Annotated in this window: 58 protein-coding genes, 1 other RNA gene and 1 pseudogene (1 of these 60 cut by a window edge); 15 read left to right on the plus strand and 45 right to left on the minus strand. The window is 58.0% G+C overall.

Annotated elements, in window-relative coordinates:
* From BUB44_RS00020 to BUB44_RS00055, 8 genes are all read right to left on the minus strand, one after another.
* A partial coding sequence (locus tag BUB44_RS00020; RefSeq protein ID WP_165610978.1) for an Rpn family recombination-promoting nuclease/putative transposase occupies nt 1-301 on the minus strand: 301 nt, incomplete at its 3' end.
* 136 nt (nt 302-437) lie between these two features.
* Nucleotides 438-1268, minus strand: a complete 831-nt coding sequence (gene arsM / locus BUB44_RS00025; protein WP_073162258.1) for an arsenite methyltransferase — start codon at nt 1266-1268, stop codon at nt 438-440.
* A complete protein-coding gene (locus tag BUB44_RS00030; protein WP_083543002.1) occupies nt 1261-1722 on the minus strand; it encodes a MarR family winged helix-turn-helix transcriptional regulator in 462 nt (153 codons plus the stop codon). The genes arsM and BUB44_RS00030 overlap by 8 nt, the downstream gene beginning before the upstream one ends.
* Before the next feature lie 235 nt (nt 1723-1957).
* Nucleotides 1958-3634 (minus strand): S8 family serine peptidase, encoded by a 1677-nt coding sequence (locus tag BUB44_RS00035; RefSeq protein WP_073162260.1) that lies wholly within the window; start codon nt 3632-3634, stop codon nt 1958-1960.
* Between the two features lie 158 nt (nt 3635-3792).
* Nucleotides 3793-4638, minus strand: a complete 846-nt coding sequence (locus BUB44_RS00040; protein ID WP_131821559.1) for an REP-associated tyrosine transposase — start codon at nt 4636-4638, stop codon at nt 3793-3795.
* A 229-nt stretch (nt 4639-4867) separates the two neighbouring features.
* Entirely contained in the window at nt 4868-7450 is a 2583-nt protein-coding gene (locus tag BUB44_RS00045; protein WP_073162263.1) for an Ig-like domain-containing protein, read from the minus strand.
* 37 nt (nt 7451-7487) lie between these two features.
* Nucleotides 7488-9392, minus strand: a complete 1905-nt coding sequence (locus BUB44_RS00050) for an S-layer homology domain-containing protein (RefSeq protein WP_083543003.1) — start codon at nt 9390-9392, stop codon at nt 7488-7490.
* A gap of 104 nt (nt 9393-9496) precedes the next feature.
* Entirely contained in the window at nt 9497-9742 is a 246-nt protein-coding gene (locus tag BUB44_RS00055; protein WP_242655757.1) for a helix-turn-helix domain-containing protein, read from the minus strand.
* Between the two features lie 302 nt (nt 9743-10044).
* On the opposite strand from BUB44_RS00055, the gene BUB44_RS00060 reads away from it, so the two are divergent.
* Both BUB44_RS00060 and BUB44_RS00065 read left to right on the plus strand, forming a co-directional pair.
* On the plus strand, nt 10045-10473 hold the full coding sequence (locus tag BUB44_RS00060; protein ID WP_073162266.1) for a helix-turn-helix domain-containing protein: 429 nt from the start codon (nt 10045-10047) through the stop codon (nt 10471-10473).
* 167 nt (nt 10474-10640) lie between these two features.
* Nucleotides 10641-11177: a hypothetical protein gene (locus BUB44_RS00065; RefSeq protein ID WP_073162267.1), complete on the plus strand. Its 537-nt coding sequence runs from the start codon at nt 10641-10643 to the stop codon at nt 11175-11177.
* On the opposite strand, the gene hflX is transcribed toward BUB44_RS00065, so the two are convergent.
* The 5 genes and pseudogenes from hflX to BUB44_RS15655 form a co-directional block, all read right to left on the minus strand.
* A complete protein-coding gene (hflX, locus tag BUB44_RS00070; RefSeq protein WP_073162476.1) occupies nt 11178-12461 on the minus strand; it encodes a GTPase HflX in 1284 nt (427 codons plus the stop codon).
* A gap of 44 nt (nt 12462-12505) precedes the next feature.
* Nucleotides 12506-13504, minus strand: coding sequence for an AmmeMemoRadiSam system radical SAM enzyme (gene amrS / locus BUB44_RS00075; protein ID WP_073162269.1), 999 nt, complete (start codon nt 13502-13504; stop codon nt 12506-12508).
* A 24-nt stretch (nt 13505-13528) separates the two neighbouring features.
* Entirely contained in the window at nt 13529-14932 is a 1404-nt protein-coding gene (gene amrA, locus BUB44_RS00080; protein ID WP_073162271.1) for an AmmeMemoRadiSam system protein A, read from the minus strand.
* Between the two features lie 77 nt (nt 14933-15009).
* Nucleotides 15010-15513 carry a LysE family transporter gene (locus tag BUB44_RS15525; RefSeq protein WP_207545594.1) on the minus strand — a complete coding sequence of 168 codons (504 nt, stop codon included), beginning with the start codon at nt 15511-15513 and terminating at the stop codon, nt 15010-15012.
* 49 nt (nt 15514-15562) lie between these two features.
* Nucleotides 15563-15796: pseudogene (locus BUB44_RS15655) on the minus strand (LysE family transporter); the annotation flags it as partial.
* Between the two features lie 164 nt (nt 15797-15960).
* Here BUB44_RS15655 and BUB44_RS00090 point away from each other — a divergent pair.
* The 9 genes from BUB44_RS00090 (at nt 15961) to BUB44_RS00125 (ending at nt 23810) form a co-directional block, all read left to right on the plus strand.
* On the plus strand, nt 15961-18384 hold the full coding sequence (locus tag BUB44_RS00090; protein ID WP_027356784.1) for a 3-hydroxyacyl-CoA dehydrogenase/enoyl-CoA hydratase family protein: 2424 nt from the start codon (nt 15961-15963) through the stop codon (nt 18382-18384).
* A 56-nt stretch (nt 18385-18440) separates the two neighbouring features.
* Nucleotides 18441-19616 carry an acetyl-CoA C-acyltransferase gene (locus BUB44_RS00095; protein WP_027356783.1) on the plus strand — a complete coding sequence of 392 codons (1176 nt, stop codon included), beginning with the start codon at nt 18441-18443 and terminating at the stop codon, nt 19614-19616.
* Nucleotides 19617-19645: 29 nt separating this feature from the next.
* Nucleotides 19646-21400 (plus strand): acyl-CoA dehydrogenase family protein, encoded by a 1755-nt coding sequence (locus BUB44_RS00100; protein WP_073162273.1) that lies wholly within the window; start codon nt 19646-19648, stop codon nt 21398-21400.
* 30 nt (nt 21401-21430) lie between these two features.
* The gene (locus tag BUB44_RS00105; RefSeq protein WP_073162275.1) at nt 21431-22033 is read left to right on the plus strand and encodes a TetR/AcrR family transcriptional regulator; all 603 of its coding nucleotides are present in this window, start codon (nt 21431-21433) and stop codon (nt 22031-22033) included.
* Between the two features lie 85 nt (nt 22034-22118).
* The gene (locus BUB44_RS00110; protein WP_073162277.1) at nt 22119-22505 is read left to right on the plus strand and encodes a MaoC family dehydratase; all 387 of its coding nucleotides are present in this window, start codon (nt 22119-22121) and stop codon (nt 22503-22505) included.
* A gap of 15 nt (nt 22506-22520) precedes the next feature.
* A complete protein-coding gene (locus BUB44_RS00115; protein ID WP_073162279.1) occupies nt 22521-22835 on the plus strand; it encodes an autorepressor SdpR family transcription factor in 315 nt (104 codons plus the stop codon).
* Nucleotides 22825-22947 carry a hypothetical protein gene (locus BUB44_RS15930; RefSeq protein WP_278247923.1) on the plus strand — a complete coding sequence of 41 codons (123 nt, stop codon included), beginning with the start codon at nt 22825-22827 and terminating at the stop codon, nt 22945-22947. The genes BUB44_RS00115 and BUB44_RS15930 overlap by 11 nt, the downstream gene beginning before the upstream one ends.
* Before the next feature lie 106 nt (nt 22948-23053).
* Nucleotides 23054-23317, plus strand: a complete 264-nt coding sequence (locus BUB44_RS00120) for a hypothetical protein (protein ID WP_027356778.1) — start codon at nt 23054-23056, stop codon at nt 23315-23317.
* Nucleotides 23318-23432: 115 nt separating this feature from the next.
* Nucleotides 23433-23810 carry a hypothetical protein gene (locus BUB44_RS00125; protein WP_027356777.1) on the plus strand — a complete coding sequence of 126 codons (378 nt, stop codon included), beginning with the start codon at nt 23433-23435 and terminating at the stop codon, nt 23808-23810.
* A gap of 179 nt (nt 23811-23989) precedes the next feature.
* Here the strand turns inward: BUB44_RS00125 and BUB44_RS00130 are convergent, their stop codons facing one another.
* The 14 genes from BUB44_RS00130 to BUB44_RS00200 form a co-directional block, all read right to left on the minus strand.
* Complete coding sequence (locus BUB44_RS00130) at nt 23990-24616, minus strand: flavodoxin family protein (RefSeq protein ID WP_073162281.1); 627 nt, start codon at nt 24614-24616, stop codon at nt 23990-23992.
* Nucleotides 24617-24691: 75 nt separating this feature from the next.
* Nucleotides 24692-25486, minus strand: a complete 795-nt coding sequence (locus BUB44_RS00135) for a thermonuclease family protein (RefSeq protein ID WP_083543017.1) — start codon at nt 25484-25486, stop codon at nt 24692-24694.
* Between the two features lie 164 nt (nt 25487-25650).
* The gene (gene rlmD / locus BUB44_RS00140; protein WP_073162283.1) at nt 25651-27024 is read right to left on the minus strand and encodes a 23S rRNA (uracil(1939)-C(5))-methyltransferase RlmD; all 1374 of its coding nucleotides are present in this window, start codon (nt 27022-27024) and stop codon (nt 25651-25653) included.
* Between the two features lie 24 nt (nt 27025-27048).
* Nucleotides 27049-27540 carry a 2-thiouracil desulfurase family protein gene (locus BUB44_RS00145; RefSeq protein WP_073162477.1) on the minus strand — a complete coding sequence of 164 codons (492 nt, stop codon included), beginning with the start codon at nt 27538-27540 and terminating at the stop codon, nt 27049-27051.
* A 13-nt stretch (nt 27541-27553) separates the two neighbouring features.
* Nucleotides 27554-27787, minus strand: coding sequence for a hypothetical protein (locus tag BUB44_RS00150; protein ID WP_027356772.1), 234 nt, complete (start codon nt 27785-27787; stop codon nt 27554-27556).
* 152 nt (nt 27788-27939) lie between these two features.
* Nucleotides 27940-28272: a type II toxin-antitoxin system PemK/MazF family toxin gene (locus tag BUB44_RS00155; protein WP_073162285.1), complete on the minus strand. Its 333-nt coding sequence runs from the start codon at nt 28270-28272 to the stop codon at nt 27940-27942.
* Nucleotides 28272-28532: a ribbon-helix-helix domain-containing protein gene (locus BUB44_RS15530; protein ID WP_207545595.1), complete on the minus strand. Its 261-nt coding sequence runs from the start codon at nt 28530-28532 to the stop codon at nt 28272-28274. Before BUB44_RS15530 ends, BUB44_RS00155 begins: the two co-directional genes overlap by 1 nt.
* A 270-nt stretch (nt 28533-28802) precedes the next feature.
* A complete protein-coding gene (locus BUB44_RS00170) occupies nt 28803-29414 on the minus strand; it encodes an MTH865 family protein (protein WP_073162291.1) in 612 nt (203 codons plus the stop codon).
* Nucleotides 29411-29977 carry a DUF1638 domain-containing protein gene (locus BUB44_RS00175; protein ID WP_073162293.1) on the minus strand — a complete coding sequence of 189 codons (567 nt, stop codon included), beginning with the start codon at nt 29975-29977 and terminating at the stop codon, nt 29411-29413. The genes BUB44_RS00170 and BUB44_RS00175 overlap by 4 nt, the downstream gene beginning before the upstream one ends.
* A gap of 247 nt (nt 29978-30224) precedes the next feature.
* On the minus strand, nt 30225-30650 hold the full coding sequence (paaI, locus tag BUB44_RS00180) for a hydroxyphenylacetyl-CoA thioesterase PaaI (RefSeq protein WP_073162295.1): 426 nt from the start codon (nt 30648-30650) through the stop codon (nt 30225-30227).
* Between the two features lie 197 nt (nt 30651-30847).
* Nucleotides 30848-31200, minus strand: a transfer-messenger RNA (tmRNA) gene (ssrA, locus tag BUB44_RS00185).
* A gap of 10 nt (nt 31201-31210) precedes the next feature.
* Entirely contained in the window at nt 31211-31666 is a 456-nt protein-coding gene (gene smpB, locus BUB44_RS00190; protein ID WP_073162297.1) for an SsrA-binding protein SmpB, read from the minus strand.
* Between the two features lie 203 nt (nt 31667-31869).
* Nucleotides 31870-32421 (minus strand): HDIG domain-containing metalloprotein, encoded by a 552-nt coding sequence (locus BUB44_RS00195; protein ID WP_073162299.1) that lies wholly within the window; start codon nt 32419-32421, stop codon nt 31870-31872.
* A 24-nt stretch (nt 32422-32445) separates the two neighbouring features.
* On the minus strand, nt 32446-32847 hold the full coding sequence (locus BUB44_RS00200; RefSeq protein ID WP_073162300.1) for a PaaI family thioesterase: 402 nt from the start codon (nt 32845-32847) through the stop codon (nt 32446-32448).
* A 204-nt stretch (nt 32848-33051) separates the two neighbouring features.
* Here BUB44_RS00200 and BUB44_RS00210 point away from each other — a divergent pair, with 204 nt between their 5' ends.
* On the plus strand, nt 33052-33744 hold the full coding sequence (locus tag BUB44_RS00210) for a LexA family transcriptional regulator (RefSeq protein ID WP_073162303.1): 693 nt from the start codon (nt 33052-33054) through the stop codon (nt 33742-33744).
* 193 nt (nt 33745-33937) lie between these two features.
* Nucleotides 33938-35320, plus strand: coding sequence for a radical SAM/SPASM domain-containing protein (locus BUB44_RS00215; RefSeq protein ID WP_073162305.1), 1383 nt, complete (start codon nt 33938-33940; stop codon nt 35318-35320).
* A 76-nt stretch (nt 35321-35396) separates the two neighbouring features.
* Here the strand turns inward: BUB44_RS00215 and BUB44_RS00220 are convergent, their stop codons facing one another.
* Nucleotides 35397-36080: a 4Fe-4S binding protein gene (locus tag BUB44_RS00220; RefSeq protein WP_073162307.1), complete on the minus strand. Its 684-nt coding sequence runs from the start codon at nt 36078-36080 to the stop codon at nt 35397-35399.
* Between the two features lie 233 nt (nt 36081-36313).
* Between BUB44_RS00220 and BUB44_RS00225 the strand changes: the two genes are divergently transcribed.
* On the plus strand, nt 36314-36598 hold the full coding sequence (locus BUB44_RS00225) for a metal-sensitive transcriptional regulator (RefSeq protein WP_027356756.1): 285 nt from the start codon (nt 36314-36316) through the stop codon (nt 36596-36598).
* Nucleotides 36599-36645: 47 nt separating this feature from the next.
* Entirely contained in the window at nt 36646-36930 is a 285-nt protein-coding gene (locus BUB44_RS00230) for a CC/Se motif family (seleno)protein (RefSeq protein ID WP_264175322.1), read from the plus strand.
* A gap of 51 nt (nt 36931-36981) precedes the next feature.
* On the opposite strand, the gene BUB44_RS00235 is transcribed toward BUB44_RS00230, so the two are convergent.
* From BUB44_RS00235 to uvrC, 17 genes are all read right to left on the minus strand, one after another.
* The gene (locus BUB44_RS00235; protein WP_114362024.1) at nt 36982-39000 is read right to left on the minus strand and encodes a sodium-translocating pyrophosphatase; all 2019 of its coding nucleotides are present in this window, start codon (nt 38998-39000) and stop codon (nt 36982-36984) included.
* A 160-nt stretch (nt 39001-39160) separates the two neighbouring features.
* Complete coding sequence (gene secG / locus BUB44_RS00240) at nt 39161-39388, minus strand: preprotein translocase subunit SecG (RefSeq protein ID WP_027356753.1); 228 nt, start codon at nt 39386-39388, stop codon at nt 39161-39163.
* A gap of 60 nt (nt 39389-39448) precedes the next feature.
* Nucleotides 39449-40750, minus strand: a complete 1302-nt coding sequence (eno, locus tag BUB44_RS00245) for a phosphopyruvate hydratase (protein WP_073162309.1) — start codon at nt 40748-40750, stop codon at nt 39449-39451.
* A 73-nt stretch (nt 40751-40823) separates the two neighbouring features.
* Nucleotides 40824-42383 (minus strand): 2,3-bisphosphoglycerate-independent phosphoglycerate mutase, encoded by a 1560-nt coding sequence (gene gpmI / locus BUB44_RS00250; protein ID WP_073162311.1) that lies wholly within the window; start codon nt 42381-42383, stop codon nt 40824-40826.
* A 36-nt stretch (nt 42384-42419) separates the two neighbouring features.
* Nucleotides 42420-43178 (minus strand): triose-phosphate isomerase, encoded by a 759-nt coding sequence (gene tpiA / locus BUB44_RS00255; RefSeq protein ID WP_027356750.1) that lies wholly within the window; start codon nt 43176-43178, stop codon nt 42420-42422.
* A gap of 13 nt (nt 43179-43191) precedes the next feature.
* A complete protein-coding gene (locus tag BUB44_RS00260; protein ID WP_242655759.1) occupies nt 43192-44376 on the minus strand; it encodes a phosphoglycerate kinase in 1185 nt (394 codons plus the stop codon).
* 176 nt (nt 44377-44552) lie between these two features.
* Complete coding sequence (gap, locus tag BUB44_RS00265; protein WP_073162313.1) at nt 44553-45584, minus strand: type I glyceraldehyde-3-phosphate dehydrogenase; 1032 nt, start codon at nt 45582-45584, stop codon at nt 44553-44555.
* A gap of 172 nt (nt 45585-45756) precedes the next feature.
* Entirely contained in the window at nt 45757-47166 is a 1410-nt protein-coding gene (gene rpoN, locus BUB44_RS00270; protein ID WP_027356747.1) for an RNA polymerase factor sigma-54, read from the minus strand.
* Nucleotides 47167-47305: 139 nt separating this feature from the next.
* Nucleotides 47306-48250, minus strand: a complete 945-nt coding sequence (whiA, locus tag BUB44_RS00275) for a DNA-binding protein WhiA (RefSeq protein ID WP_073162315.1) — start codon at nt 48248-48250, stop codon at nt 47306-47308.
* Nucleotides 48251-48306: 56 nt separating this feature from the next.
* On the minus strand, nt 48307-49191 hold the full coding sequence (locus tag BUB44_RS00280; RefSeq protein ID WP_073162317.1) for a polysaccharide deacetylase family protein: 885 nt from the start codon (nt 49189-49191) through the stop codon (nt 48307-48309).
* Between the two features lie 179 nt (nt 49192-49370).
* On the minus strand, nt 49371-50702 hold the full coding sequence (locus tag BUB44_RS00285; RefSeq protein WP_073162319.1) for a gluconeogenesis factor YvcK family protein: 1332 nt from the start codon (nt 50700-50702) through the stop codon (nt 49371-49373).
* Nucleotides 50703-50716: 14 nt separating this feature from the next.
* Nucleotides 50717-51568 (minus strand): RNase adapter RapZ, encoded by an 852-nt coding sequence (gene rapZ, locus BUB44_RS00290; protein WP_073162482.1) that lies wholly within the window; start codon nt 51566-51568, stop codon nt 50717-50719.
* A 32-nt stretch (nt 51569-51600) separates the two neighbouring features.
* A complete protein-coding gene (locus BUB44_RS00295) occupies nt 51601-52662 on the minus strand; it encodes a bifunctional phosphoglucose/phosphomannose isomerase (RefSeq protein ID WP_073162321.1) in 1062 nt (353 codons plus the stop codon).
* Nucleotides 52663-52695: 33 nt separating this feature from the next.
* The gene (locus BUB44_RS00300) at nt 52696-54666 is read right to left on the minus strand and encodes an amylo-alpha-1,6-glucosidase (protein ID WP_073162323.1); all 1971 of its coding nucleotides are present in this window, start codon (nt 54664-54666) and stop codon (nt 52696-52698) included.
* A gap of 91 nt (nt 54667-54757) precedes the next feature.
* Nucleotides 54758-55741, minus strand: a complete 984-nt coding sequence (locus BUB44_RS00305; RefSeq protein ID WP_073162325.1) for an ROK family protein — start codon at nt 55739-55741, stop codon at nt 54758-54760.
* Nucleotides 55734-56564 (minus strand): Cof-type HAD-IIB family hydrolase, encoded by an 831-nt coding sequence (locus BUB44_RS00310; protein ID WP_083543006.1) that lies wholly within the window; start codon nt 56562-56564, stop codon nt 55734-55736. Before BUB44_RS00310 ends, BUB44_RS00305 begins: the two co-directional genes overlap by 8 nt.
* A gap of 108 nt (nt 56565-56672) precedes the next feature.
* Nucleotides 56673-56818, minus strand: partial view of an excinuclease ABC subunit UvrC gene (gene uvrC / locus BUB44_RS00315; RefSeq protein WP_073162329.1) — the 3' end only. Its footprint extends 1705 nt past the window's final position; only the last 146 of its 1851 coding nucleotides appear in the window; its start codon lies off the right edge, out of view; its stop codon occupies nt 56673-56675.

Below are 56818 nucleotides of genomic sequence, written 5' to 3' on the forward strand. Positions count from 1 at the left end.
CCATGTACAGCAGCAGCCGGAAGGGCATCAGGTAGTCCACCGTTGACTGCAGCTCCAGCAGAACGTAGAATATAACGTCGCCGCCTTTCGTCTTGAGCCGGTAGATGATGTCTGCTTCTTTCTCGCTGAAGTCCTGCAGGATATAGGACTTTTCCACCCGCACCAGGCTGTCTTCGTCTATGTTTTTCGTCCATTCCTCACGGACAAAGGTCTTGAGCAATTCCAGAAACGCCCGCTTGCTGGAGAGAAGTTCCCTGTATCCCCTGTCGTGGGTGTGGTGGGGCTGTCTTTTGTCCGGCACGGGTTCATTCCTCCTGTGGCTGTATTATACCACATCCAGCCGGAGATTGACATGAGGCGGAACTGAACCGATTCTGAATCGTACACCGGCAGTGAAAAGAAAAAGCCCCGCCGGCGCGGGACCGGGGCTCGATAAGTTAATAAGTTAAGTGCCTGGCACCGCTCACTGCATTTCGCTCCCCGGGCTTGCGCGCCCGGATGGAGGCGCTTACCAGGGCCCCTTCGTAGCCGGCCAATTGCCGCCGCACTTCCTCCGGCAGGGCCCCTTCCGGGAAGTCCGCCAGACCAAAGGGGCGGACCACCTCCATGGCTATTCCCTCAAAGCCGGCTTCCTCCAGCAGGCGGCGGTACTCTTCTTCCCCGGGTGCACCGGCCACACAGCTCACCCAGAGCTCGACATTCTGCCGCAGAACCGGGGGCACCTCCCGCCGCCACATCATGTCGGAAACGGCCAGGCGCCCGCCGGGCCTGAGCACCCGGAAAACTTCCCGGAGCACGCGGCTTTTGTCCGCGGCCAGGTTGATCACGCAGTTGGAGATGACCACGTCCACATGATTATCGGGCAGGGGGATGTTTTCCATCTCCCCTTTAATAAATTCAACATTGGTCACCCCGCTGCGGAGCTGGTGCTCCCGCGCCAGGGCGAGCATTTCCTCGGTCATGTCCAGGCCGTACACCCTGCCCGCCGACCCCACCTGCCGGGCGGCGAGCAGCACGTCCAGCCCGGCGCCGCTGCCCAGATCCAGGACCACCTCCCCCGGCTGCAGCCCGGCCAGGGTGATAGGGTTGCCGCACCCCAGGGAGGCTTCGAGCAAATCCCGGGGCAGCCCCTCCGTCTCTTCCGGGGCGTAATACGGCCCGCAGCCGCACCCGGCCGGTGAGCAGCAGCACCCGGCACTGCCGGACCGGGCTGAACTGGCCAGGGCGGCATACTTTTCCCGCACGGCTTTCTTCAAAACATCATCCACCACAGCATCCCCCTTTTACTTTCTGCACGGCTTCCGCCAGCCGTTCCAGGCTCCGGAGCACGCCGGCCCTCTCCTCCGCCGGTATCTCTTCCAGTATGGCGCGGGCATACTCCTGCATTCCGCGGCTGATGCCCTCCACCAGCTCCCTGCCGGCATCCGTCAGCACCAGCCTCAAACGGCGCCGGTCAAGGCCGTCCGCCTCCCTGCAAAGGAGCTTCTGCCTGACCAGGCCGTCCGCCACCCGGCTAACAGTGCTCAGGTCCAGGCCCAGCGCCGCCGCCAGGTCGCTGGGGGAGGCATCCCCGCCCTCCTGCCGGGAAACTTCCAGCAGCAGGTGGCACTGGGAGAGGGTGATCCCGCAGCAGCCCACCTCACTTTTCTCCAGCACACGCATCGCCCGGCCGAGTTCCCCCAGCAGGCGGCACAGCCGCGCGGCCATAGCTTCCATGTCCATCTGCCTCACCCTTTATATTGTATCATGCAACGGTTGTATTATGCAAGTATACCCCCGCAGGCCGGGGGCAAATTTCCAAACTGGCCGCGGGGCCTTTAAGGCAGGCAGCATGCCCCGGACAGGCAGACAGCGCCATAACCCGGTGAGAAAATAAAAAAACCCCTGCCTCCAGGCAGGGGGAGATACGGGAGGTTAACGAGCAAGATGCCTGGCACCGATTGCCACCTTGATCTGGTTATCTCCCTAACTGCTCCGCCGCAGCATCTTGAACATAAATATCCAAATTATAGTTTTCCTTCAGCTTTTGCCCCGAAGTGGCGGTCAGGCCGGCATCCACCCGCAGGGTGTAGGTCTGGCCAGCGGCCAGGGCATCGCGGGGCTTGAGCCAGAAGGTGGTGTAGCCGCCGGTTTCACCTGTGTTCACCTCGCCTACAAAATATAGCGTGCAGGGCAGCTCGGCACCTCCGGCAGTGAGCAGGTGGAAGTGGGAGGAGGTATTCCCATCTATCTTCACCGGCAGGTTGAAGTCAATCTGCAAAATCTGGCCCGGCTCCATAACGATCCCACCGCCACCGCCGCCCCCGCCCGGGGTGCCTGCACCCGCCAGCTGCGCGGCCACCAGATCCAGATCCAGGCGGCCGTAGCCGGCGTAGTCATCTTTCCCCGGCGGGCCAATATCCACGGCGCCCTTCTGGATTATCTCCGCCACCTGATCCGGCCCGGCACCGGGTAGCTGCGATTTAATTATGGCCGCAGCGGCCGAAACAAAGGGCGCCGCTATGGACGTTCCGCTGACGACGGTATATTCGGGATAAAAGGCATCGGTTGATAGAACATCCACTCCCGGTGCTGCCACCATAATTTCCGGCCCGTGATTTGAAAAATAGGCCACCCCGTCGCCCTCATCGCTGGCGGCCACGGCGATCACATGGGGCAAAGCCGCCGGGTAGAACACCGGACCGCCTTCATTGCCGGCGGCGGCCACCACCACCACGCCGCGCTCCCACGCATAGTCAACCGCATCGGCCAATGCCTGAGAGTACTGTGGACCGCCCAGGCTGAGGTTGATCACCTGTGCCCCACAGTCAACGGCGTGGGCAATGGCCTGGCTCACCCAATAGATATTAGTTTCCCCCAGCCAGTTGAAGACCCTCAAGGGCAGTATCTGTACATTTTGCCGCCCGGCGGTACCGGCAATGCCGGTGGCGTTGCCGGTGGCGGCAGCGATAACACCGGCCACTTCCGTACCGTGCCCGTCCAGATCCAGCGGGTATGAATCGTTTAATACAAAATCCCAGGCTCCATCAAGCGAAATGCGCCCCTGCAGATCTTCGTGATAAAAATCGATGCCCGTGTCAACCACGGCCACAATCACCGGTTCCTGATTTGGCGCCAGCTTATCCCATGCCCCGGCGGCATTGATCGTGTGCAGTGCCCACTGGTCAAAAAACAGGGGATCGTTTGGGACGTACATCATATGCAGGGGATAATTGGGCTCCGCATACTCTACGCGCCCGCTCCGCTTTAATTCTGCAATGGCCTCCTCCCTGTCTTTTACCCGGAGCAGGGACAAATCCCCTTTTTCGTGGATTTTTTCGGCAGCACATTTTTTGAGAAGCGCCTCTTTGCTTACTCTATCCGATGACTTTTTCCATTTCACAATAATCTCCCGGCTGTAGTCCCGGGCGGGCATATGTTTCTCCCGCTGGCGCCGTTCTTCAATCAACTGGCGGACAGTTTCTTTTAAGGCGTAGGCATGGCCGGCCACAGAAGGCACCTGCTCACTTCCGAACCGGTAAGCCTGCACACTCTTCGTCGTCTGGGCCGCCGCCCCGGGTGCATAAACGGCCATAAGCATCAGAAGAAACAACAACCCCGCCAGAAACTGATAATAGAATTTTTTCGCGGGCAAAGCATCATTCCCCCCTGTTGCATATTTCCCGAAACAACTTCTTTACCAAGCAAGGGACCATTTCCTTTAGCATTCTGAGCAAAAGGATGAGATTACAAAAGTAAAACGCTCCGGGGCCCCCCCAGGGCACCGGCCCTAACGCCGTTAACAATAATAAATTAACAGGTTAATTGCCTGGCACGGGATAGAAGTTTGTAAACAGCCACCGAAGAGATGCGAATATTTTGGCCTATTTCTTGCAACGTATATCCCTGCGCCAGTGCTTCCCTGGCGTACCAAACTTTATACGGCACCAGCGATCTTTTTCTGGATCCGCTCTTTATTTGCGCAAACTCTTCCATATTCACTCCGGAAGCCATGAGGATTTCATCCAACCGCTTCCTGGTGGGTACAGCCTGTCTTGGCTCAACCTTTAAAGCAAAAGATTCCCGGCCGATAAATGAAACATTCTCCCAGTCCTTATCATCATCCTGTTCCATAAGTAAGACATACTTTTTAAAGGCCCTCCCCGGATCGTCATCCAGGATGTCCAGCAGCTGCTTTGTATGTACAAATCCACTACCCTCTCCGCGATAATCAGCATCGCTGCTCCATTTATAATCAGCCACTCCCGTGCATAAACCAGCCCGGACAGGATTACGGTGTATGTACCTGACAACTGCCAGAAGATACCGCTCGTTTTCAATTGGGACGGCCTTATACCTGCTTTCAAAAACGTGGCCGGTCCGACCCCGCTCACGGTTGTAATACCGGCTGAAGCGGGTATTCAAACGGTGCATTACTTTGCTCAGGGGCTCTTTATTCGTACGGACGGCCAGGTGGAAATGATTGTTCATTATTACATAAGCAAAAATTTCCAGGCCGTCCACGTTAACGGCGTGCCGCAACTGCTCAAGCAGATACTCCTTGTGCTCCGGCATAATAAATATAAACTCCCTGTTGTTGCCCCGCTGGATTACGTGGTACATTGCGCCCTCAAACTCTATTCTTGGTCTCCTACCCAAAAAATTCACCCCCTGCCACCCATTGTAACAGGGGCCCACCAACCCTTCAACTATAAGTTAATAAGTTAGGTGCCTGGCACCACCTGCTTCTAACTTGAGTTATACCTAACCAAAAAGAGTTAAAAAAAACCCTCACGCCATACGGCATGAGGGCTCTGTTACAACTCATATCGCTAACGAATGTGCTTGTTGTGTTAAGAATCGTATAGCTGCTTGCTGTTTAGTTGGTTTATTCAGCATTTACTACATTTATAGTACCAGTGATACTGGTAATCACCTTGTTATTATCAACATTTATTAGCTTCACAGTCACATCATAAGAACCAGCTACACTGGCGCCTACGTACACGTCAGTGTCTGCAGTGTAACCCGGAGTTAGCATGAAGCCCGCCGGCGGGCCCCAGCCAACTTTATTAATGTCATACCACTGCTCACTGACATTATCGTATGCCCACAATTGGATATTATTTACGTCTACTGGAGCTATTCTTACCTTATCCCAGGTAACACTGGTATTATTAGTTAAGGTTACCTTTATTGGGGTGCCGTTTATAAAATTGTTATCACTACCGCTAGGTTCTTCAGTTCTTACAGTGTAGCTTTCTTGAAGCCCGGTATAGGTTAAGCTCGGAGCCACTGCTGTAATGTTAAGCAACTCATTATCTAACTCAATAGTTACATCATTTATTACTACTCCTCTTATGACAAAGGTGGCAGATCCTTCGCTAGCAACAACACCATTTTCAATAATACTGCTATTGTCAGTGCTAAAGAGTACATCAGTAATATTATCAGCAGTTACTGGTTGGTCACCCAACTTGCCAGTTACCTCAAAAGCTTCTTTTAAGCAATCAACAATATTTTGGCCAACGCCAACTGTCAAGGAAGATTTCGTAAGCTCAACAGTTGGCTTGGGAGTGGTATCAACTACTTCAAATGTTCCGCTGAAGACTGGTAGAGATCCTACTTTAATGGTTACATCGTAGGACTTACCAGCTTCGAAGTTAGAAGCATCAATTACTATGGTACTATCAACAATACTTACACCATCACTAACACCTTCAATTTCACCTGCAAGATATTCTACAACTTGATTCACTTTAACACCATTAGCGTCTACTGCGTAAACTTTTAGCGTCATTTGGCTTTCGTTTTCTTCAGTAGCTGGATCATTATACTTATTTAGCTGAGATTTAAATCCTTCCACAGTATAATCCGCTACTGCCCCGGCTTTTACCACAGTTACGTTGACAACAGCTTTAATTGTAGTTCCTTCTACGGCAAACTCAACGGTGGCAGTTCCTTCCTTCCCTTGAACAGGGTTAATAGTAAATGTTGCATTCGTACCAGTAATTGTTTCTGTAGTAGAATCCAGCGTTATAATCCCCGTTCCCGTCTTTACTGTAGCAGTCACGGTAGCATTGCTAAGTACAATCTTATCCCCAAACTGGTCCTTGAAGGTTAGTGTTACTGACTCAGGGGTAAGCAGGGAAGAGGACAAAGTTATATCAGTTTTATTCAGCTCTATAGCGCTAAACTTAGCTTGTTCCCCTACTGTGATTTCCACTGTTTCGGAGAAGTAGGTTACACCATTTTGACTAAACATGATTTTAACGGGAACTGTGCCAGTGGCTATCGGTGTCACGACACCAGTGTTTTTGTCAACAAGCGCTACGGTCTTATCAAGTGATTCGTATGTTACAATGGTATTTTCTAAAATATTGCTATTTTGCAAGTCGTGTTTATTCCCAAACTGGTCTTCTACCTGCAGGTAAAATTCAGGTGTCGTACCTGCCTTAACGAGTTTATTCTGTACATAACCTTCATCATCGAAATTTACAGATCCAGTAGCAAGTGTCCAATTCAGAAGCTTCGCTACTTTGGGTGTTTCGCCTTTAACTGTGATACGGTCACTTTTGATTACTGTTCCATCTTCGTTTGTGTACTTGATTACAACAAAAGCAGTTTCGCTGTTTCCAAGGGTAATTTCTCCGTTAGTGATTGGCACAGTAGATTCGAATTCTACCTGCACATCATCGGTAACGTCTAATCCATTTACATCATAGACTTTGTATTTAATAGCGGTTGGCACTTCGGCAGGAACAACCTGGTTAGTTGCTACTATTTTTGCTACTTCGGCAACTACGAATTTATATGAAGCAGTTACGGTCTCTTCACCAATGTTGAAAATAAAGTCATAGGTGTTTCCGCTCTCTAATGCTTCGTAAAATTCAATGGTAGCAACACCTTTTTCGATAGTTACAGCCTTAACATATTGTTTAGTATTGGTCTCAGTATTTTTAACTGTAACATCAGACTTAGTAAACTCTACATCCTCCTGATTGAATGTTACTTCAACAGTAGTTGGGTTAATCGCACTTACACTTACCACTTCCAGCTGCCCTGGTTCAGTCTCCACAGGTTTCTCGACTACCTGGCCGTTCTCTTCAACCATGTTGTGGGTGGGCTGAAGAGCTTCGCCCTGGGGTTCACTGCCACCCAGCACCGCCTGAACGGTATCGGCATAGCTACCGCCGTATTTGAATGTTGAATCGAAATCAACCTTTACGCCGGCACTATCATCTATAACAACTTTTTTATTGTTCATAAACGCCCATTGGAAGCTGTTTTTGAAGTGATTTGCCAGAGCCTGGGATGTGCCAAGTTTTGTATAGTCGTAGTTATAGACCTTATTGTCCTGGGCCGTAACCTTAACAGCCAGTGGTGCTGCATAGGCCACACTGGAAAGCACCAGCGAGAGCACCATCAGCACTGCCAGCACTGACCAGACTTTCCGCCTTGTTCTGACCATTCAATTTAACCTCCCAAACTGGAATTTGCTTAGTTGATTAAACACCCAGATCAACGACAGTGAACGTCACGGTTTCAGTTCCGTCCGGACCGCTGGCCACCACATCCACCACGTCACCAGCGCTCACACCCTGGAGGGTGGCAACCCATACTCCATTGCTTTGATTGTAAGTAGCCTGTACATCGCCAACGGTAACCGAGGTAACGTTCTTACCCGGTAGGATATAGATATAAGCATTGGTGCCGAAAGTTGCGCTGTAACTGATGTTGGAATTAACCGTATCAATTAACTGAGCTTCCCCGGGCTGAGGTGCGGGCTGCTCCTGCTTACGGGTGACGGTGATGTTGAGCTCAGACTCATCCAGCGTTCCGTCCAGAACGGCCCTCCACTCGGCGGGATTGGCCTCCTGCTGAACCGCCGGCTGGCCGTTAATGGAAACGCCTTCAATCAAATCCACCAGGTCGGGCTTGATAAATACCTTTACCGCTGTAACCCCTGCCAGTGGTGACGCGACAACGGAAGCTACTTCATCAGGCAGGACGGGTGCCGCTGCGGCATTAACTTCCACCGTCAGGTCATCTACTGTATAGATGCCGGACAGGACCACACGCCATTCCAGCGGGTTGGCCTCCTGTTTCTGCGCCGCCTGCCCGTTCACCGTTACCGAAGTCACTTCTTCCGCGTACTCGGCCTTGATAAACACTTTCACCGCCGTATTTCCGGCCAGGGAAGATGCTACAACATCTTGCACTTCCTTAGGCCACTTGCTGACCGTTACCACACAGGTGGCCGTCTTGCCGCCGTCCACCGTCTTCACGGTAATGGTGGCCGTACCTGCCGCCACAGCGGTAACCTTACCTGTGTTATCCACCGCGGCCACGTCGGGGTTGCTGCTGCTCCAGGTGACATTTTTGTTGGTGGCATTGTCCGGGGACACGGTGGCTTTCAGCTGGTAGCTTTCACCGACGTTCATGGTCAGGCTGGTTTTATCCAGGGTCACGCCGGTAACGGGTATGGTGGTCGACCCACCGCCGCCACCGCCGCCGCCACCGCCGCCGCTGCTACGGCGCACCACGGTCACTTCGCAGTTATCCTGGAAGCCGCCGTCCGCGGTGGTGACAGTGATGGTGGCCTTGCCCTCAGCCACGCCTTTAACGTTGCCCTGGTCATCCACGGTGGCGATTTTCTCGTCGCTGGTAGACCAGGTCACTTCCTTATTGGTGGCGTTGTCCGGGGTAATGGTAGCCTTCAGCTGCACCGTGGAGCCCACGCTGAGGCTCAGCGTATCCCTGTCCAGTTTAACGCCGGTAACCTTTATTTCTTCTCCCGGCACCTGCGGCGTCTCACCGCTTACCGCCCGGTCGAGAACCACCACGGTCTCCGCCCGGGTGATGGACCTGGCCGGACCGAAGGTGCCGTCGGCATAGCCGCCCATCAGGCCCTCAGCCACCACAGCGGCCACACTGCCCCGGGCCCAGCTGCCGATCTGGCCGGCGTCCTTAAACTTGGCCAGCACGCTTGCATCGCCGCTCCCCAGGTTCAGCAGGCGACCGATGATGGAAGCGGCCTCCTGGCGGGTGATGGGCTGGTTCGGCCGGAAGGTCCCGTCTTCATAGCCGCCCACGTAGCCGGCGCTCACCGCCGCGGCCACATCGTTGAAGAACCAGTCGCCGGACTTAACATCCTTGAAGCTGACTTCTGCGCCGCTACCTTCCACCTCCATGGCCCTGTTCACCAGGGCTACAAACTCTGCCCTGGTCACGGCATTGTTCGGCCGGAAGGTGCCGTCCTGGTAGCCGCGCACCAAGCCCTTATCAGCCCACTCCTCCACCTGTTTCTGCGCCCAGTGCCCGTTCAGGTCGGAAAAGCCGGCGTAGGCCACACCGGCCAGGGCCAGGAGCAGGCTGAAGACCAGAGTTACTGCCAGCAATCTCGACTTCATCGCGCGCTATTACCACCTTTCCTTATTGCAGCCTTTCCACAGCGTTTTCCCGTTCGCCTTCCACCGGGACATCAAATCTGGCTATCGTATGATATCATCCGTGCTTATTCGTTTTCTTCTCCTTCTTCCGGCTCCTCCAATCGCGCACCGTGATAATCCTGGCTGAAAAAAAGCTCGTCCACGGTGACGCCGAAGAAGTCGGCCAGTTTCTTCTCCACCTCCTTGCGGGGGTGGCGGTGGCCGCCTTCAATCATGGCGTAGGAGCTCTGGCTGATGCCCACGGCCTCGGCTACCTGCCGCTGGCTGAGGCCCATCTTGAGCCTCAACTGGTACATCTTTTCATTTCTCACCCCGCTCACCCTTCGGCTTGATGCTGAAAGGTCAGAACCTCCCCCCTTCCTGACGGCTGCAGCGCCGGCCGGCCCGTTTCAACCCCGCGGTGCCGGCCAGCTGCCGTCACCCTCTGACTATTACTATAATCACAAATCGCGATTGCTGTCAAGGGTCCACCGGTTAAAATTTGCGCCGAACGTAAATAATTAGTAGAAGGTTTTTATTTCTTACCACATTATGCGCTTGAACGGAAAATCCGTTTTTTATTTTCTTTCCCGACTTCACAAAACGTGTTAAATTACGATCGGGGTGAACCAACATGCCTTCCCTCGGCGAAAGGCTGGCCTATCTGCGCAATCAAAGGGGATTGTCCCAGGCGGAACTGGCCCGCCTGTTACATATGGGGCAGAGCACCATTGCCATGTACGAGAAAAACAGGCGCTCGCCGGACAACCAGTCTCTCAAACGGCTGGCCGATTTCTTCGGCGTTTCGACGGACTACCTGCTGGGGCGCACCGACCGGCCTTACGGAACCGGCGGAGAGGGTGCACCCGGGAATGCACCCCATGACGCGAAGCTGTATGCAGTTGCGGCCGACCCCCTGTTCGCCGGCCTGCTCAGGCAGGTACCGGACCTGACGGAGGAAGAAAAACAGTCCCTGGCCGAGCACTGGGAGTGGGCCCTGCGCTTTATAAAGAAGGAGAGGGAGCGGCGCAGGAAAAGGGAGGAAGGGAACCGGAAAGGATGACAGGGCGAGGACAGCGCCTCATCCAACGAGGAGTAATGATTTTTTTATCTTCCCCAACTTTTCAACAAAATCCGACTTAACCGTGGTTTATAATAAAATAAAATGAGAAATAGTTCAAGGATACGCTGGTATCCTTGAGAATGTTTCTGCCGAGCGGAGGGGTAGCCTTGAGTTCAGCCGTCCGGCTGGCCCTGGCCCTGATCAAGAAGTACCGTCTCGAGGGGCCACCGGGTGTTTACCAGCTGTACAGGATAGCCAGGAGCGAAGGGATCATCCTGACCCGCTTCCCGTTTAAAGGCCGGGTCAGGGGAAGATACGTGCGCACGGGGGACGGCATCGCGCTGCTCACGGTGAAAAAGGGGCTTTCCAGGCCGGAACTGAAGCACATGCTGGCCTACGGGCTGGGCCAGCACTGCCTGAATGTCACCAGCGGCATATACGTGGACGGGCTGACCGGGAGAGGGGAAGAAGAAAACGCCGCCGAAGATTTTGCCGCCCTCCTCCTGCTGCCCCCGGGGACGGGCAGTGCAGGGGTGGACTTTCTGAAGATTCATGAAGTGGCGGATGCCTTTCACATACCCGCACCCCTGGTGCGCCGCCGGTTCAACCTGGAAGAGCGGCTGGCAGGGCGCGAGCATGTGGTTCAGGAGAACGCCCCCTTCCCGGCAGGCGCCCGGCCGGCCGCCGGGAGACTTCAGGCATGATTACCCGGGAATCCTGCCGGGATTATCTTTCCCCAGCAGGGCCGCCGCCCGGGAGGCCCACACCGCGCCCAGCTCCACCTCCAGAAGCACCCCCGCGGGGGTGTCTTCCCGCCGCAGGACCTCCCCCTTTTCGTAGAGCAGGTTGAGCACGTCTCCCCGCCGGTAGGGCACCAGGAACTCCCGCCGCACCCTTTGATCCCTCAAGACTTCCATGATGAGTCGGCGCAGCTCATCCAGGCCCCGGCCGGTAAGGGCGGAAACCGCCACCGCCGGCCTGCCCGTCGGGAGCAACCAGGTTTCTTCAGCAGTTAAGCGGTCAATTTTATTGTAAACCAGGATGGTGGGCTTTTCCCCCGCCCCCAGCGAGGCCAGCACCTTTTCCACGGCCTTCACCTGGTCCGGGTAATCGGGGCTGCTCACGTCCACCACGTGCAGGAGCAGGTCGGCCTCCACCACCTCCTCCAGGGTGGCCCGGAAGGCGGCCACCAGGTGGTGGGGCAGGCGGCGGATGAAGCCCACCGTATCGGTGAGCAGCACCATTTCGTTGTTGGGCAGCACCAGGCGCCGGGTGGTGGGGTCCAGGGTGGCAAACAATTTGTCTTCGGCCGGGACACCCGCCCCCGTGAGGGCATTGAGGAGGGTGGACTTGCCGGCGTTGGTGTACCCCACCAGGCTGACCAGGGTCAGGGGCACGCCCTGCCGCCTGGCACGCAGCAGGGCCCGGTGCCGCCGCACCTCTTCCAGCTCCCGGCGCAGGTCGGTGATGCGCCTTTTGATGCGCCGCCGGTCGGTTTCCAGCTTCGTCTCGCCGGGGCCCCGGGTGCCGATACCGCCCCCCAGCCGGGAGAGTTCCGTTCCCCTGCCCGTCAGCCGGGGGTAGAGGTATTCCAGCTGGGCCAGCTCCACCTGCAGCCTGCCCTCCCGGGTGCGGGCCCGCCGGGCAAAGATGTCCAGGATGAGCTGGGTGCGGTCGATAACCCGCACCCCCAGTTCCTCCTCCAGGTTGCGCACCTGGGCGGGGGAAAGCTCATGGTCGCAGATGACCAGGTCAACCCCCAGCTCCCGGCAGGCGGGGGCTATTTCCTCGCGCACCTTGCCCCGCCCCAGAAAGGTGGCCGGGTCCGGCCGGCGGGCGCGCTGCACCACCCTGCCCACCACCTGCGCCCCAGCCGTGTCCGCCAGCCGGGCCAGCTCCTCCAGGGACTCCTCCACTTCACGCTCGTCTTCATGGGGCAGTTGCAGGGTTACAAGCAGCACTTTTTCGTAAGCAGGTAAATTTTGCATACGCACCAAACCTTCAAAGACTTTTTTCGGCATTGCACCTTATTTCACACCACAACCTTCACTTCCGCCCCGCAGTAACGGCACCGGTTCCCCTCCAGCCCGCGCACCTGCACCCGGTAGCCGGTGCGGCGGATGAGGATCTCGCCGCAGGACGGGCAGAGGGTGTCGCTGCCGTCCAGCTCCGGGGCGTTGCCGGTGTAGACGTGGCGGAGTTTTTCCCGGGCTATTTCCCGGGCCCTCTGCAGGGTTTCCAGGGGCGTGGGCGGCAGGTCGAACTCGAAATTGGGGAAATAGCGGGAAAAGTGCAGGGGTATATCCGGGTCGAGCCCGGCCACCCAGTCCACCAGGCGGCGGATCTCCTCTTCCGAATCGTTTAAGCCGGGAACCAGCAGGGTGGTCAGCTCCACGTGGCAGTGCCGGCGGGCGATCTCCACCGTGCGCACCACGGGCTCCAGGCGGCCGGCGCACGTCCCGCGGTAATATTCATCAGTAAACCCCTTCACGTCTATATTCATAGCGTCGATGAAGGGCAGGATCTGCCGCAGGGGCTCCTCGCTGACGTAGCCGTTGGTGACCAGCACGTTTTTCAGTCCCTCCCGGCGGGCCAGGCGGGCCGTATCGTAAACGTACTCGTACCAGATGAAGGGCTCGTTGTAGGTGAAGGCCAGGCCCACGTTGGGGTAGCCCCGGTCGACCTGCTCCCGGGCCGCGGCCACGGCTTCTGCCGGGCTCAGGTAGACCGTCCGGGGGTCGGCGTGGGCGATCTGCCAGTTCTGGCAGAAGCCGCAGCGCAGGTTGCAGCCCACGCTGCCCAGGGAAAGGATGAAACTTCCCGGGTAAAAGTGGTAGAGGGGCTTTTTTTCTATGGGGTCCAGGGCGCAGGAAGAAACCCGGCCGTAATTGAGGGTGTAGAGAACCCCCTGCCGGTTTTCCCGCACCCGGCAGAAGCCGGTACGGCCGTCCCTGATGCTGCAGAGCCGGGGGCAGAGTCGGCAGAAAGCACGCCCCCCCTCCCCTTTTTCATAAAAAAGCGCCTCCTGCACGCATAACCCTCCCTTACCCCACCTTCAGTGATACCTTTTCACTTCAAAACGCATGAGCTGAACCGGTTCGTGGGGGCCGATGCCCGCCTTCTGCCGGGCGATGGCCACCTGCTGCTCGGCCGTGTCCACCCCTTCCAGGTCGGGCAGGAGCAGCCCCTGCCGGCCGCCCGACCGGACGATAACGCCGTACTTTTTGGGGTCCAGTTCGGCCATGCTCTCCACCGGCTCCGGCTCCTGGAGCACGTCCACGGAGATCTCCAGTTCCGGCAGTTCGTCCTCCGTCACCGGGTAAAACCGGGGGTCCCGCACGGCAGCGCTGATGGCGTTCATGGCCACCTCTTCCACGATGTGCTTGTACTGGGGTGTGACGGTGCCGATACACCCCCGCAGCTGCCCGTGCTTGTGCAGGGAGACAAAGGCGCCGGCGCGGCGGGCAAACTCGGGCGGGATGTCCGCATCATCGTACAGCCGGGAGCGCCCGGCAAAGTAGTTTTCCAGGGAGCGCCGGGCCACCCGCACGAGATAGCTTTCACTGCGCAGGCGCTCTTCCCGGGCCTTTTCCTCCGCCGCGGCCAGCTTCTCCCACACCCGCCTCCCGGGGTCCGGACCGCCGGGAGCGAGGGCGGCCACCATGTACCCCACACCGAAAGGCCCCTCGTAGGAAAGGACTTCCCCCTTCAGGGCCAGCCCGTCAAAGGCGCCGAAGGCCATGATAATGGGCCGCAGGCCGCATTCCCCGGCCCGCTCCACCAGCCCGGCATCCAGGTTCATAATTCCCTCGATGTCGGCGGCCGCCACCAGGCGGGCGATTTCCCGGTCGAACTCCTGGCCCCGGGGGTCGTAACCGGCCGGCGCGTCCGGGGTCAGGCGGTGGGAGAGGTCGCCGCTGGCCAGGACGGCCACCTTTTTCCCCAGCTTCTCCGCCGCCCCGGCCACGGCCATGCCGAAGGCGTAGAGCAGGCGGTAAGGTAAGAGCCCCATGGCCACCGGTACCAGGGGCAGGTCCACGCCCGCCTCCCGCAGGAAGTACAGGGGCACCATGGTGCCGTGGTCCAGCTCCAGGTCCAGGCCGTAGCGCCGGGCCGTTTTCTCATCCACCCGCAGCACGGTTATGCCCCGCTCCCCGGCCCGGGCCGCTATTTCCTCCACCAGGGCGGGGTCGTTTTTTACCTCGAAACTCACCCCCCGGGCACCGAACCGCCTCAGGTCCCCCCGCAGCTCCTGAACCGCCATGATGGCGATGCCGTCCCTGAAAACCGGGCCGTGGGGAGAGATTATCACCAGCGTCTGGGCCCCGCTTTCCTTCACCCGGCGGCCCAGTTCCAGCATGGCCCGCCGGGAAGCCATGACCCTGTCCGCCTCCGCCCCGCCCACCTCGGGGATCATCACCGGGGGGTGGGGGCAAATACCGCCGACCATCACGGCCATTTCCAAAACACCTCGCTTCGCACGGATTTTTTCCTTAAATAATAATTATACCCTGCAGGGCGTCGCGGGGAATTGCATCACAGGGTCACGCGCCCGGCAGCGCCCATATAGATGAAAGAACCTCCCAGAAAAATCAGGAAAGCCCCGCAGCACACCAGGATGCCCCGGTAAACGGCCGGGGTCAAAAAGCGCCGGCCGCCGGCCACCGCCCCCGCCACCAGGCTGTACCAGGCCAGATCCGACAAAATATGGCCGCCGAAAAAGCTCACCAGCCCGGCAGTCCCCTGTTTCAAGGAGAGAACTATGTAACCCAGGCCCACCGTGGCCCACCAGAGCGTCCAGTAAGGGTTGGACAGGCTGACCAGCACCCCCGCCAGCACGGGGTGCATCCTCCCGGGGGAAAGGGGGCCGGGAGAACGGGTGGCGGAATGGCCCGGCGCGGCGCCCGGGGAAGAGCCGGCGCTCCCTCCCCCGGGATGGCCCGGCACACCCGCACCGGACCCCCCCCGCCCGTGAACCGCATCCCGGCTCCTCCGGGCCCGCCCGTTCAACGCCCAGCTCCACCCGGCCCAGCCAGGCATCCCGGGCCATGCCCCACCCCAGGTAGATCAGGAATATCCCCCCCACCACGGCGATGCCCCTGGCCACCGGGGGAGCGGTGATCAGGGAAGCCAGGCCCAGGGACAGGGCTACCACCAGGGCCCCCTCCAGCAGGGCGTGGCCCAGCACCACCAGGGGGCCGGCGGCAAAGCCCCGCCGGGCGCTCTCCCCAATGGTCACCGTAAGCAGGGGCCCGGGCATCATGGCCCCGGAAAGCCCCACCACGAAAGCCGTCGAAAAAATGGCCACCAGTTCCAATGCCATCCCTCCCGGGCAGAACTTCTCCCCCGCCGGCGGGAAGTCCTGCCCGGTGGAAAAATTATTTTAACCGCAAAAAATTTTTTACTTTACCCCTTGACCGGTAAGAAAAAATGGAATATTCTTTAATTGACTGAATGTTCATTCATTCCTAAAAAGGAGGAAAGGTTATGCGGCGCAGGATCAAGAAAGCGGCCGTGCTGGGTGCCGGCGTAATGGGCGCGGCCATAGCCGGGCACCTGGCCAACGCGGGCATCCCCACCTACCTGCTCGACATCGTACCCCGGGAACTCACCCCCGAGGAGGCCAAACAGGGCCTGACCCTGGAGCACCCCCGGGTGCGCAACCGCCTGGCCACAAAGGCCATTGAACAGCTCCTCAAGGCCAGACCGGCCCCCCTCTACCTGCCGGAAAACGCGGAGCTGATCACCCCTGGCAACCTGGAGGACCACCTGGACAGGCTGGCAGAGGTGGACTGGATCATCGAGGCGGTGGTGGAGCGGCTGGACATCAAGCAGGACCTCCTGGCCCGGGTGGAGAAATACCGCCGGCCGGGAACCATCGTCAGCTCCAACACTTCCGGCCTTTCCATCAACAAAATGGTGGAGGGCCGCGAACTGGAATTCAGGCAGCATTTCCTGGGCACCCACTTCTTCAACCCCCCCCGCTACATGCGCCTGTTAGAGATCATCCCGGGCCGGGACACCCTGCCGGAAGTGGTAGCTTTCATGAAGGACTTCGGCGAGCGGGTGCTGGGCAAGGGCGTGGTCATCTGCAAGGATACCCCCAACTTCATTGCCAACCGCATAGGCGTCTACGGCATGTGCGCCACCATCCGGGCCATGCTGGACACCGGCCTTACGGTGGAGGAGGTGGACGCCCTCACCGGCCGGGCCATGCTGCGGCCGAAAAGCGCTTCCTTCCGCACCCTGGACATGGTGGGGCTGGACGTGCTGGCCCACGTGGCTCAGAACATGTACGCATCCGTGGACGACCCGGCAGAAAAGGAATGCTTCGCCCTCCCGGATTTCCTGAAGGAAATGATTGCCAGGGGCTGGCTGGGAGATAAAGCCGGCCAGGGATTTTACAGGAAGGTGAAGGGTCCCGCCGGAACCGAAATTCAGGTCCTGGACTACAAAACCCTGGAGTACCGCCCCCGGCAGAAGGTGCAGTTCCCCTCCCTGGAGATGGCCAAAGCCGCCGGCAGCCCCGGTGAGCAGTTCCGGGCACTGCTTTTCGGCAAGGACAAGGGGGCGCAGTTTGCCTGGCGCATTACCAGCGAGGTGCTGGTTTACGCGGCTGAAAAGCTGCCCGAAATTGCCGGCGACATCCAGTCCGTGGACGAGGCCATGAAGTGGGGCTTCAACTGGGACCTGGGCCCCTTCGAGCTGTGGGACGCCATCGGCGTGCCGCGCATGGCGGAAAGGCTGCGCGCCGGGGGGAAAGCCCTGCCGCCCGTGGTGGAAGAACTGCTGGCCTCCGGCCGGACCTCCTTCTACGAGAAAAGGGAAGGCAAGCGCTACATCTTCGACTGGCAGACCAGGGAAAGCCGGCAGGAGCAGATCCCGGAAGGGGTCATCTTCCTCGCCCCCTTGAAGGAGCAGAACCGGGTAATTAAATCCAACCCCGGGGCCAGCCTCATCGATATCGGCGACGGCGTGCTCTGCCTGGAGTTCCACTCCCGGGCCAACGCCATCGGGGCCGATATCGTGCAGATGATTGATTATGCCGTAAAGGAAGTGGAGCAGAACTACGAGGGACTGGTCATCGGCAACTACGGGCGCCACTTCTCCGTGGGAGCCAACCTGATGCTCATCCTGATGGAGGCGGAAGACGAGGAGTGGGACGAGCTGGACCTGATGATCCGGGAGTTCCAGCGGGCCAATATGAAGCTGAAGTTCTGCTCCCGTCCGGTGGTGGCCGCGCCCCACGGTATGGCGGTGGGCGGCGGCTGCGAAGTCTGCCTGCACAGCCACCGGGTCAACGCCCACGCGGAAACCTACATGGGCCTGGTGGAGGTGGGAGTGGGCCTCCTGCCGGCCGGCGGCGGCTGCAAGGAAATGGTCCTGCGGGCCATGGAACTGCAGACCCCCGAGACCAGGATCAAGGTGGGAGGCGTCAACACGGTCCAGCCCCTGATCAACCGGGCTTTTGAAACCATCGCCATGGCCCGGGTGTCCACCAGCGGGCCGGAGGCCATCAAACTGGGCTACATGCGGCCCACCGACCGCATCACCGCCAACCGGGACCGGGTCATCGGCGAGGCCAAAGAACTGGTGCTGGAAATGGCCCGCCGGGAATTCCGCCCGCCCCGCCCGGCCACCATCCCGGCTGCGGGCACCTCCGGCTACGCCGCCCTGCAGCTGGCCGTGGAAACCATGCGCTGGGCCAATCAGATCACCGAGCACGACGCCAGGATCGCCAGGAAGATTGCCTACGTCCTCACCGGCGGCGGCGTAACCCCCGGCACCCCGATCACCGAACAGGATCTCCTGGACCTGGAAAGGGAAGCCTTCCTGAGCCTCCTGGGCGAACCCAAAACCATCGAGCGGATCCGCCATATGCTGGCCACCAACAAGCCGCTGCGGAACTAAACAGGACGGCTGCAGGCCGGTAGAGAACACGCATTAAGAATGGAGGGATCTCGGAAATGCAGGAAGCCGTAATTGTCAGCGCCGTGCGCACGGCGGTGGGCAAGGCCCCCCGGGGCAAGCTGAGGAAGACCCGCCCCGAGGATATGGCCGTAGCGGTGCTCAAAGAAGCCCTGGCCCGGGTGCCCGGGCTGGACCCCGCGGAAATTGACGACGTGATTTTCGGCTGCGCCTTTCCCGAAGCCGAGCAGGGCATGAACATAACCCGCAATGTCATCCTGAAGGCCGGGCTGCCCAACAGCGTCCCGGGGGTGACCGTAAACCGCTACTGCTCCTCCGGGCTGGAAGCCATCGCCATCGCCGCCACCCGGATCATGGCCGGCTTCGCCGAAGTTTACGTGGCCGGGGGCGTGGAGAGCATGAGCCTGGTGCCCATGGGCGGCAATAAAACCATGCCCGACCCGGGCCTCATGGAGATGATACCCGAGGCCTACATGGGCATGGGCTACACCGCGGAAAACGTGGCCGAGCGCTTCAACATCAGCCGGGAAGACCAGGATGCCTTTGCCCTGGCCAGCCACCAGAAGGCCCTCGCCGCCATCAAAGAGGGGCGGTTCAAAGATGAAATCGTCCCCCTGACGGTCACCGAAAGGATCCGCCAGGACGGGAAGCTGGTGGAGCGCAGCTTTATCTTCGATACCGACGAGGGAGTCCGGCCCGACACCAGCCTGGAAGCCCTGGCCCGCCTGAAGCCCGCTTTCAAGATAGGGGGAACGGTTACGGCGGGCAACTCCTCCCAGACCAGCGACGGGGCAGCCTGTGTAGTGGTGATGAGCGGGCGCAAGGCCGCTTCCCTGGGGTTAAAGCCCCTGGCCGTCTTCCGCTCCTACGCCGTGGGCGGCTGCCCGCCGGAAATCATGGGTATCGGCCCTACCGTGGCCATCCCCAAGGCGCTCAAGCTGGCCGGGCTGACCAAAGACCAGATCGACCTCTTCGAGCTGAACGAGGCCTTTGCCTCCCAGGCCCTGGCCTGCATCAGAATACTGGAACTGGATCCGTCCAGGATCAACGTCAACGGCGGGGCCATCGCCCTGGGCCACCCCCTGGGCTGCACCGGGGCCAAGCTGACCGCCACCCTCCTCTACGAGATGCAGCGCCGGCAGGCCCGTTACGGCGTGGTGAGCATGTGCATCGGTGGAGGTATGGGCGCAGCGGGAGTATTTGAAAGGGTATAACCGGAATATTCTTTTAAGGAGGTATTCTCATGCTGCAAAAGGGCGGCGCCTTTTTACTGGAAAATGCCAACCCGCAGGATGTATTCACCCCGGAGGACCTGACCGACGAGCACCGCATGATCCGGGACACGGTGGCCGATTTTGCGGCCAACGAGCTGGCCCCCCGGGCGGAAGAGCTGGAGCACCAGCCGGAAGGGCTGATGCGGGAACTGCTGCTCAAGGCGGGGGAGCTGGGCCTCCTCTCCGCCGACATACCCGAGGAATACGGCGGCTCCGACCTGGGCAAAATCGCCTCCATCATCATCACCGAAAACATTGTGGCCGGCGGCTCCTTCGCCCTGGCCCACGGCGCCCACACGGGCATCGGTTCCCTGCCCATTGTTTTCTTCGGCAACGAGGAGCAGAAAAAGCGCTACCTTCCCCAGCTGGCCACCGGGGAAAAAATTGCCGCCTACGCCCTCACCGAGCCCAACGCCGGCTCCGACGCCCTTTCCGCCCGCACCAGGGCGGTGCTGTCCCCGGACGGGAAATATTACCTGTTAAACGGGGAAAAAATGTTCATCACCAACGGCGGCATTGCCGACGTTTACGTGACCTACGCCAAGGTGGACGGGGATAAATTCACCGCCTTCATCGTGGACCGGGACACCCCCGGCTTCAGCCAGGGCGCGGAAGAGAAAAAGATGGGCATCAAGGGTTCCTCCACCCGCAGCCTCATTTTTGAGGACGCCCGGGTGCCGGTGGAAAACCTGCTGGGAGAAATCGGCAGGGGGCACGTGATTGCCTTCAACATCCTCAACATCGGCCGCCTGAAGCTGGGCGCGGGCTGCACCGGTTCGGCCAAGCTGGCCATAGAGCTGGCCGCCAAATACGCCCTGCAGCGGGAGCAGTTCGGGCAGCCCATTGCCAGGTTCGGCATGATCCGGCACAAGCTGGCCCAGATGGCCGCTAAAACATACGCCGCCGAGAGCGTGGTCTACCGCATCACCGGCATGATCGAAGAATCCCTGGCCGGCAAGTCCAGCGGAGCTGAAGTGGCCGCCGCCATCGAGGAGTACGCCATTGAATGCTCCATTGCCAAGGTGCTGGCCTCGGAAGTGCTGGACTATGTGGTGGACGAGATGGTGCAGATTTACGGCGGCTACGGCTACATCCAGGATTACCCCGCCGAGCGCTTCTACCGGGATTCCCGGATCAACCGCATCTTCGAGGGTACCAACGAGATCAACCGGCTGATCATCCCGGCCACCCTGCTCCGCCGGGCCGTGAAGGGCAGGCTGGCCCTGCTGCCGGCAGCCAGAGCCCTGGCCGGGGAAATACTCAACCTGCGGGCCGCCGTACCGGAGGATGACGGGAAACCGCTGGCCGCCGAGCGGGCCATGGTGGCCATGGCCAAAAAGCTGTTCCTGCTGGTGGGCGGCCAGGCGGTGGAAAAATACATGGATAAGCTGGCCAACGAGCAGGAAATCGTTGCTATCCTGGCCGACCTGGCCATCCAGATCTACGCCATGGAAAGCGCCATCCTGCGGGCCCTGAAAGCCTGGGAAGCCGACCCCGCAGGCGCGGAAACGAAGCTCAACCTGGCCCGTGTCTATGTCTACGATTCCTTCCCCCTGCTGGAAAAATGGGCCCGGGAAGCCATGTGCTTCCTCTTTGAAGGGGATATGCGGCAGACCCAGCTATCCATTGTCAAGCGGATGTGCAAGCACCAGCCGGCCGACCTGATCGGCCTGCGCCGGGAAATTGCCGGACGGGTGCTGGAAGCGGAAAAATATGTGGTATAATATTCCCAGTTGCGGGAAAGGAGTTTGCACGTGGCCAGGAGAAGCGGCGACAAGTACAGGGCCATTATTGAAGCGGCGGTAAAGGTAATTGCCGAAAACGGCTACCACAACGCCCAGGTTTCCAAAATTGCCCGGGAGGCAGGGGTTGCCGACGGCACCATCTACCTTTACTTCCGCAACAAGGAAGACGTGCTCATCTCCCTGTTCCGTGTGAAGATGGGCGAGTTTATCGCGGCGGCAAAGAAGGAGCTGGAAGGCTGCACCGGGGCGAAAGAGCAGCTGGCCCGCCTGATCCGGCTGCACTTCACCAGGCTGGAGGCCAACCGCCACCTGGCCACGGTAATGCAAATACAACTGCGGCAGTCGGACCCGGTCATCCGCCAGGGCATAACCGAACCCCTGCGGGCCTACTCCCGCCTCATCGAAGGGATTGTTTCCCGCGGCATGGAAACCGGGGAGTTCCGGCCCGACCTGGATGTGCGCCTGGCCCGGCAGATGATCTTTGGAACCATGGACGAGGTGGCCACCTGCTGGGTGATGTCCCACCGCCACTACAGCCTGGTGGCCCTGGCTCCTGAAGTCTACCGGCTGCTCTTCCGGGCCCTGGCGGCAAAGGATAACGGATCATCTTAAAAGGCGAAATAAGGGCCTGCTCATGCCGGCAGGCCCTTATTTCCCGGTTACACCCTAACTGATCTTATGGGAGGAGGAAACCGGCATGAACCCGAAAGCGGGGGACGTATTTTCGTGGGAAAGGACATTTACCGAAGAAGAGGTCCTTGCCTTCGCCGGACTCTCGGGTGACCGGGGAAGGCACCACATGCAGCGGGACGCCCGGGGTCGCCTGATGGTGCACGGGCTGTTGACCGCCTCTGTGCCGACCAAGATTGGGGGCGACCTCAACTATATCGCCAGGGAAATGTCCATGGAATTCCTGCACCCGGTATATGCCGGGGACACGGTCCGCTGCGAGGTAAAGATAACCGAAGTTACTCCCGGGGAAGGTTATACCGGGGTGGCCATGGAAGCGGTCTGCCGCAACCAGGATGGCAGGGAAGTGCTGGTTGGCCGCAGCCGCGGGATCATTCGTGAATTAATTTGGTGAGGAAGGCGTGATCCCATGGGGTTGACCATGGTCTTCAAGGCGCTGGGGGACGACACCCGGCGGGAAATCCTCCGCCTCCTGGCCCGCAGGGACATGACAGCCGGCGAGATTGCCCGCGCCTTTTCCCTTACCCGGCCCACCATCTCCCACCACCTGAACATACTTAAAGAAGCGGGGCTGGTTACGGACAAAAAAATGGGTCAGTTTGTCGTCTATTCCCTGAATACCACCGTCTTTCAGGATGCAACCGGCTGGCTGCAAGAGATAGTGAACAGCCTCCCCGGGCGGAACCGCAGTAACATAGAAGGGGAAATGCACTGTGAGAAATAATTACCGTGTCGACCGCCGGATGCTGCTGGGCGACTGGCCGGCGCTGTTTGTGCTGGCCGCCTTCCTGCCCCAACATTTTTCTACAAACATATTTCTACAGCATAATATTTAAATCGCTTAAATTTGTGGCAGGAATAACCTCCCGGACAGCCAATATTAAAACTTAGAGATTGTTGGCGCCAGCATGACATCAGTTGACGACAGAAGGAGAAATGCCCATGGCCGCAGACATAGTTAAAACTCCCTTCCTGGTTAACGAAATGGTGGTCTATTTCATTTCCCCGCAGGTGGCCCACGTGGTGGAAGTGGACTGCCGGATCGAGCTGACCACCACACCCGACAGCTGTACCTGCTGCTCCTTTCGCTTTCGCTCCCGGCTGGACCCGAACTACCGCTGCCGGCACATTGAAGCAGTACGGCAGGTGCTGGAAAAAGCCCGTCACGCCGGCCCCGGCGCTGAAAAAGTTATCTGCGGGCTTTAAAAGGGAAATAATATCCGGTAGGGAGGGCTTCAGGGCAGCGCAACTTTTTTGAGCCGGAAGTGGACAAACCCGGCCAGACCTGAAAAAAAGCAAGAAAAGCGCAGGTGTATGCAACATGCCGGCAAAAGTTTACCCTTTCCCCAGCGCGGAAGACCAGCAGGTGATCCAGACCGCCATCCACGTCTTCCTCACCAGCCAGACCGGGAAAGCCCGGGACACCATGCTGAAGACCATCCGGGCGGTGCTGGACCGCTACCGCATTTCCAGGTTTTCCTTTCCCGATTACGTGGTGGAAGCCACCCGCATGCCCGGTTATTCGGTGGTGCGGGCACGCAACTGTGTCGAGGGCACGGTCTGCCCCCAGTGCGGTGAAAAGCTTTACGGTCTTACCAGCAGGGTGCGCATATTAAGCGTCCAGGAACGCCGGAATTACCACCTGGTTACCTACGGCTGCCGCTGCGGGAAAGTTTTTGCCAAGCAGGAACAATGTTAAGGATGAAGACCATGGATGAAGACAATGGAGCGGGAGGGATGATAAAGCTATTCCTCCCGCTCTACCTTTGTGCAGCCTGCACCCGGCTCCCGCCGGGCCAAAGGCAGGCCGCCCACACCGGGCTTTAAAGGCGCCTTTTTTCTTCACGCCAGCCGGGGCTGGCGTGACCCTCCCGTATATCAGGCTCTGCCGAGCCGTTTAATCATCTCCACCATATTGCGCCCCAGGCGGCGGCATTCCTCCAGGGCCAGCAGGTCCTCATGCACACCCCGCTTCCAGCAAATCCTGCCTTCCTCCAGGCGGTCAAACATGGTCCCCATGGCCCCGCTGTTGCAGATGCCGCTTTCCTGGTCGCGGGTATCCACCAGGATCAGGCCCTGGGCCACCAGGAAGCGCTCCATAATGGCCTGGGCGTGCTCCTGCCCGCCGTTGCGCAGGCCGGCGTGGGTGACCGCCCCTCCCACCTTGCCGTGAAGCAGGTTCCGGGCCATGTGCATCCAGCGGGTGCGGTCGATAAAATTCTTCATCAGGCCGGTAACATTGGCCCAGTACACCGGGGAACCGAGTACAATGCCGTCGGCCGCCAGCATTTTTTCGGCCAGCAGGCCCATGTCGTCATCCTTGATGGAGCATTCCGTTTTGCCCAGGCAGCGGTTGCAGGCCAGGCAGGGCTTGATGTTATAATCAACCAGCTCCACCAGCTCCGTTTCCGCGCCGGCCCTGGCGGCTTCGTCCAGGACAGCCTGCAGCATGATGGCCGTATTCTTGCCTTTGCGGTGGCTGCCGTTAATGGCCAGGATCTTCACCCCAAATCCCCCTTTTTCAAATATTTTTGTAATTAATACCTTCGACCCGGCAGGCCTTGACTCCTGCCACACCAATCAGGGCTTGCAGCTGTTGCAGGGCTCGTATCCCGCATCCAGGGCCTCGTCCCGGGTGGCAAATTTCACCCGGTTGTCCGGAGCAATCTGGCGCCCGTACTGGCAGTCCGGGCGGTGGAATTTCCTGCTGCGGGCGTTGCCCAGGTAATAGGGCTCTTTGTCCTGCACCTCCAGGCCCCACAGGCCCCGCTCCTCTTCCCGGGCTTCCCGCTGCAGGCGGGCAAACAGTTCCGCATATTTCACATTGGGCGGGACGGTCATTACCTGGGCGTATCCCTTGAGCAGCAGCTCGGCGTTGAACATGCGGCTGCGGGCTTCGCTTTCCCCCGGCCCGCTCCCGCCGGGAGGGTCAAGCCAGACATAGGCCAGAAGGCGCCCGTAGTGGTCCCTTTCCTGCACATCTTTTTCCAGCCAGACGCGCTTCCCCTGCAGACGGCTCGTGGTATAGGCCGATGCCTCCCTACCGTACGGTTCCACCTCTTTAGTTGACTCGGGAGTATTCACGCCGATCAGGCGCACCGTTTCGCTCCTGCCGTTCTCAAGGCGCACCACCACAGTATCCCCGTCCACCACCCGGCTTACGGTGGCGGGCAAAAGGCCGGCAGTTTCCCCTCCCCGGCCCTGCCCGGCGGGGGAAGGCTCCTGGCTGCGGACCGGCGGCTTTGCAACCTCACCGCCCGTATCCGGGACGGCACCGGAACAGCCGGCCGCCAGCACCATCAGGGCTATAAGCAAAAATACAGCTGCTTTTACAGCTACTTTATATTTTACTGCCTGTCCAGCTGTAGATATCATCTTCAAAGCCCCTCCTGATAATCTCCTGCCATAAGGAAAAAAGTACGCGGGCCGGTACCCACCGGGAAAAGCAGGAACAGTCCAGAGTTCGCCGCTTTCCCGCCTGCTTCCCCGGTGAGGGAAAACCCGGCAGCCAGCCGGAAATAAAAGCCCCTTCATGATAATTACCCGGAGGATGCCGGCCGCTCCAGGAGGCTGACGCACTCCACGTGGCAGGTCTGGGGGAACATATCCACCGGCTGCACTTCCACCACCCGGTAGCCATACCCGGCCAGCAGGCCCAGATCCCGGGCCAGGGTCCCCGGGTCGCAGGATACGTAAACCACCCGCGGCACCGGGCAGCGGGCCAGGGTTTCCAGGACAGAGCGGTGACAGCCCCGCCGGGGCGGATCCAGCACCAGCACATCGGGTCCGCCGTCCCGGCGGAAAAGGCGGGGAAGGAGTTTTTCCACCGCTCCCTGGAGAAAGGATGCGTTGCCCAGGCCGTTGAGCCGGGCATTCTGCCGGGCATCGGCCACGGCCCGGGAAGACAGCTCCATACCCAGCACCTCCCGGGCCTGCCGGGCCAGGAAAAGAGCAATGGTGCCCACGCCGCAGTAGGCGTCCACCACCCGCTCCCGCCCGGTAAGGCCGGCATATTCCCCCACCTTTTCGTACAGGACCCGTGTCTGCACCGGGTTGACCTGGTAGAAGGAAGCGGCGGAAATCCGGAAGACGAGGTCGCCCAGGCGGTCGGTGATGTATCCCCTGCCGTAAAGGGTCCTTGTCCGTCCATCGTCAGGCTCCCTGCCCGGGAGGACGGCCGTTTGCTGGACGACCGTCGTTACCCGGCCGGTGCCGGCCAGCTCCGCAGCCAGCTTCCCGAGACGCGGGCGTCCGCCGCCGGCGGCCAGCACCACCATGGTTTCCCCCGTGGCCACGGCCCTGCGCAGGGTAACGTGAGAAATCAGAGGAGCCGGACCTTGTAGAAGCTCGTCCCGGTACTGGCCCAGCAGATGATCAATGATCAGCGCCAGTTCGTTCAGCTCCCGGTCCAGAATACGGCACCGGGTCCCATCACCCACCCAGTACCCGGGCGTGTGGGAGTCGGGAGCATAAAGGCCCAGGGCCGGCCTTCCTTCCCGGAGCATTACATGGAACCGCACCTTGTTCCGGTAGTGCCAGGGGTGGTTCATACCCAGGGCGGGTAGAACCCTTATCCCGCCCAGCCTGCCGATGCGTTCCAGGCTGTTCCGCACCCGCCCGGTTTTGTACTGAAGCTGGCACTCATAAGGCAGGTGCTGAATATGGCAGCCGCCGCAGCTGCCGAAAGAAGGGCATTCCGGGCGGCAGCGCGAAGGGCCAGGGTCTATCACTTCTTCCAGCCTTGCCCGCAGGTAATTTTTCTTTACCTCCACCACCGTAACCCGCACCCTGTCGCCGGGTACGGCCAGGGGTACGAACACCACCCGCCCCTGCCAGCGGCCCACCCCTTCGCCGCTGTGGCTGAGGTCTTCCACCTCAAGTACGACTTGCTCTCCGGGCTGTACACCAGGCATGGTTATCCTCCAGGCAAAATTTAGTCATACGATTACATTTTCTCCCGGCCAGCCCGCCCCGTGCGCCGGCCATTCCTTTTCCACATCTTCCTCTGTAAATATTTGAAAACCCGATTCCACCAGCAATGCCGCCGTCACGCCATGACCTGTTTTGACTTTCCCGCTAAACGACCCGTCGTAAATCCGGCCGTACCCGCAGGAAGGGCTCCGGGCCTTAAGAATGGCAGCCCGTATGCCGTGGTTCCTGGCGATCTCCAGTACAGCCCGGGCTCCCCGGATAAAAGCCCCGGTAACATCCTCCCCCTTGCAATTGACCACCCGCGCCCGCCCCTCCAGCACGTCCACTCCCGTACCGCCCTGTATTTCCGACGCCGGGCGCGGTACGGGCAACCCGCCCAGGCACTCCGGGCATACCGGTACTGCCCGGCCTTCCCTGACCAGCCTTTCCACCACCGCACAGGTCCGGGGCAACCCATCGTAGGAACAGGAATGCCCGGCCAGGCATGCGCTTACCATATACTTCACTCATTCATTCCCCCCTGTTATTTCCGGCAAAAATGCAGAAACACAACAAATCCATTGCGCAGATACCGGCATCGATATTCCGGGTCATGCCACCGTCCACAACCAGGCTGGCACCGCTTCCCGGCGAAAATTTCACCCCGGACACGGATCCTGCATACTTTTTCCGGCTGACCTTGTTCCCGCAGGCTTTTATCCATTCCCGGCGTAACCGGACCGCTCTGGAAAAGGCCCTGGGCATCCAGAAAGTACGCCCGGCCCCCGCATATCCCTTCTCCCTCTCCCCTTAAAAGCACAATGCTGCGCACGGCCAGTATGCAGCTATATATGACCCCCGGCACGCCCCAGCGCCTGTTAAACGAGCATAAGCTTTCTCCTGACCATCCTGCACGTTTAATTTAATGCCAGAAGATCCTGAAGGGAGGCCTGCAGGGCCATAAAAAAAGAAGTACTGGCTACATTGCCTTGAAAGTCTTTTAAACGACGCTTGTCAACAGCGCGTATCTGGTCAGGGAGTGCGCGGGTAACTTTGCCGTGAAAGGTTAATTCCGGTCGAAAAGAGGCGGGCCTGGCTCCTGTAGAAAGGGGAACGATTACAACGGTAGAAAGATAGTTAAATGGTTCATCGGATACCACCACTGCATAGTGAGACCCCCGCAGAATATGGCCCGTTCCTTCCAGACTAACTCTATAAATATCTCCTGGACGGGGAATTTCGGCAGGCATCAGAGCTCACCCCTTTCGGCCCGGGCCATTCTTTCTATATGTTCCGAAAAGTCTGCTTCCGCCCAGGCCGCGAGATTTTCTTCTTCCGCCAACCGGCGACACTCTTCCGCAAGCTTCTTCCGTTTTAGCTCCTTGACATACCGCTCTACCGCACCCCGCACGAAGTCGCTCAAAGTCGGAAATTCTTCAGGGTTGCGTACCTCCTCAATGGATTTCAGAAGACTGGTGGGCATGCGAATCGTCGTGCGAACATGCTCCATAGTTATCACCCCAAATGTCAGACATTGCTGCATACATTATAGCATACAATAAAGTATGATACAATACGGCCCGGAAAATTGAGGACATCACCCCCAACTGGCGGCGCCAGGCGGAAATGATCAAAAAAGCCCAGCCACCCGCAAATCGGGACGGCCCTGGAAATCAGTGTCCGGCCGCACCAGCCGCGGGTGGCTTCCCCACCATAAAAATTTTGAAAATAGGATCGCCTTTCATCCCCTCCCTTATGGGGGGACTTCCCGGCAGGATAGTTAAAGCCCGGCCCGGTCAACTATGGTTTCAGCCACTTCTTCAGCGGACTTGAAGGGAAAATCACCTGCTTTCAACAGTTTGCCGGCCTCACCGGCGGTCATCTTTAAGCCGCCAGCCTGGCATGTGGTTTCGGCTCCCTGGGGAAACGCCGCCAGCAACTCCTCAGGGGTGTGGATGGGAAAGGCCATGTTGGCCACCTGGTCGGTGTAATCGTTCAGCTTTTTCCCAAGCAGTTGAATAATCTTTAAAGAAATCTGAGGGTTTTTAAGTAAAACGGCAAAATCCTCCCTGCTGCAGGAGCACACGAAGGTGTCCTCCATTGCCTGGGCGCTCATGGTATGCACGGTATCCTCGAAGAAGGTGTTTTCACCGAACATGTCGTCCTCTTTGAGGATGTCCAGGATGATCTCCCTGCCCTCACTGGATACCTTAAACAGTTTCACCCGGCCGTATTTTATAAGGTAGATCGTGTCGGCGGGCTCCCCTTCCCTGAAGATAAACTCGTTCTTGCGATAAACCCTCTTGCGGGCCAGCGCGCCGATTCTTTCCCGCTCGGCAAAGTCCAGGGCTGAAAATATTTCCAGTTCCTTCATGCAGCGTATCTTTTTCATGATTTCCCTTCTTCCAGAAGCTTTTCCACTTCCCTGCGAAAATGTTCCAAATCTATGGGCAGTATTTCAACGGGCACCCGGGTATAATCAAAGAACTCCAGGATTTTCTCGTCGTCAACAGGGGTGATCCCGGTGTCCAGCAGCAGCATACGGTCATAATAACCGAAATTCTGCCGGGCGTCAATCTCGTCCCATTTCAAACCTTCTATGAATATCCTGCGCCAGTTCTCCAGCCAGCCGGCGGTCAGGTAAAAGTTACGGCCCCCGGCATCCAGCTCGGCCAGCCGTTCTCCCAGCAGCATCTCAATGCAGTTTTTGGCCCGGATGACCCGCCCGCCCCTCCTGGTCACCATCCGCTCCATTTCCGGGTGGCACTGGAGGCCAAATACCACGGCGACACTGTCTTCGTTCATGCCGTCCAGGGCCTGCACAAGGGCTTTTCCCAGTTTGTCAAAGTCCACGTGGAGCCCCGGTTCCAGGTAATGAATTTCAACTTCTTTTCCCTGCAGGACGTACTCCAATTCCTTTTCCAGAATGCCGCAGCACAAAATTTTTTGGGGCATACCTTTCCCTCCTGAAGATTTGTTCTTTATGATCAAAGCTTAACTCAATGTCCCTCAACCGTCTGTAAACTGTTTAACAAGCCCCGCCACCCCGCGGAAAAATTACGAGATTTGGTAATTCCTAACAAGTAAAAGCCCCGGGTGAGTGGCCCAGGGCTTCCCTTATTCCGGCTGTACTGATCCCGTTTCCTAGTCCGGCCAATAACAGGCCCAAACACAAAGAAGAATAGATCGTGCGGACCGGGGTTCAGGTTTCCTTTTGCCGGTTCTGCCGGTAGACCAGGCCCGAAGCCACAGCCACCAGTTCCCCCCGCTGGTTTTCCACGGTAATCCGGTACAGCCCCGTATGGCGGGTTAAATTTTCCTCCCTGGCCGTAGCCACCAGCTCATCCCCGGGAGCACTTTTCTTTAAATAGCTGATGTTCATATTTATACCCACGGCGGGCACACCCCGGGAGTTGCTGGCGGTGCCAAAGGCCACATCGGCCACGGTGAAAACAACTCCCCCGTGGGTAATGCCGTGGATGTTGGTCATCTGCTCCGTCACCTTCAACCTGACCCGGGAATAACCGGGCTTGAGCTCCACTATTTCCACCCCCAGCATCCTGGGGAATGGGTCGTTCAACAGCCATTCTTTTAAATCCTCGGGCAAAAAAATATGCTCATCGCCCATCTTCCCTATCCCCTCCGGTATTTCATTTTCCCCGGAACAGGCTTTATTCCTGCTTTTCGTTATCCAAAGGAAATCATGCACCTTTTAAAAAATGAAAACCTGGACGATTTCAAAAGTCTCGCCCAGGAATTTGTAGAAAAAGTAATCGTGACCAAGGAAAAAATTGAAGTGGTCTTTAAAATAACTGTGGATTTGAGTGGTGGAGGCGGGGGGATTCGAACCCACCGTCCGGAAGAACAGCCACAGGAGTTTCTCCGAGCGCAGGCTGTGTTTTGGCTTTCGCCCCTTTGGCGGCCACAGCCAGCCTCCGCAGGGGCTATCCCGTTTTGGTGTCCCGCCGGGCCTCCGGGAACCGTCCCGGCAGCAAGCCCGTTAAGTCGACACCCTGTCCCGCGTCACGGGCCGGACCCGGGCAGGATGTGGCCGCTAAATTAAGCAGCCAGAGCGTATTCTTCGTTGGCAGTTATTGTTTTTCCACCGTTTTACGGGCTGGTGGAACCCCGGCTCGCTTCTCCTGCCACCGCTTCCCCCGTCGAAACCTTTCGCCCCCATGTCACATATTACATCTTCCCCCGCAGGGCCCGCTCCATTTCCCGCTTCGCGTCCCGGGCGGCCATGTCCTCCCGCTTGTCGTACACCTTCTTGCCGCGGGCCAGGGCCAGTTCCACCTTGGCCTTGCCCCGGTCGTTGAAGTACACCTTCAGCGGGATCAGGGCCAGGCCCTTTTCCCGGCTCTTGCCCAGCAGGCGCAGGATTTCTTTCTTATGCATCAGGAGCTTGCGCGTCCGCTTGGGCTCGTGGTTGAAGCGGTTACCCTGGTCGTAGGGGCTGATGTGCATATTATACAGGAAAAGTTCGGCATTTTCAACGCGGGCGAAGCTGTCCTGCAGGTTGGCCCGCCCCGCCCGCAGGGATTTGACCTCCGTGCCGGTCAGGGCGATGCCGGCCTCGTAGGTTTCCAGGATGTGATAGTCATGGCGGGCCTTCTTGTTCACCGTAACCACTTTTCCCACCATGACCACCTCCTCAGCCGATAAAGAAAGCCCTACCGCAACTGGCCGGGCTGCAACCTTTTTCTTTCCTCAGTACCATTATAACGTTACGTCGCCATTTGTCAAGCGGGTAGTGCCAATTTCTGGTCAACCACTGGAAAGTGTTTCCCATGAATTCAACTGAATACAGTGTCCCGGGCGGCGGAAAAACGCTGGACCGCCCGGTTTTACAACCCCATCTCTTTGGCAATGGCCTGCATGGACTCCAGGCCGATTTTCATAAATTCTTCCAGGGAGAGGCCCATCTCGGAGCAGCTTTTGATCTGTTCCCTGCTGGCGCCCCGGGCAAAGGACTTCTCGTGGAAGCGGTTGAGAAGGAAGGGGACGTCAATGGCTGAAAGTTTCTTTTCCGGTTTAATGAGAGCGCCGGCCACGATGAGCCCGGTGAGAGGATCGCTGGCGTAAAGGGCCCTGTCCATCAGGCTCTGCCGGGGCAGGCCGTGAATATCATTGTGTACCCGAACGGCATAAACAACCTCTTCCGGCAGCCCTTCCCGGGCCAGCAGATCCGCCCCTTCCATGCTGTGCCGGGCCGGCTCGTCCTTCGTCCATTCATAGTCGATGTCATGGAGCAGCCCGGCCAGTCCCCAGAGCTCCTCATCCTGGCCGAAATGCCGGGCCAGCCCGCGCATGACCGCCTCCACGGCCAGGGAATGCTTAATCAGGTTGGGCGTTTTTAAATACCTGGTGAGAAGTGCATAGGCTTCATTCCGCGTCACTTTTCAGGACTCCTTTCCTTGTTTTTAACCGTTTTCTTTAACCGTCAGAAACTTGGCCGTGGCCCTGGCAGCCACCTTCCCCCCGGGGAGAATAAGACGGGCGGAAAGCTCCCACAGCCGCCCCCTGCAGCCCTCCTTCCACGCCTCCACGGTTACCGGCACGCCCACGGGCACCGGGAGGCTGAAGCGGGTAAGCATTTCCGCCGTCATGGCTGCAACACCGCGATGCCAGAGCCACTGGGCCATGGCCTCATCAAGCAGTGTGGTAACCAGGCCGCCGTGCAGCACACCATCCCACCCCTGGTGTTCATTCCCGGCCGTAAAAGTTGTCCGGCAGATATCGCCTTCGTGGGAAAACTCCAGGTGCAGGCCGATGGGGTTCCGGGGGCTGCACGCAAAACACATGCCATCACTTCGCCGGAACATGATTCAAGTCACCTTGCTTTCAAATACTGTGACCCTCCACACATTTTATATTTTACCAAAAATCTGCCATAACGAAAACAGCACTTTTCTTTATCCCGTGTTCATTGACATTTACCGCCATGAAAGTATAATTATAATTAGTTATAATTTTGGTTTTTTGGGTTCCCGGTGCGGGCTTTAATTTAGAGCAGGAGTGATAATCCCATGAACCTTACCCGGCGGCGTAAAGAATTCCTCCACAAAATCATCAACCTCTTTCATCAGACCGGCCTTCCCGTTCACTATGTTACCGTTGCCCAGGCACTGGGAGTCAGCAAGTGGACAGCCTACGATATCCTCAAAGAACTGGAAAAAGGAGAATTTTTAAACAGGGAATACACCCTGGACCGGAACGAGAAGGCTCCCGGCCGGTCAATGGTTGTTTTCCGGCCCACGGAAAAGGCCCTCAAACTTTTGTCCCCGCAGGAAGCAAAGGCAGTACCTCCGGATGACTGGTCGGCTGCCAGGAGCAGGTTGCTCTCCCTGGTTGCCGACATGAAGAACCTGAACCCACAAAAAATAAAAGAGGAACTCCTGGAAGAAATGGCAAGTATAGAACTGCCGGTGGTGTTCAGCGCCTATACCATAGCCCTTTTAATTACCCACATACACGAAATCAATGCCGGAGGAATGGCAGCCATGAAACACATCCTGGAAATGGCTCCCAGGCCGGAGCTGGTCCTGAGCCTTTTTGCCGGGCTGGCCATTGGTACCATGCTCAGGGGCATGAAAGATGCAGTTAATAACAAAATTCTCACCTGCATCCGCCGTTTTGAAGAGCATATATCCAGGTGTGACCATAACGAATGCAGAATTCTGGCCAGCTTTTTATCAGAAGCCCTTCATAGTTCAAAATAAATTTTTTTGCCATGCTTTTGGGTCTTTTGGGTTTATTAGGTCTCTTGGGTAATTGTTTGAGCCGCGAAGAAGCCGGTAAAAATTAAACAAAAGATAAGGACTTTTCCCGGAAACCTTTGGCTATATTTTTGGCTAGCTTGGGCTAGCTTTCCTGCTATCTAATTTGAGTTTAACAGATAAGGAGGTTGTTGTTATGTCCCCGGTTTCTACCAGAATGGGACGGGCTAAAAATTTCCTTGCCGCCCATCTTGCCCAAAACGTGCTGGGTTACGTGAGTAAAAACCCGGAAGCTAATTTCCCGCGCCTGCTTAACCTGGTTAAAATTCTCGCCATTCAGGAACGCCATAAAAACCAGATTGAAACTGTTGCCTCTTACTACCGGGAAAATCCGGCTATCCGGGAATATGTCCACAGGCTGGCCAGGAACCTCCATCCCAACGTGCGCAACCGCCTGTTGTACAACTGGTTCATGAACGCCATGATCTTCGGCATTCCCCGCCAGAGGAGCCTGTCCGCCGAGCTGGGGGTGAACATTCCCAATTTCATCCTGGTGGACCCCACCAGTGCCTGCAACCTGGCCTGTGAAGGCTGCTGGGCGGGCAAATATTCTCCCAGGAAATTAAGCCCGGAAAGGCTGGACCGCCTTTTCAACGAAGCCAAGGAACTGGGCATTTACTGGATTGTTTTTTCCGGCGGCGAACCACTGGTTTACCCGCACCTGTTCGACCTGATGACCAGGCATCGCGATATGGCCTTTATGGCTTATACCAACGGTACGCTGATTGATGAAAAGATGGCCGATAAAATCATCGAGGTGGGCAACTTCTCCCCGGCCATCAGCCTGGAAGGGTGGCGGGAACGCACCGACGCCCGGCGGGGTCCGGGAACCTTTGACAGGGTTATGCGGGCCATGGACCTGCTCAGGGAACGGGGTGCGGCATTCGGCGTTTCCATCACCATCACCAGGGAAAACGTTATGGAAGTCACCAGCGATGAATTTATTGATTTCCTTATTGAAAAAGGGGTTTTATACGGCTGGACATTCCATTATATCCCCATCGGCCGCAATCCCAACATAAACCTGATGGTCACCCCGGAACAGAGGGCCTATCTGGCCGAGCGCATACCCTACATCCGCACCCATAAACCCATTATGATTGCGGATTTCTGGAACGATGGTGAGCTGGTAGAAGGGTGCATTGCCGGAGGGCGTCGCTATTTCCATATCAATGCCGCCGGGGAAGTGGAACCCTGTGCCTTTGTTCATTTTGCCGTGGACAACATTAACGAAAAAAGCCTGCTGGAAGTCCTGCGCTCACCCCTGTTTGCCGCTTACCAGAAGCGCCAGCCCTTCCATGACAACCTGCTCCGGCCCTGTCCAATTATAGACGTACCCCGGGCCCTCAGGGAGATAGTAAAGGAATCGGGCGCCCATCCCACCCACGAAGGGGCGGAAACAGTGCTGCAGGGCATAATTGCCGCCCACCTGGATGAGCGCTCCCGGGAATGGGGCCGGGTGGCCGACAGGATCTGGGCAGAACGCCAGCAGTTGAAAAAAGCCCGGGAGCTCTCTTAACAGGTCAACGCGAAAGGCCGGCCAATGCCGGCCTTCTTTAACCTGCTGGTCGTGGTGAAAGGAGAGCGGGCTGCGTTCAGGCCACCAGCCCGCTCTCTCTTTTGCTTTCACCGGAATCGAAGGACAGGGCACGGCGGGGACAGGCGGCCACACAGGTACCGCATTTCAGACAATCGTTGTCCCCCACAAGACCTTCCAGCCGGTACTCATAGGGCTTCAGCTGCATCGGGCACGCCCGGGCACAGGCCCGGCACCCGGTGCAGGTCCGGCTGATGAAAAGGGGATTCTTGCCCCCGGAAAGCCAGTGAGCCAGCGTACCCATGGGGCAGATGTGACACCAGACCCGGGGATGGATAACCAGCCCCAGAATGATTCCCACCAGGGTCGTAATGGTGAGCAGCCGTACCAGGGCCAGTCCCATAGCCGCCAGATAACCCCGGGCAAGGTACCACTGGGTACCGATCATGGTAAATATTAAAAACAGCATAAATACCCGCACCTTCTGGCTGCGGAAAAAAGCGGGTATGGCTTTCCGCCTGGACAGGGGACGGATAAAAAGATCGAAAAATGCACCCCGGGGGCACATCCAGTCACACCAGGCACGCCCCCGGAAGATAGCCACCCCCACTGCCCCGGCCATGCACCCCAGGAGCAGGAACCCCAGCCAGGGGTAGAACCAGCCCAGGATGGCAACCAGGGGCAGGCCTGCCCAGGTTAAACCCTGTCTTAGTTTACGTTCTCTCAGCTTTTCTTTTAACACTGAACTCCTCCTCTCTTAACTTAAAGTTAAATTACGGGGATGCGGCCGTCCCTGCGGGACAGCAGCAACCTCTGTCTATACACATACCCCTAGGGGTATCTCATGTAAAATATTACTCCCCCTCTTTTGCAATGTCAATAGGTATTTTTCCTGCCCTGCCCTTGACAAAACAAAAAATTAATAGTAAACTTAAAATACCATACGGGGTATAGGGCTATGAAAGGGGACGCAAGATGGGGAAAGACCGGATTTACCGGCAGGAAGTGCAGGGAGATCTGCTGGCCCGCCTGAAACGCATTGAAGGCCAGGTACGGGGAGTATCCAGGATGATCCAGGAGCAGCGCAGCTGCGGTGAGGTGGTCATCCAGCTGGCGGCCATTAAGGCAGCCATCAGCCAGGTGGCCATGACCACCCTGGCCTGCCACCTGGCCGATGAACTTACGGAGGGTCTGGCGGAAGGCAAGGAGCTTAAAGATATTATGGCCGATTTCATGCAGATTTTCCGCAAGTTTACCTGATGTTATAACCCTGCTTTCTGCCACTACAGAACAGGAGCGTGATATTCATGGTTCAGGTGCATGTATCCGACGAAGCCAGGGATTATATCCTGCAGCAGACCGATACCATCACCCTGGTTATGGAACTCTGCGGCGGGTGAGGTGGCATGACCCTGGAGCCTGCCGTGTATGCAGGCCAGCCTCCTGATGTGGAAAGATTCCTCCGGACCGAAGCCAACGGCCTGAAGGTGTTTCTGCCCAAAAACGCCCGGGTTGCTCCGGAAGGGATCAGCATCGACATCACCGGGCAGGGTGCATGGCGCCGCCTGTCCATCCAGGGATTGCTCGGCTGAGCCGGAAAAAAGAAAAAAAAGCCCCTGCCGTCAGGCAGGGGTGTTTCTTTTTTAACGGGCGATATTGGCAATCAGCGGAATGATCAACAGGGCCACGATGTTCACGATCTTGATCATCGGGTTGATGGCCGGCCCCGCAGTATCTTTCAACGGGTCACCGACGGTGTCACCCGTTACCGCTGCAGCGTGGGCAGGAGTGCCCTTACCGCCGTACATACCTTCCTCAATGTACTTCTTGGCATTGTCCCAGGCACCGCCGCCGGCGGTCTGGAAGATGGCCAGGAAGAGACCGCTGATGATGGTACCCATCAGCATCCCGCCCAGGGCATCCCGGCCCAGGATCAGGCCCACAATGACGGGGGCCAGGACGGGAATCAGTCCGGGCAGGATCATTTCCTTCAGCGCACGGCGGGTAACGATATCCACGCAGCGGCCGTACTCAGGCTTGGCCTTGCCTTCCATGAGGCCCTTAATTTCCCGGAACTGCCTCCGCACCTCATTGACCACTTCGTAGGCCGCCCGGCCCACAGCACCAATGGCCAGGGAGGAGAACAGGAAGGGCAGGGCAGCGCCGATGAACAGGCCGGCCAGCACCCACGGGTTGTTGATGGAGAAGGTAAGCAGTTCTGCAGGAACGTAGTCCGCCAGGTGGTGGGTATAGTCGGCAAACAGAACAATCGCTGCCAGGCCGGCGGAACCGATGGCGTAACCCTTGGTCACCGCCTTGGTGGTGTTACCCACAGCATCCAGCGGGTCGGTGATGTTCCGGACCTCATCCGGCAGTTCGGCCATTTCGGCAATACCACCGGCGTTGTCGGTAATGGGTCCGTAGGAGTCGATGGCCACGATAATACCGGTCATGGAGAGCATGGACATGGAGGCAATGGCCACGGCATAGAGGCCGCCTTCATGGCCGCCACCAATCAGATAGGAAATAATGATACCCGCCACAATCACCAGGGCCGGGAGCACACCGGCTTCCATGGCCACGGAAATACCGGTGATGATGTTGGTAGCGTGGCCGGACTGTGATGCTTCAGCGATGGATTTTACCGGGCGGAAACTCTTGGACGTATAGTAGTCGGTAATATACACAATGGCCACGGTAACCACAATACCGATAAGGGCCGGCCAGAAGTAAGTGGAGTTGCCCAGAACGGACGTGGTCACAAACCAGAAGCCGATCAGGGACAGGATGGCGGAAGCCCAGAGTCCCTTGTAAAGAGCACCCATAATATTGGTGCTCTGGTCACCCATCCGTACAAAGAAAGTACCGATAATGGAGGCAATGATTGCTACAGCACCTAAAACCATGGGATAGATGACATACTGGGGCTGGTTGTCGAAAAGCAGGAATCCCAGAAGCATGGCCCCTACGGCGGTGACGGCATAGGTCTCAAAAAGGTCAGCCGCCATACCGGCACAGTCACCCACGTTGTCACCCACGTTGTCGGCAATAACCGCCGGGTTCCGGGGGTCGTCTTCGGGAATGCCGGCTTCAACTTTACCCACCAGGTCAGCACCCACGTCGGCACTCTTGGTATAAATACCGCCGCCCAGACGGGCGAACACACTGATCAGCGAACCGCCAAAGCCCAGACCCACCAGGGCCACCGGGTCTCTAAAAATGACGTACATGGCCGAAACACCCAGCAGGGCCAGGCTCACGCACATCATCCCCGTCACGGCACCGCCCTTGAAAGCTACCTGCAGGGCGTGGTTGATGCCGGACTTGGCCGCTTCAGCCACACGGGTATTGCCCCGGGTGGTCACGTACATGCCGATATAACCGCAAAGGCCGGAGAAAACGGCTCCGATGATAAAGCCAATTGCTGTCCAGTAGTTAAGACCGAACAGGATGATCAGGGCCACGACAATACCCACCAGGGCTATGGTCTTGTACTGCCGGTTGAGGTAAGCCATAGCCCCTTCCTGGATGGCCGCCGAAATTTCCTGCATGCGCTGGGAACCAGCTGGACGACTAAGTACCCATGAGGCCAGATAACCTGCAAACAGGATACCGATAATGGCAGCCACCAACCCGGCATAGGTCATCCACGACTGTTCCAAGAAAATTCCCCCCCATGGTTAATTTTTTAGATGACCGCTGAAAAAATACCCAACCTCCCTCTCCCGGATCACCTCCCCCTTCCCGTGACAGGCGCCTCCTCCACCTTTTTCTACTTTTTCTGGCCGGTGGCCGGCAACCTGTCAGAATAAGACAATGGGCTTATGTCCATAAGCCCAAAACCAGCGACGTTATGGCAAACAGCACAGCCATTATTGTTGTCAGCTTACTCAAAAATTCATCCAGGCCTTTCTTTTTACCAAACAAAACCTCCGCTCCCCCGGCAATGGCACCGGAGAGCCCGGCACTTCTTCCCGATTGCAGGAGTACCGTGGCGATAAGACCGAAACACAGGAGTACATGAATGGCTATTAAAACGCCCTTGAGCACCTGCTGGCACCTCCTCTTCCATTCGCTGTTATTATAGCACACATCATTAATAATTGACAATTATACACGGGTGATATTTGCGCAAGAGAAGGCTTTCAGGGCGTTACGACCGGGGTAAATGGCCGTATCTCCCAGCTCTTCCTCTATGCGCAGCAGCTGGTTGTATTTGGCCACCCGGTCGGTACGGGAGGGCGCCCCGGTCTTAATCATGCCGGTACCGGCGGCCACCACCAGGTCGGCAATGAAGGTGTCTTCCGTCTCCCCGGAACGGTGGCTGACCACCGCGGTGAACCCGGCCCGCCGGGCCATTTCAATGGCTTCCAGGGTCTCGGTGAGGGTGCCGATCTGGTTCACCTTGATCAGGATGGAATTGCTGGCCCGCAGCTGGATACCCTTCTTCAGCCGCTCCGTATTGGTCACATAAAGGTCGTCCCCCACCAGCTGTACCCTGCCGCCCAGGCGGGCGGTAAGCTTTACCCAGTTCTCCCAGTCATCCTCGGCCAGGCCGTCCTCAATGGAGAAAATGGGATAGCGCTCCACCAGCGCGGCATAGTAATCGATTAAGCCTTCCGCCGTAAACTCTTTTCCCTCCAGCACATAGCGGCCGTCTTTGAAGAACTCGGTAGCCGCAGCATCAATGGCCAGGGCCACGTCCTCACCGGGCCGGTAACCCGCAGCCTCGATGGCTTCTATAATTACCGCGCAGGCCTCCTCGTTGGAATCCAGGCTGGGAGCAAAACCACCTTCGTCACCCACAGCGGTATTCAAACCCTTTTTCTTGAGCACCTTCTTCAGATTATGGAAAACCTCGGCCCCCATCCGCAGGGCCTCGGCAAAGGTGGGGGCCCCTACGGGCATGATCATGAATTCCTGGATGTCCACGTTATTGTCGGCGTGCTTGCCGCCGTTCAAAATATTCATCATCGGCACGGGCAGCCGCCGGGCATTGACTCCGCCGAGATATTGATAGAGGGGCAGTCCCACCGCCTGGGCCGCCGCTTTAGCCGTGGCCAGGGAAACCCCGAGGATGGCATTGGCGCCCAGCCTGCTCTTATTGGGTGTGCCATCCAGTTCAATAAGGGTTTTATCCAGCATTACCTGCTCCAGAGCATCAAAACCGATTATCTCAGGAGCAATTTTTTCAATTACATTTTGTACCGCCTTTTGCACGCCCTTACCCAGGTAGCGGGACGGATCGCCATCCCTCAGTTCCACTGCTTCATGGGCACCGGTGGAAGCTCCGGAGGGAACGGCCGCCCGGCCCAGGGCGCCGCCTTCCAGCAGCACGTCCACTTCAACGGTGGGATTACCCCGGGAATCGAGAATCTCCCTGGCATAGACATCAACTATGGTGGTACTCATGCTTTTTCCTCCCCACAAGATTTTCCTTAAAATGGCCACGGCACAGTGGATAGATACCTACAACCGCATATTATTATCCATCCCAGCGTTCCAAAATCAGAGAACTGCCGGTCATCTCCGGAGGCACGGGAACTCCCATCAGGTCCAGCATGGTCGGGGCAATATCCGCCAGGATGCCCCCCGGACGGAGTTTTACCCGCCCTGAATCAGCCCCGATAAGGATAAAGGGAGCCCGGCTGGTAGTGTGAGCGGTATGGGGATGCCCGCTGTGGGGGTCCAGCATTTCATCGGCATTGCCGTGGTCGGCGGTAATTATCACCGTCCCCCCTTTTTCCTGAACAGCTTTCACCACCTTCCCCACACACCGGTCCACAGTTTCGATGGCCTTAATTGCCGCGTCCATATCCCCGGTATGGCCCACCATATCAGCGTTGGCGTAGTTCATAATAATGACCTGGTATTTGCCGCTGGCCAGCTGTTCCAGGAAGGCTTCGGTAACCTCCGGAGCGCTCATTTCCGGCTTCTGATCGTAAGTTGCCACTTTAGGTGAGGGGATCAGCAGACGGTCCTCACCGGGGTAAGGGGTTTCCACCCCCCCGTTGAAGAAGAAGGTTACATGGGCGTACTTTTCCGTTTCGGCCAGGCGCAGCTGCCTGAGCCCCAGACGGCTGATAACTTCTCCCAGGGTGTTGGTCGGATGGTGCGGCTCAAAGGCCACCGGGGCATTAATGGTCTTATCGTAAAGGGTCATGCAGGTAAAGTGCACCTGCGGCCGGTTCGCCGGACGCTCAAAGCCGGTAAAATCTTCGTCCACAAAAGCCCGGGTGATCTGCCTGGCCCGGTCGGGGCGGAAATTGTAAAAGATCACCGCATCACCACTTTCCACCAGCGCTACGGGGGCACCTGCCCTGGTAATTACCGTGGGCTGTACAAACTCATCGGTCTCCCCCCGCCGGTACGACTCTTCCAGAGCCTCCATGGCGGAAGAAGCTGTAAGTCCCTTCCCCAGAACCATGGCTTCATAGGCCCTCCGGGTACGGTCCCAGCGGCGGTCCCGGTCCATGGCGTAGTAGCGTCCCATGACCGTGGCAATGATTCCCGTGCCCAGCTCCCGGCATTTTTCTTCCAGCTGCTGGATATATTCCCCGGCATTATCGGGGGGGACGTCCCGGCCGTCCAGGAAACAGTGTATGTAAACTTTTGACAAATTATGCCTCCTGGCCAGTTCCAGCAGGGCAAAAAGATGGCTGATATGACTGTGCACACCGCCGTCGGACAACAGCCCCATCAGGTGCAGCGCCCCGCCGGTGGCCTGCACGTGCTCCACCGCTGCCACAAGGGCCTTATTGGTAAAAAAGCTGCCGTCCCTGATGGCCCTGGTTATACGGGTCAGCTCCTGATAAACAATACGCCCCGCTCCGATGTTGAGGTGCCCTACCTCCGAGTTACCCATCTGGCCATCGGGCAGGCCCACATCCTCACCCGAAGTTCCCAGGGTGGTATGGGGGTAGGTGGCCCAAAAGTGGTCCATATGGGGTGTTCTGGCCCGGGCAATGGCATTTCCCTCTTCTTCAGCTCTCAGGCCCCAGCCATCCAGGATAACCAGGACCATGGGAATATTCTTTATTTCCATGGAAAACCTCCTGATAACAGGTCATCATTCCGCCTCTTACTGCAGTGCCGCCCGGACAATGGCAGCAAAACTTTCCACCTTCAGGCTGGCACCACCTACCAGGGCGCCGTCGATATCGGGCTGCCCCAGAAGTTCGGCGGCGTTATCGGGCTTAACGCTTCCGCCGTACTGGATACGCACCTGCCGGGCCGCTTCCTGACCCCCCATCTCAGCCAGCAGGGAGCGGATAAAAGCATTTACCTGCTGGGCGTCTTCAGGGGAAGCCGTGCGCCCGGTGCCGATGGCCCACACCGGTTCATAGGCCACCACCAGGCCGGCCAGTTCAGCTGCGGAAAGACCGGCCAGCGAGCGGCGGACCTGTTCCCCCACAACCTTTTCCGTATTTCCCGCTTCCCTATCTTTCAGGTGTTCTCCCACACAAACGATGGGGGTCAAACCGTGTTTAAGGGCCAGCTTTACTTTGGCGTTAATCATTTCATCACTCTCACCAAAATATTGCCGGCGTTCCGAGTGGCCCAGGATCACGTAACGGCACCCGATTTCCTTCAGCATGACCGGGGAAACTTCTCCCGTATATGCCCCTTCCTCGGCCTGGTACATATTCTGGGCCCCCAGGGCCATACCCGTTCCCTGCAGCTCCCGGGCCACGGCATAAAGGGCGGTAAACGGGGGACAAACGGCCACTTCCACCCCCTGGATACCGGCCAGGGCTTCCTTGAGTCCCCGCACAAATTCCACCGCTTCGGTGACCGTTTTATACATTTTCCAGTTACCCGCCAGAAGGGGTATCCGCATGGCTACCTCTCCCTCACTTCTTATCCATCAGAACAGCCACTCCGGGCAGGGTCTTTCCTTCCAGAAACTCCAGGGAAGCCCCGCCACCGGTGGAGACGTGGGACATCCTGCCGGCTACACCCGCCTTCTCCACCGCTGCTGCCGTATCTCCACCGCCCACGATGGTGGTGGCTTTGCTTTCGGCCAGCGCCCTGGCCAGCTCGAAGGTACCTGCCGCAAAGGGAGCCATCTCAAAGACCCCCATGGGCCCGTTCCAGATAACGGTACCGGCGTCGCGCACCTCGGCAACGTAATTCTTTACCGTTTCCGGCCCGATATCCAGAGCCATCCAGTCCTCCGGCACAGCATCCACCGGCACCACTTTGGGTTCCGCATCCGGCTGGGCCGCCCTGGCAACCACCAGGTCCACGGGTAAAAGCAATTTTACCCCCGCCTTTTGTGCCCGGTTTATTAAATCCCCGGCCAGAGCTACCTTATCCGTCTCCACCAGGGATTTGCCCAGGGCCAGGCCGCGGGCAGCCAGGAAGGTATTGGCCATACCCCCGCCGATGAGCAGGGTGTTTACCTTGCCCAGGAGGTTTTCAATCACGCCAATTTTATCGGAAACCTTGGCCCCTCCCAGAATGGCCACAAAGGGCCGGCCGGGATTGGACAGGGCCTGGCCGAGCATGTTTATTTCCTTTTCCATCAGAAAGCCGGCGGCAGCGGGTAAAAAGTGGGCCACCCCTTCCGTGGATGCATGGGCCCGGTGGGCAGTGCCAAAGGCATCATTCACATAAACATCGGCCAGCTCGGCCAGCTGGCGGGCAAACTTCTCCTCGTTCTTTTCCTCCCCGGGATGAAAACGCACATTTTCCAGCAGTATCACATCGCCGGGCTGCATCTCCTGCACGGCCCGCCTGGGCTCATCTCCTATGCAATCATCCACCTTAACCACCGGCCTGCCCAGCAATTCGGAAAGGCGCCGGGCCACCGGGTCCAGGCGGTAGCGTTCATCTACCTTCCCCTTGGGCCGCCCCAGATGGGAGACCAGGATCACCCTGGCCTGTTTTTCCAGCAGGTACTGGATGGTTGGCAGTGCCGCCCGGATCCGGGTATCATCGGCAACATTACCTTCCCCGTCCAGGGGGACATTAAAATCCACCCTCACCAGTACCCGCTTACCGGTTACCTCCAGATCCCGGATGGTTTTGAGCACACATATACCTCCCTGATAATGAAATATTACATCATACATACCGGGTCCCATCATTTTGACCGGGTCCCCAGGACCACCGCCCCGGGGCTAACCTGCCCATGACCTGTTCCGGCGGGCACCCCGCCAGGGCCCGCCGGAAACACCTGCCTTTACAGGATATTCTTTGACGTGTTTTTTTAAAATCCTTTCCGGGCCATGTACAAAATCAGGTCCAGGATACGGTTGGAATAGCCCCATTCATTATCGTACCAGGCCACCACTTTAACCATATCCTCGCCAATGACCATGGTGGAAGGACCGTCTATAATAGCCGAGTGGGGATCTCCACAGTAATCCACCGACACCAGGGGCAGGTCGCTGTAGGCCAGGATGCCCCTCAGCTTACCCTCGGAAGCGTCCTTCAGGGCTTCGTTGACCTCCTGAACCGTAACCGGCCGGCTCAACTGGGCCACGAAATCCACCACGCTGACATTGGGAGTGGGCACCCGCATGGCCATACCGTTCAACTTGCCTTTTAATTGCGGGAGCACCAGTTCCACCGCCCGGGCCGCCCCGGTGGTGGTGGGAATAATGCTCATGTTCGCGGCCCGGCCCCGGCGCAGGTCCCGGTGAGGCATGTCCAGGATCTGCTGGTCGTTGGTATAGGCATGGACGGTGGTCATGAGGCCCTTGACTATACCAAATTGTTCGTCCAGCACTTTGGCCACCGGCGCCAGGCAGTTGGTGGTACAGGAAGCGTTGGAAATTACGTGATGCATTGCAGGATCATAAAGTTCCTCGTTAACCCCCATAACTACTGTCAGGACGTTTCCTTTGGCCGGAGCGCTGATGACCACTTTCCGGGCTCCGCTGGATAGATGCACTGCAGCGTCTTCCGCTGTTTTAAACTTGCCGGTGGATTCCACCACCACGTCCACTCCCAGTTCTCCCCAGGGAATGCGGGCGGGATCCGCCTCGGCCAGGACCGCAATCTCGGAACCGTTTACGATTAGAGAACGTTCACCAGCCTGCACATCCGCATCCAGACGGCCGTGAACTGAATCGTATTTTAAAGCGTGGGCAAGAGTACGAGCGTAGTTCTCATTTACCTGGAGCCGCCGGGACTTGTGGTTTACGGCCACCACCTGGATATCGGGATAGCGGAGCGCTGCCCGCAGCACATTTCTCCCTATACGGCCGAAACCATTAATCCCTACCCTTACCGTCATTATTCCCTCTCGCTCCTTTCATTAGTATACATTACTTAATAAAATTTATTTGAATTATGACATTCTTATTCGTCATCCAGTTAAATAGTTCCTCTTTTTTGGGATAAATAAGATAAAAAAATTGGGTACCGGTTGGAACTACCGGTACCCTGATTAATCCCCCGCCCCGGGTTTAATAACGCTTTCTCTGCTGCACCGACGGAATGCCCAGTTCGCTCCGGTACTTGGCCACGGTCCGCCGGGAAATGTGAATGCCTTCTTTTGATAAAATTTCCGCAATCTTCTGGTCATTTAACGGCTCCCTGGGATCTTCAGCCGCCACAATTTCCTGAAGCATTTTCTTAATGCTTTCGGCAGAAGTCCCGTTCCCGCCACCGTTATTTACCCCCGAGGGGAAGAAATACTTCATTTCAAATACCCCCTGCGGGGTCTGGATATATTTGTTGGAGGTAGCCCGGCTTACTGTGGATTCGTGCAGGCCAACCATGTCAGCCACCTGTTTTAAATTAAGGGGTTTTAGATATTTCACCCCGTGGTCCAGAAAATCCCGCTGCAACTGGACCAGGCAGCTGGTCACCTTATAAAGGGTCAGGCGCCGCTGCTCTATGCTGCGGATCAGCCAGGCCGCCGCGTTAAGCTTGCTCTCCACAAAGCGGCGGGTACGGGAATCCTGGTTTTCCTGCTGAAGCACCGCGCGGTAGGTGGGATTAATGGTCAGGCGGGGCACGGATACATCATTGATCAGGATGATATAATCATCCCCCACCTTTTCCACTACTATATCCGGTACCACATAACGCACTTCGTAAGGGGTGGAAAAATTACGACCTGGCTTGGGGTCCAGGGTTTTTAAAATATCGGCCACCCGCTGGATTTCCCGCACATGGACATTGAACTGCTGGGCCAGGCGGTTAAACTTACCCCTGGCCAGGTCCACCAGGTGGTAGCGGATAATCTTTTCCAGCAACCCATCTTTAATACCTAGCTGGTTAAGCTGGATGAGCAGGCACTCCTGGAGAGTCCGGGCCCCTACCCCCGGCGGGTCAAAGGTCTGGATCAATTTCAGCGCTTCTTCCACGGCCTGGGGAGATACGGCCAGCTGCCTGGCAGCCTCCTCCACACTTACCCGCAGGTACCCGTGCTCGTCCAGATTACCAATCAAATATTCACCGATAGCCCTGGTGTCAGGGCTGCACTTGCTCAAGTACAGCTGGAACATCAGATGTTCCATCAGGGTAGGCGCCTGGGAAAGGAAACTTTCATAATTGTGGGCGGGTGGCTCGGGATCCCGTTCCGCCCGCGGAAAACCTAAATCGCTGGAATCCTGAAAATATTCCTCCCAATCCAGGTCGTATTCCCTGTCCGGTTCCCCCTGCTCGTGCTCCCACTCAAATTCACCTTCATCCTCCCCGGCACCGCTTTCCTCCTGCAGTTCCAAAAGAGGGTTCTCCTGCAGTTGCTGCTCTATATACAGGGAAAGCTCCAGGGAGGATAGCTGCAACACGGTTATGGCCTGACGCAGCTCGGGAGTCATGATTAACTTTTGTGTTTGTTCCAGATTGAGCCCGTAACCCAGGCGCATAGGGCCTCACTCCTCCAAAGCTCCGCCATAAATAACGTTAATCATAAACGAAAGAATAGCTAATTCTCTAAAGAATAAATATTGTCTAATTCTATAGCGGCGCTGTTTTCTCCTGCTGCCGGGGATGAGCGTCCCGGCTTTATAACTCACCACGCCGGAGCCTGTTGGCAATTTCATCCAGCCTGCGCAGGCGGTGATTTACCCCCGATTTCCCCAGCCGGGGCTCGAGAACTTCCCCCAGCTCCCTCAGGCTCGCGTCGGGATAGCGCAGGCGGGCCTCAGCTACCTGCCGCAGGGGTGGCGGGAGTTTCTCCAGCCCCATGGTGGCAGCTATGTAACGGATATTTTCCACCTGGCGCAGGGCCGCATCCACTACCTTGTTCAGATTGGCTGTTTCACAGTTTACCAGCCGGTTAACCTGGTTGCGCATATCTTTATATATGCGCACGTTTTCAAAATCTAAAAGAGCCGTATGGGCTCCCATAATATTCAACAGGGATACAATCTGCTCGCTATCCTTTAAATATACCACATGCCAGTTTTTACGAACGCTCACCTTTGCCTCCAGGCCGAATTCCTCCATCAGCCGGCCCAGACCCCGGGCATGTTCGGCACTGCCCGTAATGATCTCCAGGTGGTAAGTTCCCTCGGGACTGTTCACGGAACCGCCCCCCAGGAAAGCCCCCCGCAGGTATGCCCGGCGGCAGCATTCCCGCCGCACCAGCACGCCGGGTACCCCGGCGGTCAGGCGGCCCCGCTCATCCATCATGCCCAGCTGGCATAAAATCCGGGCCATCCCATCCTGTGGAGAGATCCGCACCTGGTAGAGGTTTTTCTTCCGCACCCGGTTTTTCCGCTTGATCAGGACTTTAGTCTGTACACCAAAGAGCTCCTTGAAAAGGGAAAAAATCTTCCGGGCTACCGCCGCACTTCCGGTGCCAACGGTCAGGGTGGCTTCCGCACCCGGCCCCAGGAACAGGCTGCCGTCCATTTTAACCAGGGCAGCCAGCTCGGCCAGCCGGCAGCATTTCTCCTTCCCCACCACCCTTGCCAGCTCCTCTTTGGTAAGGGCAGAAAAGGACATTAAAAATCACCTTACAAATATTATACCACACCCGGCAGGAATTTTAGCGCCCGTTATCAATAGCGCCTACCGCCTGCGGCAACCGGAGCGGGTGGGTAATAATAATATTTCAGCAGTTCCGTGATAAACTTCTGCATATTGTAGCTCCCCATCACACGCACCCTTTTCAGGGTATAGGGATCATCACCGGGGCGGGCCAGCCCCTGGACCGTGGTCACTGCCGCCCGGTAGCCGCTTTCTTTCACCAGCCTGGCCAGTTTCAGGTTGTACCTGCCGTAAGGATAGCTGAAAACTTCCACCGGTCGACCCAGCCCCGCCTCCAGGATGGCCTTGCTTTCCCTGATCTGGCGGCGGGCTTCCTCCAGGGGGAGGCCCGTCAGCCGGGGGTGATCCAGGGTATGGGCACCGATGGTGATGCCGTAAGCGGCCATCTCCCTCAGCTCCCGCCAGCCGGCCATCCTGTTTACCGGCTGAACCCTGGCGTCAAAGACATTGGTCTTACCCACGGTGCCGGCCACCACAAAAATAGTGGCCGTGAACCTGTGCCTTTTTAAAATTGGAAAAGCATAGGTGTAATTGTCCAGGTAGCCATCATCAAAGGTTATCACCACCGGCCGGGACGGGAGGGGTTTCCCCTTCTGGAAGTGATCCACCACGTCTACAAGGGAAACAGTATGAAAACCATGGGCCGCCAGGTATTCCATCTGCCGGGCAAATTTATACGGCGGTACCCGCAGCCCCAGCCCCCCTGACCGGGGATCGGGGTTTACCTTATGATACATTAAAATGGGTATCCCCCGTTGCTGGAATTCCGGTGATGGGAAAGGGGGAGTCACGCTCTGGGCCCGGGCCAGGCAATCGGCAGCATAACGGGTACCGCCCAGAACCAGCAGAAAAAGCAGGGGAAGAGATAAGATGGCAATTAAAATCCTGATTTTCATCCAATCCTCCTGCTCACCAGTTAAACTGCCATCGGGCTTCAGCGGTAAACAAAAGCCCCCGGGGAAATCTTCCAACCGGTACGGCTCGGGGTTTAATAAGATCTTAACACCCCGATCCTGCCCCGGCAACTCTTATTCGACAAAAAAATCCGCTTTCAGCGGAAAAGTGCCGGCCCCGCCTACAGGTACCCTGAACGGAAGTTACTGCCCGTGGAAGATAGCCGGAAAGGTTCCCCTGCCCTGCGCTCCTGCAGGGCCAGCTCCAGGATCAGCCGGGCCAGCTTGCCGGGATGATGGCGAACCACGTTGCTTTCGTGAACCAGATCGCCCTCTACGACCTTTACTCCCATCTGCTGCAATATTTCCGTATCCGCCACCACCGGCACGGCACCCTCCCGGCGGTAACGCACCTTCAACCGCGTCGGTATGCTGCCGCGGTTAACCACCACGTAATCCACAATGGGGCCGGCGTGGGAAAAGATGGCCTTGAGATGGTCGCTGGCAGTGTAACCATCGGTTTCCCCCGGCTGGGTCATCACGTTACAAACGTAAACCCGTACCGCCCTGGTGCGGGCAATGGCTTCGGAAATCCCCCGCACCAGCAGGTTGGGCAGGATGCTGGTATAAAGGCTTCCCGGGCCCAGCACCACCGCGTCCGCCCGGGCAATGGCCTGCAGGGCTTCGGGCAGGGGGTAGCAATCACCCGGTACCAGGAAAACCCGCTTGATGGGTTTCCTGCACCGGGGAATGGATGATTCCCCGTAAACCAGCGTACCGTCGGACAGTTCCGCCCCCAGGACCACGTTCTGCAGGGTAACGGGCAGGACCTGCCCCCTGACGGCCAGGACCTTGCTCAGGGCCTGCACGGCTTCCTGAAACCCACCGGCCATATGATTCAACGCGGCCAGGAGGAGGTTGCCCAGATTGTGGCCGGCCAGGTCGCCACTTTTAAAGCGGTACTGCAGCAGGTCTTCCATCAGCGATTCTTTATCGGCCAGGGCCACCAGGCAGTTACGGATGTCCCCGGGAGGAAGCATACCCAGCTCTCCCCGCAGCCGCCCCGAGCTTCCTCCGTCATCGGCCACGGTGACAATGGCGGTAATATTGCTGGTATATTCTTTCAGACCCCTCAGCAGTACGGACAAACCCGTACCGCCGCCTATGACCACAATGCGGGGACCCCGGCGCAGGTTCTGGCGGGTATGGATTATCTCCGCCAGGCGCGTGCATTCTTCGGGTGTCAGGACATCCACCACCGACTTGAAGGCCCGGTAACTGCCGTAGTAAAGAGCTGCCAGCCCCAGCAGGAGGAGAAGGGATCCCGCCACCCAGAGATGTTCCGGGGCGAAAAGTTCCTCCACCCGGATTAACAGTACCGCCCGGCGTTCCACCGGAACAGACTGGACCAGAAGGCCGGTGCCGGACACAGCCAGCAGCAGGCCGGCAAAGGCCAGAACCAGCCAGCGCTTAACATGCATTCCCGGGCAAAGCCACTTGAACAAACTTATCATTGCAACTCCCTGCCTTAACGGGGAAGATCCCGGTGCCGCACGGCAACCCGGTAACCCTGCTCCGCCAGGTGAGCCCCCAGGCTGTTGGCCAGGGTTACGCTGCGGTGCTGGCCACCGGTGCAGCCAATGGCAATGGTGAGGGTAGTTTTCCCCTCCCGGATATAATGGGGAAGGAGAAAATCAATGAATTGATAGAACCGGTTCAGGAAATCCTGGCTTACCGGGGCGCACAGGATATAATCCCTTACCGCCGGGTCGTTTCCGGTCAGCGGGCGCAGGGCCGGGTCGTAATGGGGGTTGGGTAAAAACCTTACGTCAAAAACCAGGTCGCTGTCCAGGGGTATGCCGTATTTATAGCCGAAGGAAATAATTGTAATGCGCAGGGGCGCCCCGGTGTTGTCTCCAAACAGACTGACCAGTTCCTCTTTTAGCTCCTGGGGAGTCATATCCGAGGTGTCAATTATCTTGTGAGCCCGCCCCCGTAATTCCCGCAGCCGCTCCCTTTCCTGGCGTATACTCTGCAGCACTTCCCCGTCCACGCTCAGGGGATGGCTGCGGCGGGATTCCTTATACCGGCGAACCAGGGTGGCGTCAGAGGTTTCCAGGAACAGGATCTCGTAGCGCAGGCCCTCCTGTTCCAGATCATTTAGAACTTCAAAAAGGGCGTCAAAAAATTCTCCACCCCGGATATCCACTACTACAGCTATTTTATTAATTCCCCGGGAAGACTGTGAACAAAGTTCCAGAAATTTGGGGATAAGCCGGGGAGGCAGATTGTCCACACAAAAAAAACCTAAATCCTCCAGAATCCTTAAGGCCTGGGTTTTTCCGGCCCCGGAAAGGCCGGTCACAATTACCAGCCGCATAATAATCACCACTCATTGCCCGGCGTTACCCCTTACTCCTCCGCCAGGCGGGCCTTGAGGGTATCGATCACCCTGACCGGGCCGGGATCCACGCCGTAGAGCATGGCCAGGTATACACTGGCGTAATCCCCAATATACACCAGGGAGTACAGGCGGGCCAGGGCACCGCTCCCCCGGGCCATTATTTCGACAACACCGGCCACCGCACCTTCCATAATCTCACGGGTAATGGCAAAACGCTTCTGCACCCGCGGGTGATCGTGGGGATCCCGCAGGATAACCACATAAAGCCGGCGCAGGAGCTCACCGGGAAACTCAAACCCGACCAGCTCGTTATGGTTCAGCTCCGGAAATACATTCCAGTAGGCCGGTGCCTTGGCATTTTCATTGATCTGCCCCTTCCAGCGCTGGGCCACCACTTCCGTGGTCCCGCTGGAACCCCAGATTACGGGAATGCGGTTGTAAAAACCGGCCGCCAGCATCTTGGCCGGGTTGGAGTCCCGGGGAACTTCCGGCTTGAGCTCTTCCCGCATGGACTGCAGAAGGGATACGCACTCATGCACTTCCTGGCCCGGGTCCGGAAGCAGGCCCATCCGGTAAAGCACGGCCAGGGTGGGAAGGAAGAGATAACCCGTGGCCGAACGGGGGGCTATGCCTCCGGGGACGGTAATTACCGGCACACCGTCCTGCCTCGCCATCTCGCCCAGCCTGCCGCCGGTGGTCAGAACTACCAGCGCCGCCCCTTTTTCCCGGGCCCGGGCATAGGCGCTCAGGGTTTCCTCGGTATTGCCGGAATAGCTGACGGCAAAAACCAGGGTATGCGGCCCCACAAATTCAGGCAGCACATAGTCCCGGTTAACCACCACCGGGACGCCCAGACGCCGGGCGGCATACACCCGCAGGAAATCGCCCCCGATGGCCGAACCGCCGAGGCCGGTAACCAGTATATGCTTGAACTGGCCTGCAGGGGGAAGCTGGGCGGCCATACCCAGTTCCCAGGCCCGGGCACACTGCCCGGGCAGTTCCCACAGGGATTTGAGCATTCCCTTCGTGTCGGCGGCATACATGGCCTGAACATCATCCAGAACGGACAAGACAAACCCCTCCTCATGCGGATTTATTAACCCTCAAATCTGCGGCCTGATTTCCAGCACGTCTTCCACGTAAGCCCGCAGCACTTCCGCCACTCCCCAGGCCTGGGCTATACACCCCCGGGGAATAACGGGCTCATTACCGTCAAAGATTTCTGAAATATAACCCACCCCGTGGTCCCGCAGCTGATCCCGGAAGGGGGCAAGAAAACGCGCCGCCTGCAGCCTGCTGGCCGGGGAATAGTGATGAACCCGCCGCCAGGCGGTAACAAAGGGTCCGATCAGCCAGCTCCAGACCGTACCCTGGTGATAGGCCCCATCCCGCTGCCACCGGTCACCCCCATAAACTCCCCGGTACCTGGGGTCGCCGGGGGATAAAGTGCGCAGGCCGTAGGTGGCGTACAGTTCCTGCCAGACACGGGTCATCGCCCTGCGTCCCCTTTCCGCATCAACCGCGGTAAAGGGGAGGCTTAAAGCAATAACCTGGTTGGGACGGAGGGAGGCATCCTTTCCGTCCTCACCGATCACATCATAGAAATAACCGCCGTCTTCGTACCAGAATTCCCGCACAAAATTTCGCTCATGCTTTTCCACCAGTTCCTGATAAGGAAAAGTATCCCCGTAGAGGGCGGCCAGCTTCCGCAAAATGCACAGGGCATTGTACCAGAGGGCGTTAATTTCCACGGCCTTCCCGTGGCGGGGGGTAACCACCCACTGGTCCACCTTGGCATCCATCCAGGTCAGCTGCAGGTCCGGGGAACCCGCCGCCAGCAGCCCGTCCGCATCCACCCCGATGTTGAAGTGCGTCCCCTTGATGTAATGGTGGGCAATATCCCTGAGAACGGGGTAGAGCACCTTCCTGCCAAAGGTATGGTCCCGGGTATACTGAAGATATTTCCAGGCCGCCCAGAAAAACCACAGGGAGGCGTCCACCGTATTGTAAAGCGCTTCCCTGCCGTTATCGGCGAACACATTGGGCAGGAGCCCGTCCTTGCAGTAGCGGGAATAGGTGAGCAGGATATCCCGGGCGTCGTCGTAACGCCGGGTGACCAGCGTCAAACCGGGAAGGGCAATCATGGCGTCCCTTCCCCAGTCGTTAAACCAGTGGTAGCCGGCAATAATGCTCTTCCCGCCTGTGGACTGGCGGTGGACTATAAAGCTGTCCGCAGCCCGGACCAGATGGCGGGCCAGGATACCACGGCACCCGCTCCTCTTCACCAGTTCCTGCAGGCGCTTCATTTCCGCACCCTGGAGGGCCCGCCCGTCCAGGGTAAAAATATCTTCCAGGGTGGCCAGAAAGGTAATGTCCCTGATCTCCCCCGGTTTTAAAGAAATGGTGAAATCACCGGGTATGAAATGATCCTCCCTGGCATCCAGCCCCCGCTTTTGCTCCACCAGGTAAAACATATCGTAAAACCAGTCGTCGCGGCTGTTGAACTGGCCCTCACTGCACACCAGGCGCAGGACGGGGCACTGGGGAATGGATTTTACCGCCACCCCGTAAGGTATTTCTTCCTTGCGGAAATCAATCTGACCCCGCCGGACGGTCCAGTGGAAATTCCGGCAGTTGACCAGGGGGACCAGCCTCAGGATAGCCGGCTCGGCTCCATTGATCAGCCGGTACAGGATAACGGTGCTGTTCTCTCCATAAATCATAAAGACCTGTTTCTGGAGGGTTATGTCACCAAAAGAATAAATAAAGGTGGGAAACGGGTTGAACAACACCTGCTGCAGGTGGATAAATCCAAATTCCGTTACCCCTCCCCCGGTATGGTTTGTAGCCAGGTTGTATATCCGCCGGGGGGTTTCCAGCCGCTCATCCAGCTTGGCCAGAAAAAGGTAACGCCTTACCGGAGGGGTAAGGGAAGCCACGAGGAGGCCGTGATACTTGCGCGTGTTAACCCCGATCAGGGTGGAGGAAGCATAACCACCGAGACCGTTGGTCACCAGCCATTCTTTCTCAATGCCCCGCTCGAAGCTGCGCCATTCTCCTTTGCCGAAGCGCAACGCTCCCCTCTCCTTCCCGCAGCCAGTACTTCCTTCCGGAAGATAAATATTCCGGCAATACGATAATAGAATAATCCCCCGGTAGCACCCTTTATACCATCCCGGACCGGAAAATCCCCCCACTTTTCTGCAGGGCCAGGGCTACCGCCCCCATTAAACCCGAACGCGGACCCAGTTCCGCCGGTACCAGCCGCACCCGCCTGCGGGCGGCAGCCAGCGCCCGGCGGGAGATCTCTTCCTCCATGGTCTCCCATATGAGAGGGCCCACCTGCATGGCCCCACCCCCCAGCACCACCAGGGCCGGGTTTAAAAGGTTAATCACGTTGGCCACGCCGGTACCCAGGGCCCGGCCGGCATTAATAATGATCTGCCGGGCCTCATCATCTCCCCCCGCAGCAGCCCGGGCCACTTCCCGCGCGGTAACGGCGCATACATCTCCTCCCGCTGCCTCCAGGATGGCCCTGCCCCTGCCCGATTCTATCAGCAGACGGGCCTCCCGGGCCATGGCCGTCCCGGAGGCCATGGCCTCCAGGCAGCCAGAATTGCCGCAATTACACCGGGGGCCGCCGGGGTCTATGGTCATATGACCGATCTCACCGGCCCCGAACCCGGCACCGTGATAGAGGCGCCCATCCAGGATCAGGCCGCCCCCGATACCGGTGCTGACGGTGATATAAACCATATCCTTCTCGCCGCGGCCGGCCCCGTAAACGTATTCCCCCAGGGCGGCCAGGTTGGCGTCATTGTCCACCGCCACGGGAATACCGAGCCTTTTTTCCAGCAGGTCTTTCAGGGGAACATCGTGCCAGTCCAGGTTCGGGGCATGGTGAACCAGCCCGCTGGCTGCGTCCAGGGGCCCCGGGCAGCCTATCCCCAGCGCCGCCGGCCGCCCCCCTTTCCCCGCCCGTTCCAGCACCTGATCCACCGTCCCCACGATGCGCCCGATTACCGCGTCAACCCCTTCCCAGGGCCGGGTGGGAACCAGCACTTCAGCCAGCACCCGGCCATCCGCGCCGGCCAGGGCGGTATAGATCTTAGTGCCGCCCAGGTCAACGGCAACCACCGCTTTATCCATGCGCACCATCCTCCCCCGCCCCGCCCAGAATAAATTTTTCCACCACCCGGGCCACGCCGCCGTTATCATGGGAAGCGGTAACAAAATCCGCCCGGGCCCGTATCTGGGGCGGAGCATTGGCCACCGCCACTCCCAGACCGGCCCATTCAATCATTTCCAGGTCGTTGTAGCTGTCCCCCACGGCAATAACCTCCGCGGGCTCAAAACCATAATAGGCGGCCACCACCGCCAGGGCATGCCCCTTGGTGGCCTGCGGGTGGGAAAACTCCAGGAAATAAGGTTTGGACTTGGTTATATGCAGGTCGGAACCATAAAGGGGTTTTAACTCTGCAGCCAGCTCGTCCAATTTTTCTTCCCCGGCAATCACCAGCACTTTGGTAGGATCCTTCCCGGCTTCCTTCATAAAAGGAATGAGCGGCCCCACCGCCCGGGCCTGAACCCGGGAAATGGACTGGTATAGCCTGCTTTCTTCCGTATGCCGCTCCACATAAAGGCAATCATCCAGGTAGATGTTGATGTGGTAACCGCGGGCCTGAACCCGGGCCACAATATCCAGGGCCCAGGGAAGGGGTACGGGCCGGTGCAGCAGCACTTCCCCGCTGACAGCATGCTTGATCAGGGCTCCCTCGTAGGTGATCAGGGGAGCGTCAATCTCCAGCTGCCGGGCATAGGGCAGGGCAGAACAATACATGCGTCCCGTGGCCAGGGTTACAACCACCCCCGCCCGCCTGGCCAGGGCCAGGGCCCGCAGGTTATCTTCGCCGATACGTAAACTTTTATCCAGCAGGGTATCGTCCAGGTCCATGGCCAGCAACCGGTACAAGGCTCGCAACCTCCAGATGCTAAAATATATTAATTCACTCCAAATTTTAATCATACAACACTTCAATTTCTTTACCTATTATACCATGGTTTTCAGAAAAAGGCAGTACTAGCCATGGAAGAACCGGTACACGGCCCGGGCCGCAGACCGGTTCATCCCCGGCACGGCGGCCAGCTCCTCAACCGTGGCCCGGGCCATGTCCTCCAGGGAAGGAAAAGCCCTGAGAAGAGCCCGGCGGCGTACGGGGCCGATGC

Source organism: Desulfofundulus australicus DSM 11792 (genome assembly GCF_900129285.1).
GTDB lineage: Bacteria > Bacillota > Desulfotomaculia > Desulfotomaculales > Desulfovirgulaceae > Desulfofundulus > Desulfofundulus australicus.

What these genes read in the sequence shown, in the direction of transcription:
- BUB44_RS00285 (WP_073162319.1), bottom strand. Translation starts at nt 50,702, where the DNA reads ATGATAAGTTTGTTCAAGTGGCTTTGCCCGGGAATGCATGTTAAGCGC.
- BUB44_RS00050 (WP_083543003.1), bottom strand. Translation starts at nt 9,392, where the DNA reads ATGAAGTCGAGATTGCTGGCAGTAACTCTGGTCTTCAGCCTGCTCCTG.
- BUB44_RS00120 (WP_027356778.1), top strand. Translation starts at nt 23,054, where the DNA reads ATGGCCGCAGACATAGTTAAAACTCCCTTCCTGGTTAACGAAATGGTG.
- amrA (WP_073162271.1), bottom strand. Translation starts at nt 14,932, where the DNA reads ATGGCCGTGATGGTCGGCGGTATTTGCCCCCACCCCCCGGTGATGATC.
- tpiA (WP_027356750.1), bottom strand. Translation starts at nt 43,178, where the DNA reads ATGCGGATACCCCTTCTGGCGGGTAACTGGAAAATGTATAAAACGGTC.
- BUB44_RS00090 (WP_027356784.1), top strand. Translation starts at nt 15,961, where the DNA reads ATGCGGCGCAGGATCAAGAAAGCGGCCGTGCTGGGTGCCGGCGTAATG.
- BUB44_RS00225 (WP_027356756.1), top strand. Translation starts at nt 36,314, where the DNA reads ATGGGGAAAGACCGGATTTACCGGCAGGAAGTGCAGGGAGATCTGCTG.
- BUB44_RS15525 (WP_207545594.1), bottom strand. Translation starts at nt 15,513, where the DNA reads ATGCCTGGCTGGGCCGGGTGGAGCTGGGCGTTGAACGGGCGGGCCCGG.
- rapZ (WP_073162482.1), bottom strand. Translation starts at nt 51,568, where the DNA reads ATGCGGCTGGTAATTGTGACCGGCCTTTCCGGGGCCGGAAAAACCCAG.
- BUB44_RS00210 (WP_073162303.1), top strand. Translation starts at nt 33,052, where the DNA reads ATGAACCTTACCCGGCGGCGTAAAGAATTCCTCCACAAAATCATCAAC.
- hflX (WP_073162476.1), bottom strand. Translation starts at nt 12,461, where the DNA reads ATGCAAAATTTACCTGCTTACGAAAAAGTGCTGCTTGTAACCCTGCAA.
- BUB44_RS15530 (WP_207545595.1), bottom strand. Translation starts at nt 28,532, where the DNA reads ATGGAGCATGTTCGCACGACGATTCGCATGCCCACCAGTCTTCTGAAA.
- BUB44_RS00150 (WP_027356772.1), bottom strand. Translation starts at nt 27,787, where the DNA reads ATGCCCAGGGCCTTTTCCAGAGCGGTCCGGTTACGCCGGGAATGGATA.
- BUB44_RS00115 (WP_073162279.1), top strand. Translation starts at nt 22,521, where the DNA reads ATGGGGTTGACCATGGTCTTCAAGGCGCTGGGGGACGACACCCGGCGG.
- BUB44_RS00155 (WP_073162285.1), bottom strand. Translation starts at nt 28,272, where the DNA reads ATGCCTGCCGAAATTCCCCGTCCAGGAGATATTTATAGAGTTAGTCTG.
- BUB44_RS00135 (WP_083543017.1), bottom strand. Translation starts at nt 25,486, where the DNA reads ATGATATCTACAGCTGGACAGGCAGTAAAATATAAAGTAGCTGTAAAA.
- BUB44_RS00030 (WP_083543002.1), bottom strand. Translation starts at nt 1,722, where the DNA reads ATGGACATGGAAGCTATGGCCGCGCGGCTGTGCCGCCTGCTGGGGGAA.
- gpmI (WP_073162311.1), bottom strand. Translation starts at nt 42,383, where the DNA reads ATGGAAATAAAGAATATTCCCATGGTCCTGGTTATCCTGGATGGCTGG.
- BUB44_RS00215 (WP_073162305.1), top strand. Translation starts at nt 33,938, where the DNA reads ATGTCCCCGGTTTCTACCAGAATGGGACGGGCTAAAAATTTCCTTGCC.
- BUB44_RS00060 (WP_073162266.1), top strand. Translation starts at nt 10,045, where the DNA reads ATGCCTTCCCTCGGCGAAAGGCTGGCCTATCTGCGCAATCAAAGGGGA.
- BUB44_RS00170 (WP_073162291.1), bottom strand. Translation starts at nt 29,414, where the DNA reads ATGAAAAAGATACGCTGCATGAAGGAACTGGAAATATTTTCAGCCCTG.
- paaI (WP_073162295.1), bottom strand. Translation starts at nt 30,650, where the DNA reads ATGGGCGATGAGCATATTTTTTTGCCCGAGGATTTAAAAGAATGGCTG.
- BUB44_RS00110 (WP_073162277.1), top strand. Translation starts at nt 22,119, where the DNA reads ATGAACCCGAAAGCGGGGGACGTATTTTCGTGGGAAAGGACATTTACC.
- BUB44_RS00175 (WP_073162293.1), bottom strand. Translation starts at nt 29,977, where the DNA reads ATGCCCCAAAAAATTTTGTGCTGCGGCATTCTGGAAAAGGAATTGGAG.
- smpB (WP_073162297.1), bottom strand. Translation starts at nt 31,666, where the DNA reads ATGGTGGGAAAAGTGGTTACGGTGAACAAGAAGGCCCGCCATGACTAT.
- whiA (WP_073162315.1), bottom strand. Translation starts at nt 48,250, where the DNA reads ATGTCCTTTTCTGCCCTTACCAAAGAGGAGCTGGCAAGGGTGGTGGGG.
- BUB44_RS00095 (WP_027356783.1), top strand. Translation starts at nt 18,441, where the DNA reads ATGCAGGAAGCCGTAATTGTCAGCGCCGTGCGCACGGCGGTGGGCAAG.
- rpoN (WP_027356747.1), bottom strand. Translation starts at nt 47,166, where the DNA reads ATGCGCCTGGGTTACGGGCTCAATCTGGAACAAACACAAAAGTTAATC.
- eno (WP_073162309.1), bottom strand. Translation starts at nt 40,750, where the DNA reads ATGAGTACCACCATAGTTGATGTCTATGCCAGGGAGATTCTCGATTCC.
- BUB44_RS00100 (WP_073162273.1), top strand. Translation starts at nt 19,646, where the DNA reads ATGCTGCAAAAGGGCGGCGCCTTTTTACTGGAAAATGCCAACCCGCAG.
- BUB44_RS00305 (WP_073162325.1), bottom strand. Translation starts at nt 55,741, where the DNA reads ATGGATAAAGCGGTGGTTGCCGTTGACCTGGGCGGCACTAAGATCTAT.
- BUB44_RS00045 (WP_073162263.1), bottom strand. Translation starts at nt 7,450, where the DNA reads ATGGTCAGAACAAGGCGGAAAGTCTGGTCAGTGCTGGCAGTGCTGATG.
- rlmD (WP_073162283.1), bottom strand. Translation starts at nt 27,024, where the DNA reads ATGCCTGGTGTACAGCCCGGAGAGCAAGTCGTACTTGAGGTGGAAGAC.
- gap (WP_073162313.1), bottom strand. Translation starts at nt 45,584, where the DNA reads ATGACGGTAAGGGTAGGGATTAATGGTTTCGGCCGTATAGGGAGAAAT.
- BUB44_RS00145 (WP_073162477.1), bottom strand. Translation starts at nt 27,540, where the DNA reads ATGGTAAGCGCATGCCTGGCCGGGCATTCCTGTTCCTACGATGGGTTG.
- BUB44_RS00200 (WP_073162300.1), bottom strand. Translation starts at nt 32,847, where the DNA reads ATGTTCCGGCGAAGTGATGGCATGTGTTTTGCGTGCAGCCCCCGGAAC.
- BUB44_RS00125 (WP_027356777.1), top strand. Translation starts at nt 23,433, where the DNA reads ATGCCGGCAAAAGTTTACCCTTTCCCCAGCGCGGAAGACCAGCAGGTG.
- BUB44_RS00280 (WP_073162317.1), bottom strand. Translation starts at nt 49,191, where the DNA reads ATGAAAATCAGGATTTTAATTGCCATCTTATCTCTTCCCCTGCTTTTT.